A 57,671-nucleotide genomic window follows, 5' to 3' on the forward strand; every position below is an offset into this window, starting at 1 on the left:
AACAAACCCATCCATATTATTTATAAACGAATCTCCATGATTATCTGTTCTAATATGAAGTCCAGTAGGTAAATCTCTATAAGAAAGTATCATATCACTACCCGAAACTTCGAAATCTACTCTAGGAGATGAAGTTCCTACTCCAACGTTATTATTTTCTGTGATAGTCGACTGTATACCTTCTGCTCCATTAGGCAGGTAAATATTTTGCGCATTACAAAGTATTGGTAAAGCAAGAATGAAAAAACTTAAAATTGATTTCATTATTTTTTCTCTAGTTTATTTAATAATTCGTTATACTTTTGATTTAACAAAACTACCTCTTCAGTTAGTTTTTTATTTTCTTTATTCTGTTCAATTACATATAATGTCAACTCTTCAATCTTCTGTAATAATTTAACATTCAACTCACCCACTGACATACCTGCTGTTTGCATATCACTTGCAGAAGGAATTTCGGAAAGGTGACGATTAGCTAAAATAAACTGCTCAACCTCCTCTAGACTCATCAATTTATAGCTTTCATTAAAGACAAAATCTGCTCCATTAGTGTTCACAACTATTTCATTGGCTCTTATTTTACCATTAACATCCAATTTATAAGAGTGATTTTCTTGTTCACTGTAAGTTTTGCCTACCAAAATATTTCCTTTGAAATAAGCGCTACCATCGGAAGGCGCAAAGTAAAAACTATTGTCTCCATTATAATCATTTATCATAAACTTTTTACCTCCTGCCAAATCCTGTAAAGCCAAATTGGCAGTAGTGCTTGATCCCGATTGCTTAAATGCCCATGCACGCTCGGACGATAATCTCAAAATTTCAGCCCCGTCCCCTACGGCTTTGATTTCTAACTTGGCTCGAGCATCAGAAACACCTATACCTACATTACCTCCAAGTAAATACGAATTTCCCTGAGAACTAATCTTAAATTTAACTTCGTTCAATTGATCTCTTCCTACTATATATCCAGAATTCTCAGCATTTAAAGCCACTCTATATGCGCCATCCTTCTCAGCAACTATACGTTCATTAGCACGAATCTCACCTCCAACATGTAGTCGATATAACGGATTTGCCACACCAATACCAACATTTCCACTACCATTAGTAACTTCTCCAACACCAGAATTAATACCACCAGGCACATATAAATACTGCGCATTGACAGAAATAGAAAAAAGTAATAAAAGAAAAATTAAACTCTTTTTATGAATCATTTTTTTATAAATTTAGTAGATCTAGTAATATTATTATTTACAAGTCTTATTATGTATAAACCAGAGTCTAAAAACCTTAAATCTATACACCCTTTATTTTTAAAGTCTGACTTATGATAAATTTTTTCACCTCTCATCGTCCATATAGTAACATCATATACTCCTTCTCCATTGATATTGACTATATCTAGCACAGGATTTGGAAACATTGAAACTTGATGGTCAACCGACTCTTTAATTAGCCCATCATCAACTAACTTAATGACAGAAATATTGTCCGACAATTTCACATCATCAATATGTGTCAGTTTTTCCATTTTATTAAATGCTACTCTAGAGTTAACTGAACAAAATACTTTTGCTTCAAAACTATAATTACTAGACAGAGCCCTAAAACGAAAACCAGGTTTAAAAACAATAGAATTTGTGTGTTCTACTGTATAAGTCACCTGGCCTGTCAAATCTTGACTAAGTATTAAAGGAGCATCTGCACAAGGAATATAATCTTCTTCTAGCCATTGAGAAAAATATTCTCTAATACTCTCCTTTTTCAAAGGATAGTACCTTATTAGATTATCCCTCCATGCCTCTAAAGAGTTATGTATAAGCGGATTCTCTAATGAAAGGAACATGTTTTCAAGAGTTACTCCTGATACATTATCAATTATACTATCATCATTAGTATCATCCTTTAAATCTCTAACAATTACCTGGGGGTATTTTAATTCAATCCTTTGCTCTAAATCAATCTGTGGTTGAAAATATGATGAATGAGAAAACTTATATAAAGCCGCAGCCTCCTCTACACCATCCGCCCATGCCTCTGTGACCATTCGATTAGACTTATTAATTACAACTGAAGACCAATTCCGACATTTCTCCCAATGAGCGGCATGACTTAATTCATGTATTGCAGTTAAATATAAATCTTTATATCCTAATTTCTTGATATATATATCTGATAAACCTATGCGTATATCCACATCTATTCCTAATAATTGCTGCTGATAGGCCATTAGAGCAAATGCTCTGTCATTATCAAAAATTCCGAATGTTAAATCTTGAGGTAAATGTGCCGCTATTTTGAGATTAGTTGAAGGCGCTCCAATTTTATACATTGGAGCATATGTATGGTGATAATCATAAACTGCTTGCATCAATGTCCCCCAAAGATGACTTTCATTCCCTTCACTAGAATAATGAGTCCAAGATTTTCCTTTAGGACCATTCATAAATGCTCCTCCATACATAAGGTAAGTACCAGAAATGGGGCTTGGATTTATTGAAGCAAAACCATTTCTATAAATTATTCCAAAATTAACATCTCTTCTAAATCGATGATTAACCTCAAACTCACCATTAGCATTAGTAAAAGCTGTTTTAACAGTAAACCACCTTCTAACACGAGCTTTTACTCTTGGCACTCCTTCATAAGATTTACCTGATAAATTGATGGTTCCGACAGTTGACTCAATATAAATCTTACCTGATGGCCTATATTTATTTCTTCTTGCATTTGGCGAATCAATAATTTCATTACCATTTCCGGAAATCAAGAGGGCCTCATCCTCAAGATTCATATTAAATTGTTCTAAATCATTATCTGTAGCTGCAGTCCGCCCGCTTTGATCCAAACCATCATCGCTATCAGTAAGATATAATTCCGCAAGAGCTTCATGAGGAATTGCATCAATTTCCTCTGAAAAATGATACCCCTCAGGAATAACAGTATATTGAAAAGTCACCTGACCAGGTTCCAAGCTGGGGTCAATATAATAGTCTCCAAATGAGACAATTTCATAATCAAGAGGGTGATCGAAAATTTCCAAGGATTCATCTTCCCATAAATGAATATAATCAGACGAATCCCTAGGATAAAACTTTATATACTTATGTGTCACTTCAATTTGAATTTCAGGAACATCATCTCCCCGTGCAACTAAATGCTCATAAGCTAAACTCATATTTTCTACAGAGTAAGGGTTTTCTAACCTATTACCCAATACCATAGGGGACAACTCTACGCCATTAATCTGACCATTACAATGTAAATTAACAGCCCAACAAATTACTATCATCAGCAATTTGATGATAGTTTCAATTGTAAAAACTTTATTCATCTTAATCTTTTAAAACACTTCCAGAGTATATCTTATCCTTACTAATGACTTTATAATAATAAACTCCTGATTTTAATTCAGGCAACTTTATATCTAATTCAATTCTACCATGACTTCCTTTAAATGTTTTTCCCATCATTATTTGCCCTAAACTATTATAAATCATCAATCTTATTATTTCATCGCTAGAAGAACTTAACTTGAATTTCAATTCAGATTCGAAAGGGTTAGGGTAAATTTCTAATTCTTTAGGTTCCATTTTTATTATAGAATGTATAGCAGGGTCTGCCAGAACAAGGATTTCTTCATCTTTTGTATTAAAACCACTTATCCTATTAACACTGGAACTTTCGGCACAATTTAAAATCTTCACCTTAACCTCACTCCCATTTCTATAATGAGTATCAGGTTTTAATGTAATTTGTTCTTGAGCTTGCAACAATAAGCGGCTAAAAGGATATGATATTGAAGTATTTGAAATGATTTCATTGCGAGCAAAGAGTTGAACTCTTCTATCAGCTGATACAGTATAATTATTTAGTGCAATTATTTTAGTATCTGCATGAGTAATTACATTACTAATATGACCATTAATAAAATCCCTTGCTTTTGCATAATTATCTCCAGCACTTTCTCCATCAGGAAATGTGAAATTGGGGTCTGAGTAAATACGAATTCTTGTTTGGTTACCATACGACATAATTGACTTATTATTGGTACCTCGATAGCCATATGCTTTTTTTTCATCCAAAGCCCATTCTAAACCGTTTACTTTCTTTTTCCACCAGCCAAACTCCTCCCTGTTGTGCTCAAGATCAAACATATGCCCTATTTCATGTGCAGCAATATTACCTCCATAGCCAGGAGAACTAGTACCCGCACCTACTACTGCCAGCTTCCTATTCCTATGAGCCCTTCCACCGTAGTTATCTTCGGCAAATAAAAGTCCAACATCAGAATTATGATCAAACACCATCTCAAATATTTCATCAAATCTATCATTAAATCCAGCAGTATTGTCTTTAACAAAATGATTATAATCTTCATCCTTATCGCCCGTGCCATTATCCGAGGTTTTATAAGTAAGCACTAACCTCGCTCTTACTTGAAGATTACTCTGTATATACGTGTCATTAATAGCATCAACAACTTGTTCAAAATAATCATGAACTTTTTCATCTGAATTGAAATGAGATCGAAAACCAGGTGTATATGCTATTACGAGCCGATAAAAACTTAATCCGTTACATGTACTGCCTATTCTACCATCTAAATCGCCCGTATTAGTCAGTTTTTCCTGAGGTAGATCATATGAATCACAGTCATTAACCATTGAGTGATTAGATTTATAAATTACACTATAACCATCTCCAAGCGGCATAATTCTGTAAAACAAATAATTATTTAGATTTACTAAACCTGAAATCCCATCATTAGTGTTAATAAAAGAGACTTTTCCTCCAGCATAATTAGCCGATGCTATTACTCCCTCCCATTCGAATTCATTGTCCCCTGAAAGATAATAAGCATTTCTTTCAACAAAAATTACTACATCATTTGGCATTTCGATTGAGATAGAACTTGTAGCATGAGACAAATTGGTATTAGTTCTCACAATGACATACTCCCCCATTTGATTAAAGTCTAAATCAACATCATCAAACATTGGGTTCTGACTAAAACTATAGTTTAATTCCCTTTCTAAGACTACATTTTGGGAATATGATTCTATTCCATTACAGTATAATAATAAAAGTAGAAAACCTGTTAATTAAGTTTTTTAATCATCGCTTCTTTCTAATTCCTTAATTCGTTTTTCTAATTCAATAATATGTAATGTAAGCTCTTCTACCTTTTTAAGGAGTATCATATTCATTTCACCTACTTCCACCCCTTCTTCTTCCATTTCTATAGCAGAGGGTACTTCAGGAAGATGCTGGTTTTCTTTAATGTATTGCTCTATAAATGATAATGAAGGAAGTTCATATTCTGGCGCAAACACATAATCAGGAGCAGGTATATTAAGATCCACTTTAACCTCTTTAGAGTGAATTTTACCGTTTACGGTTAGTGCTGCATCTGGCTGATACGTGCCAATACCTACCTGCCCATTTTTATCTATCATTAAATTATTATTAGAATTGTGCGCAGTATAAAGCACCAAATGATCATTGACATGATCATACCTTACTCTACCAGATGCTTGATTATCTTCATCAGCAAACCAAAGTTCAGACTGCCCATTTGACTTACCCAAAATAGTAAGAAATGCTCTACTTGCATCATTACTTTCAAATATGCCTACCGTCCCTAATATTGGAGACCAACTATGACCTGTACTCCCCTTCCTAACATGTAATAAAGCATCTGGGGAATCAGTCCCTACACCTAAAAAGCCGTCCTCTGGAGTCATAACCAATCTCAATTGGCTTTGTGTAAAAAACTTCACCCCACCAAAGCCGGATAAATAAGCTGTAGAACCAGTTGAATTCCATGAATCATCATACCAGCCTATTGAGTAATTCCCAACATTTTCACCATCATAATTGAATTTATCAGCTGAAACATTGTATCCAAATCCCTCATTAATGGATATGGAATTTTGAGCATGAGAAATAAATGGTAATATGATGATTAACAGTATAGAAGGCAACTTAAATTTCATTATTTAATGTTTATTATGTGAATATTTATATTTATTATAATCCATAAAAAAAATGTTTTCCCATAAAAGCATCCCCCATTACAAATAAATTTTTAATTAAAAATTTATTTATTTATATTTCAGCCGCAAAAGTATGTAAAATAAATAAAGAAAGAAATTATTCAGAAAAAACCCTATTAATAAACAACACCAAACGCCTATCATCAGGGGATTTGAAGTCATCATTTTTAACACGGTGATACCCCCAGAAAAGATATTTATTATCAAACCAGTAGCTACTTCTACCCACATCATCATAGCCATGGACAATTTCATCACTCGCATTGGGCAAGCGAACAGCTACAGTATCTGACACTACGGTATCTTGTTTATAAAGCTTATATGTAAGCTCGGTCTCTTTGTAATAAAAAACGCCCATGTCATCACCCACTTCTCCAAAGGCGCCTACATCATCTAATTCAAATAGTTGGATATCGTCATCACTTCTATAAGGCAATGCATAATCAGACAAATGTTCACCTTCTTTCGAAAGCTTCAAAACCAACAATTCTAAATATTTATAGTGATCAATATCAGCAAGATTGCGATAAGTATAAGGCGTACGCGAATACCGCTGATAAAGCGGACTATTCATTACTGCCGGGTCATGGGTATAGAGGTAATTATTATAAAAGCCATTTCTTCTAGGTTCATAGTCAGGATCTACCACCTCCAGACCTATAATTAAATCACCTTTACTATTGTATTTTATGTTCTTAAAATAAGCCGGAATATCAAAGGCATACTTTTTTCCTTTTGCCTTTTTATGCTCTGCCTTTTCTATCAGTTTATTAGCTCGCTTTTCTCCCATGTAATTAAAATAGTTCTCCATATCAGCGTACTTATGAAATTTAACTACATTCTCCTCCCCTGGCGGCATTAGTTTAACATAAAAAACACCTTCTGATTCTAAAGAGGCGCTGTTACTATAGGTACCAACCAACATCATATAGCCCGAAATAAAATCTGTACATCTGGCATCAGTAGCTTTTATTTTGTTACCAAGCGTGGCTGTACGCTCAAATAAAACCTTCCCATATTCTGAAAAAGTAGCAAACTTCAACAGGTATTCACCAAACTGGCGCTCTTGCACAAGCACATTAAAAGTACCGTTAGAATTAACACTAATATCGAGCAAATCGCTACGACCATCAAAATACCCTGGCAATACCGAGGCCTTCTCTTCTCCAAACTGATAAATAACCATGGAAGGACTATTGCGCACATAACCTCCTAAAATAAGACCTGTCCCTATCACATGCATCTGGGTCAGATCTAACTCCAACTCATTATGAATATCAAAAGCACGTATATCAGATGTTATGAGGTTTGCTTCTATAAGCTTATAGTCTTCCCTTAGGCCCTCTCCTTCTCTATAGAGCACATAAAGCTTATCGTTATTAAGGGCATATCCTTTAAAAGTAAGCTTACTATCTATAAAAATCTCCTTCTCCCAGCATACCGATAGCACAGTATCTAACACGCTCAGTGTCCACACTTCACCTTCCTTTCTTCTGTACTCATTGGTATCGTGAATAATAACTGCTCCAAGCTCACCGGCAGGTATTACTGTAAAATAACCTTCGCTGTATTTCACCTCCTTTTCAAATACAAAATCTTGCTCTAACTGTGCCTGAGACAAATATGAAACGAAAAAAAATGACATGAAAAATACAGCAGATCGTAGATAAGGAAACATAGACTAGGTTAAGTTTAATTCATGAGTTAATGAAAGTAACTATTTCTTTATTCAATATCCTATCTCATTAGGGGTTACATTTCCTAAATTTACAAATCGGAGATCAACTGCCATGTTTTTTACGTAATATTCTAATGACTAGACCGTAAAAAATAGTTTTAAAAGGATAAAATTTAAATACATCAATTTTGGATAACGAATCTATAATTAAGGTTTTAAAAAGTACGATGCAAATGATGGAGTTGCATAGTGAAAACCCATTTAAAATAAAGAGCTATAACAATGCAATCTTTAACCTGGAAAGAAGCACTGATCAGCTGGATGGCATGTCTACTGATGAGATATCCAAAATTCAGGGGGTGGGCAAAAGTATCGCTACATCCATAGAAGAAATAAAAAATACGGGCAGCCTTACCATTTTAAATGAGCTTATTAGTCAAACTCCTGAAGGACTTTTAGACTTACTTACTTTAAAAGGAATAGGCGCAAAAAAAATAAGGCAGATATGGCAAGAGCTAGATATCACAAACAGTGAGCAATTGTTAGCTGCCATAGACAATGGTCAATTGGCTAAACTTAAAGGTTTCGGAGAAAAAACTCAGGACAACATCAAAGAAGCTTTAGCCTTCCGTTCGCAACATGAGGGAAAACTTTTATACGCAATCGCTGAAGAGCTTTGCAATCAGCTAATAACATCTATAAAAGAAAACTTTAAGGATATCCAAATATCAGAAAGTGGTCAGCTTAGAAGAAAGTTAGAAACCATTGATGAAATCCTCATCATAATAGCTAGCACTGCAGAAACTGATATAAAAGCGTTTTTAAAAAACCTCCCCAACATCAACTACGAGCCTTTAAAAAGTAGCCCTTTTAATTGGAGAGGAACTTTTGAGGAAAGCAAAATAGCACTTAGAGTGAAATTTGTTCCTGCAGCAGAATTTAACCATCAGCTGTTTATCACCACAGGCACAGCCAGTCATTTGCATTATAACTACAAAGAAAATGAGAGCCTTTTCGAAGTTGCAAAAAGCAAAAAAACCGCTAATGAGGAGGAAATATACACTGCTGCCGGCTTACAATATATAGCACCAGAGTTAAGAGAAGGGGCTTTTGAGTTTGACTTAGCTAAGGATAACAAATTGCCTAAGCTTGTTGAAATGGAAGATTTGAAAGGAATACTTCACAACCACTCTACCTATAGTGATGGAAAGCATTCATTAGAAGAAATGGCTAATCACTGTAAAGAATTAGGTTATGAATATTTAGGCATCACTGACCACAGCAAGTCTTCATTTTACTACGCCAATGGACTTTACGAAAACCGTGTAAAAGAACAACAAGAAGAAATTGATCATCTCAATGCCTCTTTTAAAGATTTTAAAATATTCAAAGGCATAGAGTGCGATATCTTACCTGATGGCACGCTGGATTACGACAATAAAACGTTAGCTAGTTTTGATTTCATTGTGGCATCGGTACACTCCGTACTCAATATGGATGCAGCAAAAGCTACTGAAAGACTTTTAAAAGCCATTGAGCATCCTTTCACCACCATCTTAGGGCACATGACAGGAAGACTTTTACTTCAAAGAAAAGGATACCCGGTAGACCATAAAGCAATAATAGATGCTTGTGCTAAGCACAATGTGGTGATAGAAATAAATGCCAACCCTCGCAGGTTAGACATCGATTGGCGTTGGGTACATTACGCTATAGAAAATAATGTAATGCTCAGCATTAACCCAGATGCACACGCCAAAGAAGGGTATGCTGACATGTACTATGGGCTATGCGTAGGAAGAAAAGGCGGTTTAACAAAAGAGATGAACCTCAATAGCTTAACACTAGCTGAAATAGACAAATACTTTACTGACAGAAAGAATAAAGCACTTGCTACTTTAAAATAAAGACTGAAGGCTTTCATGAAAAAGAAGATATTAATTATCCGGTTTAGCTCCATTGGAGACATTGTACTCACCACACCAGTGATGCGAACAGTAAAAACACAACTGGATGCTGAGGTACACTTTTGTACCAAAACACAATTTAAATCAATAGTGGAGAACAATCCTTATATTGATAAAGTACATTATTTAGAAGGCAGCTTTCAAAATTTAATAAAAGAACTTAAAAGTGAAGGGTTCGATTATGTCATCGACTTACATAAAAATTTAAGAACCAGACGCATTAAAAGCAGTCTAAAAGCCAAAAGCTACTCATTCAATAAACTGAATAGAGAAAAATGGCTAATGGTCAATTTTAAAATAAATAAACTCCCCAACACGCACATAGTAGACAGGTACATGGATACTGTAGCTCCACTGGGGGTCAAAATGGATAATTTGGGCTTGGATTACTTCATACCAGAAAAAGATGAAGTACCTATGGACTGGCTGCCAGCAAGTCACCAAAAAGGGTACGTAGCTTATGCTATTGGAGCACAGCATAACACTAAAAAACTACCTCTAAAAAGAATGATTGAGCTTTGCGATAAAATCAACAAGCCCATTGTACTACTAGGAGGGCCTGGAGACAAAGAGGAAGCAGAATTTATTGTAAGATTCTTCACCAAGTCAGATGATGAAATTAAAGAAGAAGGCCTAACCCGTATGAATAAAAAAGCAGATATATTCAATGCATGCGGAAAGTTCAATCTCAACCAATCAGCATCATTAGTTAAACAGGCAGATTACGTATTTACTCATGACACCGGGCTTATGCATATAGCAGCGGCTTTTAAGAAACAAATATTCAGCATTTGGGGTAACACCATCCCCATGTTTGGCATGTATCCTTATCGCACAAAGTTCACAGTTTTTGAAAACAATAACCTAGGCTGTAGACCATGCTCCAAAATAGGTTACTCAAAATGTCCCAAAGGGCATTTTAAATGCATGAATAATAATAACTTCGATTTTTATTTACCATAAAAAAAGAGGACTAAAATTTAGTCCTCTTTTTTTATAACAATTCATTTACGTTTTCAGGCGGCCTTCCTATTACTGCCTTCTCTCCCTTTACCACTATTGGCCTTTCTATCAGCTTTGGATTTTCCTCCATGGCCTCTATCCACTCCTCCTCCGTCAACGTTTTACCTTTATATTGCTCCTTATAAACTGCTTCACCTTTTCTCACTAACTGCTCTGCAGATATATTCAGCTTTGCTATTAGCTTTTTGAGTTCATCTTTGCTCGGTGTAGTTTTTAAGTATTCCACTATTTCCACCATTTCGCCACTATCTTCAATAATCTTTAGTGTTTCCCTACTCTTGGTGCATCTTGGATTATGATAAATAGTTAGCATGGTATTAAGCGTCTATAGTTTCAATAATAAAATTATGATTAGTATAAATACAAGTATCAGCAGCAATGGTTAAACCTTCTCTTACCATTTCTTCTGCACTCAGGTGCTGAGCATGTTTCTTCAATGCCAAGGCTGCACTCTGAGCATACATAGAACCACTTCCTATAGCCGCTACCGAATTATCTGGCTCCAATACATCTCCAGTACCAGATATCACCAAAACCTCATCCTTATCTGCTGCTATCAACATTGCTTCAAGTTTTCTCAAATACCTGTCAGTACGCCAATCTTTAGCAAGCTCTATAGCAGCACGTTTCATATTTCCTCCGTAGCTATTTAGCTTTTCATCAAATCTTTCTAATAACGTGAAAGCATCAGCCGTAGACCCTGCAAAACCGGTTACAATCTTACCTCCTTGCAGCTTTCTTATCTTCTTCACATTGCTTTTAGCCACATAGTTACCCATAGTAGCCTGTCCATCAGCACCAACAGCCACTTGTCCATTATGCACTACTGCTAATACTGTGGTTGATCTTACTTTTATCTTTCCCATTTTTCTATTTAAATAAAAACCCTGACAATTAAATCAACTGTCAGGGTATAATGTTTATTTCTCTATAATATTCTTATATCAAAATTCTCACAGGATCTTCTAACAACCCTTTAAGTGTTTTAAGGAATGCAGCTCCCATAGCTCCATCTACCACTCTGTGATCACATGATAAAGTTACTTTCATTACATTACCAGGCACTAACTGACCGTTTTTAACTACAGCCGTTTCTTTAATACCTCCCACTGCCAAGATACACGCATCTGGCGGGTTAACGATAGCAGTAAATTCCTCAACGCCAAACATACCCAAATTAGAGATAGTAAACGTGTTACCCTCCCAGTCACTAGGTTGTAATTTTTTGCTGTTAGCTTTACCTACTAAATCTTTAACCTCAGCTGAAATGTGAGATAATGACTTATTATCAGCAAAACGCACCACAGGTACTAATAGACCTTCGTCTACAGCTACTGCTACACCAATGTGAATGTGCTTATTATATCTGATAGTATCACCTCTCCAAGAAGAATTCACTTTAGGATGCTGTCTTAATGAAGCCGCTACCGCCTTCACCACTAAGTCATTAAAGCTAATTTTCACAGGTGAATATTCGTTCATTGCTTTTCTAGCTTCAATAGCCTTATCCATGTTAATTTCCATGGTAACGTAGAAGTGGGGAGCAGTGAATTTACTTTCAGCAAGACGCTTACCGATAGTTTTTCTCATTTGAGAAACCTTCACTTCTTCATAGCTTTCTTCACCTACTACTTGAGGCAAGCTAATAGTTTCTGTTTTAGCTGATCCTTGAGCTGCTGGTGCAGTTGCGGCAGGAGCTGCAGAAGGCGTAAATGCCTCAACATCTCTTTTCACAATTCTACCATTATCTCCAGAACCTTGAATTTGAGAAAGGTCATACCCTTTATCTTCAGCCATTTTCTTAGCCAAAGGAGATGCCTTCACTCTGCTAGAATCATTAGAAGCAGTAGCGCTAGGTGCAGCTGCAGCAGCACTTGTAGAAGCTTCTTCCTTCTTAGCAGGAGCTTCTTTTTTGGCTTCCTTCTTAGCTTCTGAAGATGAACCTTTTTTACCTTTAGACTCTTGAGCCTTTAAAAGCTTTTGGAAGTCGGCACCTTCTTCTCCAATAACAGCTATTACACCATCTACTGGTACAGAATCACCTTCTTTAACACCTATATAAAGTAAAGTACCATCTTCATACGCTTCTAGCTCCATAGTAGCCTTATCGGTTTCTACTTCTGCCAGAATATCTCCTGATTCTACTTTATCACCTTCTTTCTTAAGCCATGATGCTATGGTACCATCAGTCATGGTATCACTCATTTTAGGCATTGTGATTACTGAAGCATTAACATCTGACACATCTATATCTTCTGCTTCTTCTCCATCATCACCTGAATCTTCTGCTTCTGTGCTTTCTTCACTTTTAGCCTCTCCAGTTCCGCCATTTTTGATTTCATCTAACAACCCACTAATATCCTCTCCTTCTTCACCAATTATAGCTATTACACCATCTACAGGTACAGCATCTTTTTCCTTTACACCAATGTGAAGCAAAGTCCCATCTTCATAGGATTCTAACTCCATGGTTGCTTTATCTGTTTCTACTTCTGCTAGTATATCGCCCGAGCTTACTTTGTCTCCTTCCTTCACTAACCAAGACGCGATTACCCCTTCTTCCATGGTATCGCTCATTTTGGGCATACGTATTACTTCTGCCATAGGTCTGTCTTAAAAATTTTTGTGTCAAAAATAGGTGTTAAAATTCCTTTATTCAAATAACTATGTTTTTAAATCTGAATTTCTTCTAAAAACTGATATTTGATATCAGAAGCTCAAACTTACTACCTCCTGAGTTATAATCATTAGGTTTTGCATACGAAATTCGCGCACCTAACGAAACTTCTGTAGGAAAACGCAAAATATTTATATCAAATAAAAAATCTGCACCAAAAGAATTAAAGTCTGAGCTTCGAAAAACAGGGTTTCCATCACTGGTCACATAGTCTAACTGCGCATAACCATAATCATAAAATAAATTTGTTCTAATTCTTTTTATGTTTACCAAAGGCCCGATAGAAAAATCAGGATAACATAGAGGCAAGGCATAATTTGCCGAAAGCGTAGTGAAATCTTGCCATGTATTATGTGAATACCCTCTAGGCAAGAAAACCTGATTTCTTAATATATATAAAGCCTGACTTTGCGATAAGTAGTCCCATTTTCGGTGCTGAAAAGAGCCTCTAAGATAAAGTGAATGATGTTTAAACAATCCAGGGAAATATGAAGTAGCATAAGCCGATAGCTGCCCAGCTACATAATCACCTCCAAAAGGCGTACTGGTATAGTTTAACCATATTGACTGCCCCCACTTACTGTAAATATCTCTTGTACTTTGTTTAAGCAGCCTATAATAGCTTAAGCCTGTATTTAAAGTATATAAATCACCATTGGCTTGTTGATCTATAAACCTTACACTTTGATTAAAGTCTTCCACTTTTACTAAGCCCACCTTTGAAGATAATGATAGCTCTGATAAATAGGCAGACTTGGTCAGAAGTAAGGGTAAACGTACTCCCAGATCTGCAGTGGTTTCTGTCCAGTTAAACCTAGTATCTTCACCATCGAGTAGCTCCTTAGTAGACCTATCACCTTTCGTAACTTCAAGGTCTACAACAGGGTACCACCCCTGATAGCTCAAATTAAAAGCTCCGTACCCCACCTCTTCTTCTACATCATAAGTATACCCTAATGATGCATTAGTAGTACTGAGCACGTCTCTTGAAAACACTCCTACCTGAGCTTTAGTTAAATCTGTAGTCGCGTAAGGCCCCCAACTATGTACATTAAACATATGCCCCGCTTTACTATATTTCTTCGATATGTACGCCACTTCAGGTGTATGCAATAGTAAATCTTCTTTCTGCTCTTGATCTATCAACGGTTGATAATATTTTACGTCATATTTCAACACTTCATCAAAAGGCTTCCACTGCTCAGGAGAAAACCTGACCTTCACCACATCCATTCCATTAACCGTATACTCATTATAATACAACCATTTACCATCAACAGATAATGATGGATTATATGCTCCGTATTTGCTGGAGACCACTTGATATACCTGGCCAGTACTTATTTTTCTTGCATAGATATTATCCACCCCACTAATAGGACTATTATAAAGCAAATAATCGTTCATAACCACCTGATGCCCTACATTTTGACTACTATGGGGCATTAAAACAACCTCTTGCTCTGTTTCCACATCCACTCGCACAATTTCCTTACCTTCATTATAAATTTTTCCTACTACCACTTGACCATTATTCACCCACCTCGGCATAGAATAAATCACATTACTTTTACCTCCTATCCTCTTCACCTCTTCTCCTGTGTTAATATCTATTATAGCAATGTAATTTAAGCCTTCTTCTGAAGTGGTAGCCGCTACTATTTTCTTTTCATCAGGTGAAATGGCTGCACTTACGTATCTACTTTTATGAGTAAGTGTAGTGGCTCTTTGTGTGTCAAAATCATAAATTTTCACAACTGAATAGTTCTTCGCCCTCCACCTAGGATCAAACCGATATTCGACCCACACCAGCTTATTGCCACGCACAGATAGCATTCCCGAATCATTAAATGGTCCTGTTATAAAAGCCGTTTCTTCCGTTCCGTCATTATTAATAACCACCACCTGCCCTACATCGCCAATACCAGTTTTATATGCCACTATCTTTCCATTGGCCAGTTGTTGCGGGTAATAATACTCTGTAAAAACATCTGATTTTCTATTGTTAACGCCTACAAATTGAGTGGGCTTAATATTTTTTAACTGATTACTCCAAACACTATCCAAGTCATCCATCATTTCTTCATAAGTAGGCACCAGATATTTGCCTCTATTTTTCTTCAATGCATTACTAAAGGTAAATGGAATAAACGGCCAGCTAAACGCATCATGACTTACCTCACCCCATATATTTGCACGCTCATTTCTTCGCAAATGCGTAACCATATGATAGCCTAGCACATAGTGATTGGGCACAAAATCTTTGTAAGATCTCAAATGCTGTTTGTTGTAACTATACCTTTTCCCTTCCAATAAATTAGTCCTGAAAGTCCTATTAAAAGAAGGCATTCTTCCCCTTCCACTATGAGTCAAAGCTGTTTCAGTAGCCACAGCATCTCCTTCCCAAAACCAATCTGGAGCAGCCACTGCAGCCATTCCTGCTTGCGTATTTTGCCCAAACAGATAGTAAAAAAGCTTATTCCAACCTGTTTTACTATGCTGAAACTGAACAATGTGACGATATTCATGAACAGCCAGCATATCCAGCCATTGGTTAATGCCTATAAAATTATAATCCTGCGGTGGCATAGTTTGAAACTCAGACCGTCTTGGCCCCAACGTAACAAACCCATTAGAAATACTTGACTTATTCTGAAGAATGATAGAAATTTTCTTTGGTGGAGCTTCGCTCATAGTTTCACCTTCCACCGCTCTAATTTGCTCCAACTTATTAGCTAAAGTATTAGCTTGCCCCTCGAAAGAGGCCGGAAATATCAATTGAATACCGGGAGTATTGATTTGTTTCCATTTAACATGAGGTGGGTTATTTTCTAAAATCAAATCTTGGGCAAAACCAAAAAAAGGTATTAGAACCAGCAAGCAAACCAGTCGAAGCATAAGCTAATATTATTTCATAATCAGATCAAATAGCGCAATAATAAGTGCCGCTATCTATTAAACTATAAACCCCTTCAAATATTTTTAAATCTATAAATATTCGAAAATGAGGTTATTAAATCACACAGCATAAAACTGCCGAAAATAATTATTAAAAAGACCTTTTTAAGTTTCTTTTTAAGCTTATTCAATATCATTCTAGCTTATGCAGCATACCTAACCGGTTATTCGCATTATAACTAGTATCATTATCCGTGATTATCAAAATAATTTTTCAGCCTTAATTAAATTACTTGGCAGGAGGTATTGCGCACGTGCGCCTCATTACTAAGAGAGGTTACTAATATTTGTGTAGATTACTCAATGACATTTTAGACATAATCACCATTGCTATAAAGTGTAAAAGCCACTCTCTCTCGAAAGCGGCTTTTACTATTACCGAACTCACACATTTATCTTATTGAAAAGGAAAGTAAAAAGAGGCAGTGCCGTCTGCATTCCACCCCTTTTAAGTAACCTAATCAACCTAAACCTTTATTAATACTTCACTCTTCTTCACCGGAACATCTTTTTTACTATAAGTAGGACAAGTATAAGCACTGCACGATGCTAAAAAACTTACGGTGATGATTACGAGCATCCAGAAGAGTAAAGATTTTTTCATTGCTTTTTTAATAATTTATATAACAAAGGTATCTAATTAAGCAATGCCAGAAATCGGGAAGAATATGTAAATTGAAATTCAGAGAAAACCCCTAATATCTTTAAGAAAAACACACATGGTTTGACTAAGCCATGTGCAGAACAGCCGAAAGGTGAAATGAAAGATATTGTTACCGAAACAGAAAAGGGCAAAAAAAAGCAGCCGGGACCTCTCCCGGCTGCAAACCATGATTAATCATAAACCATTAATCAACCTAAACCTACTCTTTAAAAAATCTTTATTATATCAGTTAAAAAAATCAATATAGGTTTTATTTCTCTCTCTTGGTACAAATGTACAATTTCTTACATAGTAATCTATAAGGAATTTCACTTATTTTTAGAAATACGTGTTTCCCTTATAAATAGCCAATTCTCTTGATACATAGGTGTTTCCACTTACCAACTCATGAATAGCGTTAGCTAATTCATCGCCAAAAGAATGTACCAATAAATAACCTTTGATACCTTTTTCTAAAATATTAAGTATAAAAGGTACTTCGCAATAATCATCTAGTACCAAAATAGGCTTTTGCGATAAACCCGAATCACCCAACAACTTATTAAGAAATCCCATCCCTAAAGAATATGTATCAACTATCACTACATCAGAAACATTCGCCACGGTAAAATCAGGAGACTCAATATCAGGAGAGGCCAAGCAAAAATGCCACTGCTCAAATAAGTGGAATTGAATACTTTCAAAAACAGGGTTTGACCTGCTAAAAAAAACTATATGTGCATTAGCATTTTCCATAACTCCTTATTAATCACAAATATATCATCTTAAGTTTTTGAAAAAATAAGGATAATTGCGTATTTAAAGACTACGGGTATTGCGTATTTTCAATTAGGAAAGGCCTTCAAACAGATGGTTTTTAATTGCATAAAGTACTAGGCCAGTAGAATTTTTAGCCCCCGTTTTTTCAATAAGATTTCTTTTATGCACCTCCACCGTTCTTACACTGATAAATAATTTGTCGGCAATCTCTTGGTTACTAAACTCCTCCAAAATCAATCGGTATATTTCCTTTTCTCTTTTAGTGAAATGAACATCCGATTTCTGGCCAGGCTGCCCCATTTCGGTCTTCTTGACCATATTGTTCATTACAGTCTGAGCTACCTCATCACTATAAAATATACCTCCACTCGTCACCTTTTGTATAGCAGATTTTAACTCAATCTCATCACAGCTTTTCAACACATAAGCCTTAGCACCGGCCTCCATCATTGCTTTTATGTGCTGATAATCATTATGCATTGTCAAGGCCATAATTTTTATTTCTGAACTTATGGCTGAAATCTGTTTGGCTGTTTTTATCCCATCAATGCCTCCATCCATGTTGATATCCAATATTACAAGATCCACAGCTTTGTGCTCAACAACCTTCACCCCCTCCTCTCCACTACCGGCAAGTGCCACTATCTCAAATTCCGGATCGTTTTCTAGGTACATGGCTACACCATCTCTCACTACTTTATGATCATCTATAATTAAAATCTTAACAGCCATACTATTTCTATTCTAAGGGTATCTCTACAATTATACAAGTTCCATTACCAATACTGGTATCAATCTCCAAAGTTCCTGACAAAGATTCAGCTCTATTTTTCATGCTCCTTAACCCAAAACTATCGCTAGTTTTGATTTTTTGCTTAAAATCAAAGCCTTTACCATCATCTTCAATGGTCAATACTAATGTATCGTCATATTTCATTAACTGTATATCTACACTCGTAGCTTCAGCATACTTCAATACATTATTAACAGCCTCTTGTGTAATCCGGTATAAATGCAATTCGATATTTACAGATGGCCTTTGACCATTTAAATTATTAAAAAACTTAAAAGAGATAGAAGAAAACACACTAAGATCAGCGATTAAACTCTCCACTGACAATACATAACCAAAGTCTTCAATACTCTGAGGCATTAAGTTATGGGCAATAGTTCTACTGTCTGAAATAGCCTCTTTTAAAAATCTCAAACCAGTTTCAAGCTTATCACTTTTGTCTTCACCTAAGTTGAGTTCTTTCTTTAATGCATTGAAATTTAAAGACACAGTAGTGAGCTTTTGCCCCAAGCTATCGTGCAATTCCTTTGCTATCCTTTTTCTTTCTTTATCCTCCGTTTCAATTACGGTACTTATAATCTTATTCTGTATTTGCATTCGTTCAGTAATATCACTTATAAAACCTTCTAACCGTCCACTTTCTACCTCTCTCCCTTGCTCCCAAACCCATTTCTTCTCCCCAGATTTCATTTTAATCTCATATACCAAAGTAAAATGCTCATTTTTATCAATAGCCCTTTGCACCTTTTTCCAAATAGAAGCTTTATACTTATCAAGTATCAGGCTATCGAAATTAACCCCTCCTTCTATAAGCTCTGCTGCAGTATAACCGGTTAAAGCGTAAATCCCTTCACTTAAAAAAGTCATGGACCATGTAGTGTCGTTATTACAACGATATACCACGCCTGGCAAATTAGAAATGAGCGTAGACAAACGTTTTTGATTAGAAACCAAGGCCAGCTCGGCATTTTTTCTATCATCAATATCTACGTGAGTACCTACAATTCTTAACGGATTACCGTTATCATCTCGCTTCACCACTTGCCCCCGGGCTTGCATCCATCTGTAACCACGCTTCTCGGTTTTTACACGATACTCTATTTCATAAAAAGTAGTGTTAGTATTTAAATGGTGGGCAAGCCTGCTCATTGCCATCTCTTTATCATCAGGATGTAAACGATCGTAAAATTGTGAATAAGTAGAGCTAAGAAATTCATCATTAAGATCGAGCAATTTAGCCTGTTGACTATTATATATTACTTCTCCGGAAGAAACATCCCAATCCCACATGCCTTCTCTTGCCGCCTCTATCGCCAGCTGAAGCCTGTTTTTAGTCTCAGTAAGATCCTCAATCATCCGCATCTGCTCAGTAATGTCACGAGAAACGAACAAAATATAATTACACGTGCGCTTTCCTTTATCCAAAATAGGGATTAGAGTCACCTCTCCTATTCTTTTCCCTCTTTCATCTTCATTAAATTCATTGTACGAAAGCTTCGTTTTCTTATGACGCACCATCTCCAGCTTTTGCATCCTGTTCAAAGTCTCCTCTTTCCCCAACTTCAATATTTCGGAGTAAAAATCAAATAAGCGCACTCCTAAAATGGATTTTCCTCCAGACCTAATGGCCAATTTTTTCAAAAACCAATCTGGTAAAGTCTCAATATGAAAATCCTCATCTACCACTTTTATAAGGACAATTAAATCAGATGAATTATTATAAACCAAAGACAGCGCCTGATCGTGAGCTTGCAGATCACGGTAGGCCACATGCAACTGACTCGTTTTACTATTTACCACCCGCCTTAAAATAAACACATATAACACCAGTTGAATGAGCCCAAACACCAGTGTAGACATTACTACATAAACCCAAGTAGGAATGCGATCTCGCTTTACTGGGCTAAAATATCGATGCAGGGCTTTGTAATAGACAGAAGAAGGGTCTTCTTTTAAAAGCTTTATATAATGATCAATAATGCCTGCATGTGGAAAACCAGAAATGTAGAAGTAATTTATTTTTACGGGAGAGAATATTATTCTTGTTTTTTGCAGCTTATAGTTTCCTGAGTTGATTTCGCCATACACCCTACTCACCAGCCCCAAGTCAGCATAGCCAAGCTGCACATGCTCCATCACCTTATCATAGCTATCCAACTCTACAATATCAATATTGAGATCAAGCTCTTCGGCTAGGTGCTCCAAGCCAAAATATGGGTTAGTATAAAAATAACTATCCTTCCAAACGGCTACTTTTTTGCCCGACATGGATAGCACTGAGCCATAATCCAATTCTTCATTGCTGTAAACGGCCGCCCAGTTAGACAGTAAAGCCTCTCCTGACTTAGCATAAGTTGACTCTTGCGGCAATGCATCGTTAGTGTACTCAGGCATTATATCAATTTCTCCTGCCTTCAACCATTCCAAGCACTGTTCATAAGACCCCTCTTTATACTCTACTTGCCATTTTTCCTGCTCCGCTACATAATCTAATACGCTGATGAAAATACCCCTTACCTGATGCGCCCCATCACTAAACTCTAAAGGATAGTCATGATATACCCCAACCCTCAGTTTTTGGGCACTAGCTTGCAATACCACCAAACATACCAGAATTGATAATCCTATTTTCAACCGCATCAAATAAATATAAGTAAGTTAAAATCGTATAAATTACGCATTTATACTACAATTATAAACTGCCCTTAAATTATATTAATATTCTTATTGGATAAAAAGTCAAAATATATATATTTGCATCAGGGATTGAAGTTGTGAAGTTGTAAGATGACAAGGATAAGGGTAATTATTGGGAAAGCTGCCATATTTTGGCAGCTTTTTCTTTTTATAAGAATTTGAACGCTACAAGAGCCTTCATTCTAGGCTAATTACCTTTTCGCAATCGATTGCTATTTTAGAATATAATTTGTACATTCTATATAAGTCTCACCTCAAACGCAGTCGATATGAAAAAGCTACTTATAATTTTTATATGGTTAATATCCCAGTATAGTTTTGCTCAAACCACTTGGGTTTTAGACCCCGACCACTCTTCAATTCAATTTGAAGTTTCGCACATGTCACTATCTACTGTTACAGGCAGTTTCACCTCCTATTCGGGAGTTCTCACCTCTAAGAAAAATGAATTTGAAAATGCCACTATCAATGTAACTATTCAAGCAGGTAGCATCACCACCAATAACTTACAAAGAGATAAACACTTAAAGGCTGATGACTTTTTTGCTGTAGATAAATATCCAGAAATTAAATTTTCGAGCACCAGCTTTACAGAAAAGTCTAACAACAATTACATCATTAAAGGCGACCTTACCATAAGAGGCGTCACCAAATCTGTAACCCTGATGGCTGAATACAAAGGCATTGTGTCCTTAGATAATCAGAAGAAAGCAGGATTTACCGCCACCACAACCATAAACAGATTCGATTATGGATTAAAATGGGACGATGTACTCGATAATGGAGGTCTAATTGTAGGCGAGAAAGTAAAGATTAATCTCAATATAGAATTAATAAAACAATAAAGCCCAAGGGCTTTATTGTTTATAAAATATCTATCGGAGCGGGGCTAAACGAAATAATAAATATAATTAACGAAATCCACCCCAACACTTTTCTTTTCATATCTAAAGGCTCTTCTATTAAAGTCTTAGGGTGCCTCACTCCTAACACTCGCCCTATAATAAAGGCAAAAAGCAACCAGCCACTATACCCTTCAACTTCAGGGTTTATAAAGGTGATTATAAACTGAGCGGCAAATATGATCATGGCATACATGAGAGTATCTTTAGATGACCTTCCCAAGCCTTTTAAAACCAGAAAAAGGAAAAATACATAAAAAGGTATATTTACCATAAAGGCCGGAAGCCCAAACATACCCGCACCATACATATCGTCATACGGTGTTACATATCCTAACCCTGCATAAAAAACAAATACGCAAAATACTACTGACGCTATTCTAGTATGCCACTTATGCCCTACTAAACCATAAAGTATATGCCCACCATCAAGCTGGCCTATTGGCATTAAATTTAATGCTGTGAAAAATAAAGCAAAAAAGCCCGCTAGTAGTATAGGATAATGCATTAGCTCTCTGCTGTTAGGAATCTTTTCAGGATCACTAACCAGCAATTTCTCCATAGCTATAAATAACAAGGGTTTGCGCATCATTACATTAGGGTATTCGGACTGGGCCTTAAAGGCAGGATAATCTCCCCAAGCCTTCGCACCTCCTCCATCGGAAAAGACCTGCAAAGAGTCCGCCCTTCGCACCTCTACATAGTTTAAAGAGTCTTGGGTACGTTGAAAGTCATAAGTGTATACATGCTCTGCATAGTCTGCCCCAAATTGCTCATATTCTGGATGAATCTCATATAAATACTCTACATCGGGCAAAGTAAGAAAACCATAAGTCAATACGCCCAATGCCACCAAAAAACCTGCCAATGGCCCGGCTAAACCTATGTCAAAATGGATTTTTTTCGACAAAATCACTTGCTTAATCCTTATTAAAGCGCCCATAGTACCTATCAAAAAAGGTATAGGAGGCAAAGGAATATAATAAGGCAAGGTAGTTTTAACTTTATGGTATTTGGCCACAAAATAATGACCAAATTCATGAACTGTAAGGATAAGTAAAAACGGAACTGAATAATAAAGACCATTGATTAAATCTTGCCACTCAAAGGCTGTCCAAGGCCACATTTTACCATGCACCCACCAATCACCCGCCAGTGTAGTAGAAAAAAAGGTTAATACAAAAAGTAAAAAATGAATTAAGTAGGTCTTTAAACGATTATTCATTAAAAAAATCTGTTAACGTTTCCGCAGAAGTTATATGTAATGTTTGAATGCCTAAGTTAGCCGCTCCAGTTATATTATCTGCATTATCATCAATAAATAATGTTTCTGAGGCATTTAATCCTTGCTCAACCAATACTTGCTCAAAAATATCAGCATTGGGCTTTCGTTTATTCATATAATGCGAATAATAGACCGTATCAAAGAATTCATCCAAATCGCAGCTGTGTTCATCTTGAATTATTTGAGAAAAACACCTCAAATGAATTTCATTAGTATTGCTCAGCAAAAATAACTTATGATTTTCTCTTAACCTTACCAATAATTCTAACCTTTCCCTTGGGATATCTAGCAACATGGCATTCCATGCTTTATCCAACAAGGCGTCTTCAGCGTTACACGAAAGGTCATTTTTTAAAAATTCTCGAAAACTTTCATCAGAAATTAATCCCATTTCATACTGCTTAAATGGCTCCGCATTTAAATAGAAATTAAGCATTTCTTCTTCAGAAAACGTTGAAATCTTAGCCAATTCAACGATTGTGCGCTGAGGTTCCAAATTGATAATTACCCCTCCTAAATCAAAGATTATATTTTCAGGAAAATCTTTTTTCATTTTTTTTCGAAATTGTTTGTGCATGTTTCAACAAATATCTAATATTGCACTCCCAAATCAAACAAAAGAAGGTAACACTTCTAAAAAAAATAATGTTTGAAGGGCCTATAGCTCAGCTGGTTAGAGCACTTGACTCATAATCAAGGGGTCCCTGGTTCGAGCCCAGGTGGGCCCACAAAAAGGACAAACTTAGGTTTGTCCTTTTTTATTTTATATACATAGCTAATAGCAACCCCTCAAGGTCAGCCATATTAGCTAAAAGCAGAAAAGCAACTCCTCATACTTTTCCTATAAAGACCATCTTCTAATACTTATCGCACGTTAAGGCTATATTTAAGCATATGATGGCATACGCAGGAGAAAGCATAATTTCAAACCTAGCTAAACAGGGAATAAAGATATTGCCTCTATAGCCTTTGCTAAGCCCGAGATTCAATGAACCGCGTAGTACGAGACCCGTACGCTACGAGGTGTGTGAGGCGCACCGTGGGCTTAAAGCTCACGGCCGTCTTTCATAATTCAGCATTAATATTGATATTCTTCAAAAAGAATTTTCCCAAAGTCTTTTTGAGTACGCATATCTTCAACTGGTTCACCTTCCGAATATCTATGTATTAACCTTGACCCCTGCCGATGCAATAACCAATTCTTGTCAACATCTGAGTATTTAAAGGTTATTATTTCATAGCTACCAGAAGTATTACCATAACCTCTGTATTCGAGTGAAAAATATCCGTTTTTAATAATTATATCATCAAAGGCAGTTCCATCAACATCATCTAATTCTAAAGAAGTATTTTTTGCAGCTATCTGATATTCCCCGTTCTCTTGTCCAATTAACAAATAAATATGTTCACGGTATTCAGGGTCACCTTGTATCTTAATTCTCAAGATAGCATCATTAAAGTCGTCACGGTTTAAGTTTCCTTCAAATATCCGAATAGCAGACTGTACGGCAGAATCAGGAATAAAGGACTTGAATTTATCAATTCCCACTTCTTGTCCTTGACAGGGAATATTGTTGTATACAAATAGAATTGCTATGAAGAATATCGTAATATTTAACTTTCTCATTTATGATATTTACACACTGAGTTAATCTTTATTGGCAGGTAGCCATGCCCCCTAACGGTCTCGGCTACGATTTCGTTGTGGAATTTCACGCAGTGAACATTCCGCCCGAAATCAAACCTTGGCTTGAAGTTAAGGATTTCCGTTCAAGGAAATCCACCCACAATGAATTATAGCCCGTGTGTGTGCCTTGAATGGTGAATATAGGTCAAGAAATTGAGTGTTCCAAGGGGTGAAAGTCCCGTAAGCACCGGGGTGGTGCCTGGAAGCGAAGCAAGTGGCAAGGTTGTCATCGGTGACGATGGAACTGAAGTAAGCCAGACTGCGGTGTCTGTACTGAAGAACATGAACCTCGTTTTTCCAATGATGTATATAAATCTCCACAGAGCAACACACTTTTTTTTTTGCATTCAGGATATTCGAGTTCAATAAGTGTTTTAAGAATGAAGGAATCTGTTCACCTAGAAGAGATTGTTTTCCTTCGTGTTCTGCGATTCCTTGTAAATCAGAAACAATGATAAGCATGTCTATTTCTGAGTTTTCTTTTTCGTATTCCCCAGTAAATATTGGGAGTGTTTTGTGAAATATTTCTGGAGTGTTTTTTTGACCATTTATTTTAGAACCTACTTCCAAGTAAGGGTATGGTTCAAGTGTATTAGTTTGGTCAATTGATATCTTCATTAATAGTTGTAGCTAACGGGCGCGTGTAAAAACCGTGCGCCACTATTTAATAAGTTGATGAAGATAGCAATTTTTATTTTGCTACTCATGACTTGCTTACCTCACCTACTGCTATTTGAATATAAACAACTATGATGACTGCCAAAATTGCGAGATGTCAATTTCTATGCTTGCAGGAAACTACTGAAGCGCATGGTTCTCACATTGTGTTAGGTACTTTATTCTCTGTATTTAAAAGGTAACTCTGTATTTGGAATTTCATTAAACTCAACTTCCTCATTCAAAGTGCTTAAAAAAGAAATCAGTTCCCCAAATAGTGCATTCATATAAGTTGGTATAAAACTTCGCAAGTCAATTAATTTACCATTGTATGCGATTTTTATAAAAAATCTGTCTGAATCGATGTTAGGGTGTTTGTCAACTTTCACCCAATCTAAGCAACTATATTCAAGCAGATTTATTAAACTGTCGATTTGATTTTTAGTTAAATTTCCTTTGAATCTTTCATTCGAGTAGATTGTTCCATCGTTCTCTATTTGTAATTTGATCCTGTTTGCTCCTGGCCTGTATCCAGGGACTAGCTCAAATATAATATAGTCAAACCTGATTCTGTCATTGAAGATTGAATTTGGATTAATTAGAACGACTTTCTCGTTTTGATGTCTATTCTGAAGTAGATATTTACATGCTTTTGATTTTGGTATTAGGGAAATCGAATCATTCGACATGTGTTCAACTTTATATGTAAAAACATGATCTTTCTTCGATGTAATAAGGAATGTTGAATCTTTAAAAGAATAGTTGTATTCAGTCCTGTTTATTAATAATGTTGTGTCAGATTGAAAGCTTATAATATCATAATCTTTAGTTATAAGTACAGAATTTTGCAGGACTTGAGCTTGAAGTCTATTTGTAGTAATTCCGATAACTATAAGTAAAAGAAATTTACGCATATTGGAATTGGTAAACTATTGTACCTAATGGTCTCGTGTACGAATAGTAGCGGATTTCTACACACAAACCTTTCGATTTTGCACTGACCAATGTTTTATGTCTATACTTTTCTTTAACCACTTAAACAGCTATTACTTATACACCATGTGTGTGCCCTGCATGGGCATATGGTATCTAAGATACCAAATTATTCCAGAGGGTGAAAGTCTCTTATGCGCGGGAGTCGTGTCCTGAAGCATTAGCAAGTTGCCAGGTGGTTTGTCGTGAGGCATGCTCTGAAGGAAGCGAGACTGCAAAGTCCTATTCTCAGAACTACCATTACCGTATCACGACTAAGAAAGAAAGATTATGAAAGCATACTGAATTATTACCTTAAGCTCCACCCCGAGATTCAATGAACCGCGTAGTACGAGACCCGTACGCTACGTGGTGTGGCGCACCGTGGGCTTACAGCTCACGGCCGTCTGCACGATTGTGCTTGCGTGCTTTTTAAATAAATATCCTTATAGTTAACCCCAAAACATATACTTTCCACTCTTCTTTTCCGCTAGTAATTTTTCATCTTCAAACCCCATTCCCTTATAATACTGTTTATCAAAAATGCTCGGTAAATCAGGTGTTGTTACAAGTTTGTCAATGTTTTCTATTTTCTTTTCTGTAATTACATCGGTTAAATAACCACCGCAAACTTCAAGTTCATCTGAACAGATTAATTTGCCATGTAACTCTTCCCTTAAAATGAGGTAATCAATAAAATTATTTGGTGTTTTTTTAGTGGCAATCATAGTAAGTAAGAAAGTTTCCAAATCATCAAGTTTTATAACCCAAGGAAAAACATCATCTTCTCCTATTTCAAGCAAAGTTGACAAGTCATTCTGAATTTGACCGAATGAATTAATATTTACAATAATTGAAAAATCATTGTCTGCATATTTAGTTGTGTCAATTTCTTCAATTAAATTTCCATGTTTACCTTCAATTCTAAGTGGTATTTGGTCAATAAATTTTTGTTCCACCCTTTTTGTTTGAATATAACCATAGCCAATACATGACTTAAAATCGTCTTTGATTTTAACAAAGGCTTTGTTTGGGTCTCTCATTGGCTCACGAAGATTATAACCTTTAGCTTCTATTATGAACGCGTAATTTTTCCATAAAAACAAAATGTCCTGTTCACAGCCGTCAACATAATAACTTTCAAAACATTGATAATCTTTTTTGAAAAATTTTTTAAATATGTCTACTATTTTCCTTTCAAGTAGTTTTCCTTTTTGGTCAACAAGTTTGTCCTTTGCTTTAGCTTCTTCAGAACAAACTCGTTCAAGTAAATCATCAATTGCATGAATTACTTGCTTTACTTCAAATACTTGATATAAACCATCTCCAATGTCTATAATTGGAAATTCATATAATGGATTGCTAGGTCTTGTTGAAGTGTAATAGAGAAAATCTTTAGGTTCCCTTATGCATGAAAGAAGCTGTAAAATGGTATTTACTTTTTCAAGTGGAAGTTCATCAGAAACTAAATCTTCTGGTTTGAATCGGTTAATAATTCCATGGTCAGCCATAAATGTCATTAGAGGCTTTCTTTCTTCAAACATGTCCATCATAATTGCGGGCATATTGTCTGCAGGCACAACTGGCATTTTTGTGTAGTTTTCCCAATCAGGACGAATAACACCATTAGGCGAAGAAAAACCTTGGAAATTTGATTGAACTAGAGAATCTAGTTTGTTGTAAAAATTTATAAAATCAACAGTAACAACTCCTGTTTCACGTTCTATTGTTTCATCAATTTCTGAATATAAATTTTTAACCCAACTAATAGTTTGTTCCTCATAGTTAAGAGGTCCTTGATTAAAATATGATAAGAATGAAGGCATTGCTACTTTTCTAATTTTTTTCCATTCTTCGTCAATTTCTTCATCTGGTTTTGAGAAGAATAGTTTGTCATATTCAAGTTCAATTTCGTTTAAGAGTGTAACAATCTGTCCCCATTTTTCAGGTGTATATTGTATATCATTTCCATTGTTACTATCGGTTGAAACAAGTAAACCACCTAAAAAATATAGTTGTCTTAAAGGTGAGGAAAGTTGACCTAGTTGGTCTTGAGCAGCACCATTAGCTATTGCTTTCATTAATCCTGAAAGGTCTCCTAAAAACCATTGCGTATCATATGTTGAAACAAGGTCTTTAAGTTCTTGTGATTTGGTCTCTAGGCTCATTTTATCGGTTTCTTTTGCATGAAGCACAACATCCGTATAACCGAACATTTATGTCCCTTATACATCTATAATAAGATTAAGTTAAGTAAAAATGTTAATTTATATCTTGTAAAGGTCAACTTTAAATTATTTAAACCATATTTTACTGCAAGTGAGTGATTTAATTTAGCGGTATATTATCCGGATATTATTCGTATAATATTCACTTCTTTGTGGTGTTACATAAGCCTGTAATTATTCAAAATTAAGTGAAGCAAGCCATTCATTGAAATCCATATTTTCGAGCTCTCTAATTTCAACTCCTTCAGCTTCGCTATGTTTACTGTATCCAGCTATTCCCGTTTGTGTACCTTTTGGTGAACCAACCCAATTGGTTTGTAAATAAGGTACACCACTACCTGGAGTAAATTTTAAAGATGGGACAGGCATTTTTGCGAAACCTTTTACAGTTAAAAATCCTTTGATGTGCTGTATGAAACCTTGATTGAAATTTTGGAAACCAGCACCTTCAGTTTGAACAAATGTTTCGTTGTTAGGAGTAAGACCAAATAGAAGGTGTCCGCCTAGAGCCTCTGGTAAATCAATTCCATATTGAGGTTTGCCTCCTTCTGTATTCGGATAGTGACTTGTTTCTTGGAAAGGGCCAGGTCTACGTTCCATCATGCTTCCTCTCCTTTGTTCCATCGGGTCCGATCCAATTATTGGTATTCCTCCAAAATTGGCAGATGTTTTTCCCACAAACTCTGTTTTTGTTTTCATCACACCATCTGCTTTTTTAGCTGCAATTGGCGCTCCATCTTCTTTTAATAGATCATATACCTCGCCTTGGTCATTGAAAACAATATGAGCTCCCTTCCAAAATTGAACTAATGTGTTAGCTCCAAGATTGTTTTCAATTCTCTCCGTTAGTAAGTCAAAAATTTTAAAATGTGGATCAGAAGCATGAGCTCCTCCCACATTTAAGGCATTCATTATTTGTTTTGGGCGTTGTGTTGCGTCATTTACGTCAAGATTTGTAGGGTCTGTGTCATCAGACGCTTTAACCTCATTTCCAGATCGATCTCTAAAAAAAGTTCTCTTACCTGTCTCATCAAAATCATTGTTAGCAATTTCAATTTTTTCCTTCAGATCAGGAGGAAGATGCTTTATTGCTTCATTTAAGTCATCTATTGAATTAATGAGACCTAAAATTGAATTGTTGCCTTCTCGTTTATTATATTTATCAATGATCTTATTTACTTGCTCAATGTCAATTTTCCGTTGTACGGTTTTAGATTTGTTCTGAAAAGAGGTATTAGCTACTGTTCTGTTTTTATTTACGTTGTCATTCAGCTGAATAGCCTTACTCCCCATCACATCCGCTTCTTTCTCTAACCCGGCATCATCATTAATATTTACTTTGCCTTTCATTTGCATAGTAGGTTTTACCCTTCCTTGCTTTTGTTGTACCACATGCCAGGCCTCATGGGGTAAGTGCTTTTCTTGTCCAGGAGCTAAATGAATGTCTGTGCCCTGAGCGTAAGCATGAGCCTGCATTTGTGCTGGTTTATCGGAATTGCGGTGCACTTTAACATCATCCATAGCATAGCCAGATAGGTTTTCTATGCCAGATTTCAGGTTGTCGGGCAAGCCAGTATTATTCTCTTTTTTCTGTATTGGATGCTGGCTGCTAGTGTGCTTGTCAGCCATAGCTTGCTGCTGAGCTCCTTGCTGAACAGCGGGGCTGTTATTAGCTTTTTGCTGCATAGCATGCAGCTGAGTTACGTATGGGCTACTATTGGCCATTTGCTGCATGGCTTGCAATTGAGTAACGTAGCTACTACTGTTGGCCGCTTGTTGCGCTACCGATGCTGAACTAAATCCTTGGCTAGAGGATTGCCGTTCATTTTTAGTAATATTAGTATTTAACCGAACATTACTGTCTTGTTCTTTTTCTATATGACTAGACATATCTAATAAAATTAGCGTCTTAGCCTTCGGGTATCATGAGCGGAGTAATTAGTTTGGGGAAAACTCTACCGTGCTTTGACTGTGTGAATAATTTAGGTTCTTAAATTTATTAATAATGGTTAGCTACTAGCATCGTAATAATTTTGAAATCTATCTTTTAAAATAGTGCTAGGGCACCAGTTTTAAAATACAATTTGACATTAAGAATATTGCGACAAAAGTATCTATTTGTAAACTAGCCTTACTTAAAAAACTTTTCCTGTAAAACTGTCTTTAACTTCTTTATCTTTCACTTCTCCTTCATCTACTTGCTGAAGAACTACCTTATAGTCTGCATATTTTTTTCCCTTATCACCTTCCTGGATTTGTAATACTTTAAAGTAACTATGGGTGTCTAATAGGATTTCTGCCTGTCCTGGGGCGTTTAGAGTTCCATTTACTTTTCTCTCACAAATTTCTTTAGTTTTTTCCTCCTTTTTTAATTTGTCAGATAATTTTTCTAATTGAAAATTCAACTTCTTTATTCTACCTTGTCTTCCAAAGCCAAATAGATTCTTAGGCTTATCTGTTTGCATTTGTATAGCATTTTTAATATTTTCTAATTGAAGCTTTATTTTCTCCACCCTTTCTGAGCTGCCTTCATATTGAGAAAATGTCTCTTTAGGCCTTTGATCGATGTAATGATTTGAATGTTTATATGCTTCTTCTTTATAAACTCCACCTATAGGCATACCTTTTTTGGTGTGAATTACCATTTTTACAACGGACATTGGTTTATCCTCATAATCTGTTCGATCTTTGTCAAATGCGACAACGTCATCATCCACTTCGCCTAGCACAAATCTGCGGTGTTGGCTTGTAGACCAGAAACCCCGGTTAGTTATGTAGTCTCCTGTTTTTATTGAATTTTCTTCTTTTTGGACGTTAAGGTTTGTGTAGGGTACATGCTCATTAATTTTATATTTTTGAATTCTATACACGATCTTATCGTTCTTCGCTGTTTGTTGATTATGCAAGTCGATCATATACTTAACTTCATCCAATAGCTTAATATAGTAGGGTGGAATATTTTCACGTTTTTTTGCTTCTCTAACTTTATTGGAGTTAAAAGTGCCAGGGTCTCCTATCCACTTAACTATTGCTCGGTTACTAGTTTGCACTTGGTTCTCATCACCTGTTGATTGTGCATTTTTTCTGCTCATAGCAGCCTCTTTTTCAACTCTCGCAGCTATGTTTCTGGCATCATCCTTCGATTGTGGTTTGTCAATTAATGCTAACATCTTATTGATGGATGATTGATTTATTTCACCATTTCCCTCTATTTCTTCTAAAACTTCTTTTTCATCATTTTGCTCATTAGAATAGACTTTATGATAGTGTTTTTCAATTCCTTCTAAAACATGTTCATAATGATGTTTTTTAAGTTTATTGTTGTTTTGTTCTTCATAAACTTGTTTGACTATTGCTTCTATATCCCTTAAATTTATAGACTCTTCATCTCCACTATAATCATATGCTTGATCTTTAGTCTTTCCCTTATCTAATAAGTGAATAGATAATTTTTCTGCTATCACAGGCAGACTAGTTTTTTCTATGTATTCTTCTAAATCCTTACAAAGAGCATTTTTCAAATTACCTTGATCCCTGTATATTTTAGAATTTCCAAATACATGTCCTTGTAGAACTGAGGATTGATTTGTAATATCGATCTTATTAAGTTGATCAGGATTAACTTTTATTCCCGGTTGAATTGCCCGCGCGCCCATCACATCCGCTTCTTTCTCTAACCCGGCATCATCATTAATATTTACTTTGTCTTTCATTTGCATAGTAGGTTTTACCCTTCCTTGCTTTTGTTGTACCACATGCCATGCCTCATGGGGTAAGTGCTTTTCTTGTCCAGGAGCTAAATGAATGTCTGTGCCCTGAGCGTAAGCATGAGCTTGCATTTGTGCTGGTTTATCGGAATTGCGGTGCACTTTAACATCATCCATAGCATAGCCAGATAGGTTTTCTATGCCAGATTTCAGATTGTCGGGCAAGCCAGTATTATTCTCTTTTTTCTGTATTGGATGCTGGCTGCTAGTGTACTTGTCAGCCATAGCTTGCTGCTGAGCTCCTTGCTGAACAGCGGGGCTGTTATTAGCTTTTTGCTGCATAGCATTCAGCTGAGTTACGTATGGGCTACTATTGGCCATTTGCTGCATGGCTTGCAACTGAGTAACGTAGCTACTACTGTTGGCCGCTTGTTGCGCTACCGATGCTGAACTAGATCTTTGACTAGAGGATTGCTGTTCACTTTTAGTAATATTCGTATTTAACCGAACATTACTGTTTTGTTCTTTTTCTATATGACTAGACATATCTAATAAAATTAGCGTCTTAGCCTTCGGGTATCATGAGCGGAGTAATAAGTTTGGGGAAAACTCTACCGTGCTTTGACTGGGTGAATAATTTAGGTTCTTAAATTTATCAACAAATATTTTAATTATATCTAGTTGTATGCAATTTTAAGAATGGAGCATGAAAAGCATTATATATAGAGCACTCCGCATATTAATTCAACCAACTCATAATCAATGACTTAAATACACATAGAACTACAGGTTATTTAGCAGATACATGCGCAGGCAGTTACAACTCTGTTAAACCTGCTTTAATAGGTTTTTCCAGAAGCTTTGGCACTGGAAGTGGCTCTTTTTAATATAAAAGTAACAATAGTTTCTCCGGGGCAATTTAGAACAAATTTCTTAGGCGAATTTCCCTTTGCTCAAAATAAAATAGAAGCGTATCCCACTCAATCATTAATAGATGCACAGTCATTTTGCAGGATTATTTTCATTATTAGTATAGGTAAATGAGAAGCTGGGTGAATAAGAATATTCCTATGTTTGTAGTCACGTTAAGTATCATTTACACTATATCATCAGGCATGTTCATCAAAGGTGTCACTTTTTCTTCGGTACATATAATTGCTATGCTTATTATTATACTGGCAGGTTGCTCTGCGCAAGATCAGGTATCTGAAGCCGATGTAGCACTGGTGAAATCCCTTTTGGCAGATACTCCACAGCAATCGATCATAGCTCTTGATAGCGTTATAAAAAAGCAAAAGTATGATGGTATCCAAAAAGGCCTTATGTATTTTGAGCAAGGTAAATTGTGGTCCAAAATGCATAATTCTACCAAGTCTATTCAAAGTTTAGAGTCGGCATTAGAAATTTTTGAAAGTCATAAAGACAAGGTTTACATCACTAAAACACACTGGCTGCTAGGCTCAGAAAATGCCTATATTTCTAACAAAGAGGATGCTGTAGATCACTTGCTTAAAGCACTAAGTTATTCGCAAGAGTTGCACAACCAAACAGATGAAGCCAATACTTACTCGGCACTGGCGCATACTTATTTTCAATACCAGGATTTTAATAGATCTATTGAGTATACTGAAAAGGCCATTGCCATTCAAAAAGAGCTGCAAGACTCTGTAGGCCTTTCTGCTACTTATAATAATCTGGCCGTGATTTACAGAAATATCGGTAATTTCCCTGCGGCCGTTGAGTATAATCTGAAGTCTTTAGATCTCAACCTACTGCTAAACGATAAAAATGCCATAGCCAAATCGTACAATAACCTGGGGTTGCTTTCTGAACAGTTGAGTGATTTGGATGTAGCCATTGATTATTTTTTGAAGGCGATAAAAATCAATAATGATTTGGGTACGCTTAATCCGAATCCGCTTAAAAATCTGGGTGAATTATACCTGCATAATAATGACCTAGAAAATGCACAGAGATATTATGAACAGGCACTGGCCATTTCAGCGCAAAATGAAGACTTGGCTAACCAACGAGATATCTATAATATTTTGCTCAATATAGCACTCAGGCAGAAGGATTTTGAACAGTCTATAGAGTATGCGGACTTGAGAGATCACTACATGCAGCTGCAAAACAAACGTGATTTGCAGGAGAAGCTAGAGTTAGCCGAAAATCAGTACAAATTGGCCGCTAAGGAGAAAGAACTAAGTCTGGCACTAGAAGTGAACCACAGAGAAAAGATTATTTTTATAGTGGCCATTGGCCTTATATTGCTTTTAGTTCTATTCTGGATACAGTCAGTCAAGAACAAAAAGCTACAGGTAGAAAAAGAGAAAATGGTGCTGGAGCAAAGTGTTTTGCGCTCGCAAATGAATCCTCACTTTATTTTTAATGCGCTTTCAGCTATTCAAAACTCCTTGCTAGATAATAAACCCATCGAATCAGCTACTTATTTATCACGCTTCGCTAAGCTAATCCGCCAAAATTTCGAATTTATAAATAAGAAATATATTACCCTTGCTGATGAGATAGAGCTACTGAAAAACTATTTCAGCACCCAGATGATCCGTTTTAAAGATCGGTTTGATTATGAAATTAATGTAGAGGATTTGGATGTGGAGGATACTGAAATACCACCTATGTTATTGCAGCCATTCGCTGAAAATGCCATAGAGCATGGTTTTAAAAGTAAGAAAGAAAAAGGCCATATAATCATTAATATTAAGGGAGAAGAAGAGCGGATTTGTTTTGAGATTATTGATAACGGCATAGGCTTCACTCCCAAAGAAAATGACGGGAAAACGCATTCTATAGATGTGTTTTTGAAAAGGCTTCAGCTAATCGGGAAAGGAGATGAACGATCAGTAAGTATAAATAGTTCGGAAGCAGGTACCACCGTAAAATTTCACCTCAGAAGATGATAAAAGTAGTAATAGTAGAAGATGAAATTAATGCCAGAAACAGCCTTAAGAAGTTGCTTTCTTTGCTTAATAGCGATGTTGAGATAGTAGGAGAAACGGGTTATGTCTCTGAGGCATTGCAGCTTTTAAGTACGCAGGAAGTAGATTTAGTTTTTTTAGATGTAAGGTTAGAAGATGGTTCCGGATTGGATATTTTGGAGCAGATGAAAGATATTTCTTTTAAAATTATTTTCACTACGGCTTATGATCAGTACGCTATTAATGCTTTTAAATATAGCGCCACTGATTATTTACTTAAGCCGCTAGATCCACTAGAGCTAGATGAGGCCATAAAAAAGGCTCAATCATCAATAGAAAATGAAAAACAGCGACAGGAATTATTAGAAGTGCTAAAAGATAATTTGGCCAAAAAGGAAGCTCAAATAGTAGTAAAAACTACTGAGCAGCAGTATATTCTTAAACTGCAAGACATAATTCGGCTCGAAGCAGATGCTGCTTATACTGTTTTTATTACTGCAGAGTCACGAATTATCGCATCTAAAAACCTGAGGCACTATCAGGAAATGCTCAGTGAAGATTTTGTGAGGTGCCACCAATCGCACCTGGTAAATTTAAAGCACGTTAAAAGCTTGTACAAAGGCAAATTTTTAAAAATGACTAATGATGATTTAGTAGCCATTTCTACTCGTAAACGGGCCGATATCATTAGTTTATTAGATCGAAATTAACCTTCTCTATCGTCTTCTTCCAGAATCAGATCAGGCGCTTTTTATTCGAATATCAACTGATCATTGACACTTATCAATTGATTTTCGCAGTTATCAAGCGGCATCATAGTTTTGAATTGTTAACGCCAGAAAAAAATATTTTCAAAGGCATTTTTAAAACAAATTCAAAACATGAAAAGAATAGGTTCTTCATTTCTAATATTCGGCTTAGCAGCCATAGTACTCAACTTCCTTGATCTTGTGCCTCGCAGAGTCCGCTGGATCTACGCCTGGGGAGAAACCACAGCCTGGATCATCATGATCTCGCTAGTAGTGGTGGGCGCATTGATCACTCTTGCCTCCAAAAAACAAAACCAAAGCGACTTAAATGTACAGCCTCAGGGAAAAGAAACCAAGGCTTAAGAAAAATTCGCTCATCAATAAATACAGACTTTAATAACAGAAAATACCATGTCATTTTTTAATTCATTTTTAAACAAAAGCAAACCTTTAGAGGAAGCTTTACTAGAGGCCATAAAGAAGGATAATCATAAAAAGGTAGAGGAGCTGATGGCCATAGAAGACATCAATAAGGAAGATGATGAATTTATGACTCCGATTATGCATGCTTTGAAGTATGATAGCTTCAACGTATGTCAATTTTTAATGGATAATGGTGCTACATTAGAAGAGTCCATCGATTCCGACTCCATTATTTCTTACCTAGTGAAATGTAATGCTTCTACCGAGTTAATCAACTATATGCATAATCGCGGTGCTTCTACTGAAACACAATATGGTGTGCCTCCTTTTGAAATGGCAGTGCAAGTGGGGAGTGATTTTGATACTTTCCAAAACGTAGCTCGCATAGCAGGTACTAAAGAACGTGAAGGCGGTAAGCCGATGATCCATCAGGTAATTGAATCAGAGGAGATGGATCTGAAAACAAAGGTGCAGGTCTTAAAAATGCTTATAGAGGAGTATGACTGTAATCTTAATGAAGAAAGTAAAGAACTGCCTGTAAGTACTAAGTTATTCAATAAAAGAGATTTCGACCTACTGGCTGAAGTGATAAAATTAGGTGCTTCTGTAAATGGCATAGCAGGGAATCTGCAGCAATTTTTAGGAGCTAAAAAAGTGAAGGAGCTGGCACCGTATATCATGCAATACCCAGAGGTAAACAAGCCAGAGTATTTCCTTCAGATTTTAGATAAAAATACGTTTAAAGATTATATCCAAAGCCAGGGTAGTATGGCTGGTCAAGGGGTTATTCCGGCTATTGTGCTAAACTCTGTAATTAATGATAAAGAAAAAGCTGAAGTAACGGAACTGGCTCTGCAAAAAGGAGCTGACATTAATGAGCTCAGCAGTGAGAATAACCCTACCAATGCGCTTTGTCTGTTTATAAGAAGCTATAACATTGGCAAAAATGATCATTATGTAAAGTTTCTGTTAAAACATGGTGCCAAAATAGAAGATGCAGGGTTTAGTGCACTGATGTTTGCTGCAATGAATAATGATGCTCATTTAGTAGAGCTTTTACTGTCTCACGGAGCTGATATTAACTATGTAAACTACTATGATAATACGGTGCTAAATGCGGTAATTATATCAGGAGATGAAGAATATTCTAATGAGCAAGAAAGGTTGGATATGCTTAAGCTACTGGTAAAACACAATGTAGATATTCATCAGCCTATTTCTCATTATAAAGATGCTACAACTAATGACACCTCATTTTTTGAGGCGGTTGTTGATCTGGAATATTCAGCAATGGGCCACTATCTGATTGATAATTTCGATGTAGAAATCAATGATGTTATTATGAGGATGAGCGTTAAGAAAGACCTGGATATCGATTTGGCCAAAAAGATAATTGATAAAAATCCGCAGGTAGTATTTACCAATTATCTCTATTGCAAGGTTAGAGATGCCTATTTTGATACCGGCCTATTGCCACTGGCTATCAACCATGATAAAAATCAACTCGCTGAATATATTTTAGATAACTATGAGGGTATCATAGCCCACCAAGAAACCAATGCTTTACCTATGATTGCCCTGCGCAGTGGCTATAGCCTTGATTTTGTGAAGAAGCTGATCTCTTTAGATCCTGATATTAACAGGTTATACTACAGTATTTATGATGATGATGTTGATGGAGCTCATTCTAAAAACATCATAGATATACTGCTCAGAGGTAATCAGGATTATGATGAAGATATAAGAGTAGAGTTAGGTGAGCTCATGATAGAGAAAGGAATAGACCTGAGCGAGCCCAACAAACGTCTGGTAGTAAGGCCTACTCACCTGGATGAAGAAGGAATAATCATTGGAGCTATTAACTCTAAAAAATATGAAACTAAGGTGCTGAGCATGCTTATTAAGCATGGAGAAGACCCTAATAAGCCAGTAAACAATCAAAATGAATCACAAATTCAAAGTATTGTTAACCGCTACACAGGCATGCCTGATGACTTAATGGTACAGTACCTGGATTTCTTTTGGGAGGCCAGTGGAGTAGATCTCGCCTATAGAAATAATTATGGCACCACCATACTACTAGGTGCAGCCATGCAGTGTAGACCTAAAACTATCAAATGGTTGGCAGAAAAAGGAGCTGATGTACATGCTATTGGTGGTTTTGATAACTCACCTGCTTTGCATAAGGCTATTTCCAATTATAGTTCTAATAGCAAAACAGATCGTGCTAACACCGTTCAGGCATTAATAGACTGTGGAGCAGACATAGAGCAGTTTGACTCTGAGCAGTTCACTCCACTTATGAGTGCGGCTAACTACGGCTGTTTTGAATCAGTAATTTGCTTGCTGAAAAATGGAGCTAACCCTAATGTTATGAACGAAGCCGGAGAAACAGCAGTACACAGAGCCATATTAGGAACAGAAACTTATGAAGATTCTGAAAACCCGGAGCTTACCAGGTCTAAAATATTGGCTGTTCTGAAAGACGGAGGTGCTGACCTGAATCTGGGCTCAGAGCAACAGTTACCACCATTATCATTAACTATTGTAAACCAGCAAAAGGAATTCTTTAATACCCTTATGCAGCTGGAAATTGATATTAACCAACCAGATATGGCCGGGCGTACCCCTATCATGCTGGCAGTGGCTTATGGTGATAGTTTCTTCATAAACACACTTCTGAGTCAGAAGCAAATACAACTGGATGTGATAGATGCTAATAATGAATCTATCCACTTCTCAGCGGTGATGCGCATGAATGAAGAGGAAGGTGTGAATATGCTTAAGTATTTTCTGGAGCAGGGTATTCCGCTAAGTGAAGGGCGAGATGGACTGAACTTACTGAACGTAGCTGCTTATTACGTTAATCCATCAGCATTTGAAGTGATCAAACCTTTATTTGGTGATATCAATCAGCCAGATATTAAAGGGTTTACACCACTCTTCTGGACTGCTTACTCTAACGTGGATGTAGATCCTCAGAAAAGGGTTTATATGTTAAAACTCCTTATTGAAAATGGAGCAGACCTGGAGCATCAGTTAGAAGATGGAGCCAATGCCTTAGCTCTGGCAGTGCTGGCTGGCTACAAAGAGGTGGCGGATGCGCTGATCGAAGCCGGAATAAACACAAAGGCCGCTTTATATTATGTGGAAAAAATTGAGGGAATAGCTCCTGAAGCAATAGAATATCTAAAATCAAATATCTGATAACATGTCATTTTTAGATAAACTTTTTGGAGGAGAGAAGAAAGAAGAGCCTGTTTTTCAGGCTACCCAAAAGTTTTTTGAAGACCACCCAGAAAGCCTGGAACAAGTGATAAAGGGTGGCACCCTGGAGCGCATCAAGTCTTTGCTTGATGCCTCCAACTTTCAAAAGGCTGATGAGAATAATCACAAGCCCTTTTTCTATGCTACCTTATATGCCAAAACTGATGTGTTAGAATATCTTTTCTCTTTAGGCAGCGATTTTGAAGAGGCTCGTAAAACACCTATGAGCTCTGCTTTTAATACCCTGATCGAAAGTGGAAATGCGGAGGTGTTGCAGACTTTTATTAACCACGGCTACATAGTGCCCTTGGGAGATAAAGGTGCTCCTGTAATTCAGAAGGCCATTCAGGCCCGAGCTTCTAAAGAATTGGTGGAGATCCTTCTGGATAAAGGCGCAGAGCTCAGTATTTATGAGGGCATGTCTCCTTTAGAAACGGCCATAGTAGAAAATAGTGATGAAGAGGTCATTCTTTTGCTCATGGATGTGAATTGCCCGCTTAGTGAGGGGAGTAATATCAAGTTTGTGGAGCGACTGCTTTTGGCTCCATTGGGTCCGAATAAAAAAGGAAGAGTATTGAAAAAGGCCGTGGAGCTTTACAACATTGACCTCAACCAGCCCATTGAAGATAAAACCATTTTGGAGTTAGCTATAGAATACAAGCTCAGCTCTTTTGTGTTGAATTTGATAAGCTGCGGTGTTAAGTTTCAATCACATTTACATGAAGTAACTTCACTTTTATCTCATAAGCAGATGGAGAAGTTGGCTGAGTTTTTATCGAGTGAGAAAAGTGATATTTCTGAATACCTGTCACTACTTTCATATACGTATTTGAAGGCTTATATAGATGATAATAATGACCTCTCTGATAAGTATGCGGTAGAAGGCATTACGCTAAACAGAAGAATAAAGTCCGATGAAAGGTTAGCGTTATTGCAAGCCTGCATAGAAAAGAAGGCAGATATTAACCTTTGTTCTGATGAAAGGCATAATCCCCTTTATGCCATGACTAAAAACATTCATCCTGAAGAGCCACTTGATGTTATTTCTTTTCTTCTGGAAAATGGAGCGCTGATAGAATATAACGGCTATAGTGCACTTTTTTATGCGCTCAGTAATTACCATTTGGGTTTAATAGAGCTGTTTTTGAAAAATGGTGCTGATGTTAACTTCATAGATGCTAATGATGAAGGCGTGGCTAACTACTTCTTCAAAGAACATGCTAACCTTAATTCTGCTTTAAAAAGACGGGAAGTACTTAAGCTTTTGCTAAAACATGGTTTGGATGTAAACAACAAAACTGTTTATATCTCAAATACAGGGAAAGAAAATAAATCAGAGAAAGATCATAAACCAGAAAGGCAGGAAGTGAGCGCTGTCGGGCGTTTTATGATAGAGAAGGAGTTACGATTGTTAGATGTGATTTTGGAAGATCCTGCCATAAAAATCACTGATGAAGACATTATTTTCTATGCAATTGAAAATGTTTCCAGAGACCATTTCATTAAAGAGCTTATAGCACTGAACCCTGCTTATGTTAAAAAGGATTATTACAAAAAAGGTGCGCAAAGTGCAGATGCTAACATCCTCAACCTGGGATTAAAGAAATTTACACCTCAGCTGCTGGATTATATTCTGGATAACTACCCTGAAATATCAGTAGATAATGAGGTGGAGCCTGCTATACTTGATATTCTTGATAATAATTATTACCCCATAGAATTGATCAAAAAGCTAATCAGAAAGCTTAGTGATATCAATCGAGCTTATTTGTTTACTGAAGATAAAGCTCAGTATTCCAGTACTTTGCTTTTAGAATATGTAAAAAAGAATAGAAAGGTAAGGAACAATGAGAGGTATCATACCATTTTAAGTTATTTATTAGAACAGGGTGCTGATCCGCAGGCTACGGCTAAATCAAAAGAAGTTACTGAAGGTCAGCTCAAAGAGAGAAGCATTTTTATAGAAGCAAGACCTATAGATGTTTTGCCACTAGAGGTATATGATCTGTTATATGAATATGGTGCTTCATGGAGTGTGCCAATAGGAGAATTACAGGAAAGCCCATTGATGTCGCTAATCACTCGTTATGATGTGAGAGATGAAACCCTGGGGGAATTGATGGGCTATGCCTTCTCAAAAGAGGCCTTTGATCTTGAGCAAAAAGATAAGTCAGAATATACGCTTTTGTTGGCTGCAGCCGCCTATGGCTTGCCACATACCACGCAAAGCCTGATTACGCTGGGGGCCGACATAGAAGCCAAAGGAGGAGCAAATCAGTCACAGGCGTTGCATCATGCTATTACCAGTGTGCCTAATGTATTCGCTACATTGCGCTTGCAGGTAGCTCAGAAATTGCTGGATGCAGGTATTAATTTCGAAGTCAAAGATAAATTTCAGATGACACCACTTATGGCAGCTGCTGAAGTGGGGGCGGGCAGCGTGGCGCATGAGTTGATCACTCGCGGAGCTGATGTAAACGCTACTGATGCTAATGGCAGTTCTGTTTTGCATAGAACTATTTTAGGTAGAAATAGTTATGATATGCCACACCGCCATGGTAGTGTTAAAAGCAAGATCATACTGGAGCTTGTAGAGGCAGGTGCCAATATTAATCATGTGGCAGATTACGGTGGTTCAGCCCTGGTATATGCTATTGATTATGGTGATAGAGAGATTTTTGATACGCTACTGAGGTTAAATGCTGATATCAACACTACCTGTAGCGAGGGCTTTTTACCGCTCTATTATGCTCAGCTTATTAGGGATCAGTATTTCGCTAATACACTCTTCAGCAATCCAGATCTCCAAATCAATAAGACCGATGGTCAGCATCGTACTATTTTGCATCAGTTGCTGGAAGTGGATTTTCCATTAGTTGTTTTTGAGAAAGCAGTGAAGAGCATGACAGATCATGGAGCTGATATTAACCATCATAATGAAATAGATCCGTTGCTACTTTACTATGTGAAGATGATGAGTTTTGTAAGCCGTAGAGAAGTAGGTTTTACCAGAAAGGAGAAAACTATAGATCCTGTAGAAGATAAAAAAGCCAGGTCTATTATAAAGGCTGGAGCAGATGTGAAACTGGCTATAGAAATAGCTGAAGCGAATAAAGAAAGTGATGAAATTGTTGAATATTTAAAAACTTTACTTGCTGATAGTTAAACGAGTACAATATTTCTTCGTTATAGAATCTTCAAGTCAAAATTATAAAACGATAATTACTGCCAGCATGTGGCAGACCTAAAAGAATAAAGAATGTCAAAATCATTTATAGAAGCCTGTGCTAATGGTAATCGCAGGATAGCAGAGATGCTGCTGGAGAAGGATGAAGAGATAGAGGTAAATTATACTGATGAGCAAGGCAGAACGGCTATGCACTTTGCTGCTGGCAACGGATACCTTGATATCATCAAAAATCTCATTAATCAGGGGGCGGATAAAGATTATGAAGATCATAAAGGAATAACACCGCTTTATTATGCTATTGAAGGCAGGCAGAAGCACGTGGCTCAGTTTCTTTTGGAAGAAGGTGCCCGTCCTGATATTAAGGATAAGGAAGAAAACACACTTTATCATTTGGTGGCTACATCCGGTCAAAAGGAACTGCTTCAGTTATTGCTAGATGCGGGAGTAGATGTAAATGTGGCCAATAGTCATTCTGAAACCCCTTTATTATTGGCTATAGCCAAAAGGAAAAGAGACATAGTACAATCATTATTAGAAAATGGTGCTGACCTTTCTCTTACTGATGAAGATGGCAATAGCCCGCTGTTAGTGGCTACCAGCACGCTGAACAAGCCTATTATTACCCTGCTGTTAGACAATGGAGCTGACTTAAATGAGACAAATGACTCTGGTTATACACCGCTTTTCTGGGCTTGCCTCAAGCGAAATAACATGCTGGTAAAATACTACCTGGAACAAGGAGCAGATCCTTTTATAGAATCTAATGAGGGACTTTCTCCTGTCTGGCTGGCTTGCTCAAACAATCAAAAAGATTTGGTTAAGGCCTTTTTAGATTTTGGGGTTGATGTAAATACTACTAAAAATCATCATGGGAACTTCGTGCTGGAAAATTACCTCAAATGGATCACCAATAGTTTTGACAGTGCCATAGAAGATTATAGTCAGATGGCCTGTGATGGTGAGAGTCTGTTACACGTGGCTGCCAAGAAAGGACACCTGAGCATGGTTAAGCTCCTGTCTGATGCAGGTGCTGATATTGATTTGGTAGACCAGGCAGGAAATTCAGCATTACATTATGCTGCCGCTGCGGGTAAAAAGGATGTGGTAAAACATCTGTTGTCATTAGACGCTGATTATACTTTGGTGAATAAAGCAGAGCAAACCGCCATGGATTATAGCAACATCAAAGGTTATAACGAGATTACAGAAATGCTTCTTGCTAAAAAAATGGAGGGGTAAGATGGATAGAAAGAAGGCTTCTCTTACGGAAGTAATAGCGAATGACCTGAAGAAAGGATATTGGAAAGCATCAGATGCTGCCCGGTATGCGCCTATGCTTTTTGCTATGGTGCCACCAGAAGAAATAGAGCGGCAGGCAGTAGCTGCCATACAATGCAGCCAGGAGAAGGAGGCGAACCTGAAGCAGCTACGACTTTTTTTACAGAAGGAGCAAGATGGGCAAAGTATGATGAAAGACTTTGAGCAAATAATGCATGGCGGCAAAGATAAACTGCTAGGAGGTAAAGATGATAATAACCGTGATTATAAGGAAATTATCATGATGCTTTTAGCTACTAATTTTGCCTCTCATAAAAGCTCCGTGACACTATCTGCTAATGTGAATGACCTCTATAAGCAAGTCTATGAACAGTGTAGTGGCTGCGAGCTGCTAAAAAATTGTAAAAGTGCCTCGGCTATACTGACAGAATACATAGTGAAGGCACTGAAAGAATTAGATACAGATATTATAAATAACCCCTCATAAAACGATTTTAATATGACGCTAGTAGAAGCTATTAACAATAAAGATTATGCTCTTGCTGCTGAGTTGGTAGAGGGAAGTGTAAAAAAGGACATAAAAGCAGCGCTGGAACAAACATATTTTTTCCAGAATATGCACCAGCATGCTGCTGGTCTTGCTTTGCTCAATGCTTTGGCAGATAAAGGGCTTATTGAGCTGGATGTATACGAATATAATAATCTGGATACTTCAATACTGGGTCAGGTTATATCCTATTTCAAATGGAATGACCCCACTGATTCATTACAGGAGCTAAAAGCACTGTTTCAAAAAGTTGAAAATATAGATGAGCCTATCCGGGGAACGAATTTATTTAGTTTTGCTATCAGTCAAAACGTTCCGGTAGAAGTACTCAAGTGTATGAGTGAGGCGGGGTGCGATATCCAGTTCATTGATGATAAGGGCGAGAATTACTTGCATAAGATTGCTTTAAAAGATGCGCAGCTTGCAGCGGATTACATCGAATATTTAGTGAGTGAAGGCGTAGATATTGATGCAGCAAATAATTGGGAGCAGACACCCCTTCTGCGTCAGCTAGCTAATAATAATAGTTATTCTAAAGCAACCTTTATCGCACTGTTAGAGAATGGAGCGGACCCTTTTGCAGAAGTGAAAGGTAAGAATGCGTTGGAGTTGACTTTAGAACATTTCCATGAAGAGCAATTTGAAATACTGGAAAATCACGGAGTAACTCTGGACTTAGAAAAGCAGGATAATGAGCAGCAAAGCGTTGTTTTTCGCTTTTTGAATAGCACTTCTGACATGCTTAGCAGTACAGACGAGACTTTTTTCACTAAGTTTCTGGAAATAGGTTTTGAGCCTTACCAAATTAATAAAGGCAATTATCAGAAGGAGCAGACGCCATTAGACTTAATACTGAATAAAAAGGCAGAGTACTTAGAGCTGTTTTTGGAATACGTAGATTTTGATCCAAATGTGGTTGATCATGAAGGGAATAGCAGCTTGCATAAGGTTTGTAGCTATAATGTAAACTTTGATGATAATAAGGCCAAAGAGGTATATCGGAAGGTAAAGCTTTTGGTGAAGGCCGGAGCAGATCCTATGCTGCAAAATAACAATGGGAAAACCCCGCAAGACTTAGCAGCTCAGGACAGCAAAAAGTATATGACGGTAGAATATTTAATGAAGAAAAAGTAGTTAGTTTAAACGAGTTCAGCTTCTTGCTCAAGCATGAGGCTGACCTTTTTATAAAACTCATCAACCCGTTGCCAGTTTGTAAATTCCATAGGTCCATCAGTATGGGTGGGGCCATCAGTCATTTTCATAATTAGCCTGATCATAAAGCGATCTAGTGGAGAATAGGAGTCGTAGTCAAGTAGTCCGGCAAAAACATCACAAATATCAGGATGCCAATTGATTTGCTTGAAGAATTTCACCACATAGGGGTTGGTGCAGCAGGTGTTTTTATCTTCTTTGCGTGCTACTAAATTGACAGAAAAGAAGGCCGTTTTAATATTAGAAAGAGGCTCCTGGTGTTTTTTAATGAAGTTTAACACCTTTTTATTATGTTTTCCATATCTGATGCTGGCTCCAATAATGAGGAAGTCATAATCAGTAACTTGCTGGTCAAAGGAGCCTAACTCCTCCAGTTCACACGTATAACCGTAGGCCTGCAAATGCCCGCTAATCCGCTGGCAAATTTTTAACGTTTGGCCATCCACCGTAGAGTACAAAATGCCTATTTTTTGACTCATTTTTCTTCTTTATCCTGACTAACGTTTACACACCACATTGATTTTTAGACATTTACCACCCCAACTCCTCATTAGTCAACTGAATTTATCAATTTGTTTTCTAATCCGCTTTACTAAACCCAATTTTCTTTTCTGAGACAGGTACAAATAACCTTCTAGGTCTTCATAAGATGGCTCTTTTACAGCCATATTCCAAGTGATCACAGCCAGCTTTCTTGCCGTGGCACTCACTGCTGAGCCTCTGCCTTTTCTGAAATTGATCCTGTGGAAAAAGTCCTTGAGGGGTGTTGAGTCTTTTTGATTGCCGATGGTATTGGCGGCATTGCATAAAACTATTTTTAGATGGTGGCTACCTTTAGGGACTTTACTAGACAATAACTTCCCTCCGCTGATTTTATTATTGAGAGCCAATCTCAAATTCAGCAATCGTAAATACTTCTGCATTTTTTTGGATGTGGAAGCGGCCATGTGAAGAAGGTTGGACCGATGCCTACAGTAAGCACCTGTACTCTCCATAGCTATACTTGTGATTTGATTTCCTTGAAGCCACGCTGAAATAACATAGAGATTTCATTAAAAACATCAAATTCGCGAATATCATTTGCGCTTATTGCCCTACTGCCACCCAGTGGTGGCTGCGACTTCCTACGTCAATACCCGCTGCATGAGGATTGACGACTCTTCCATTTATTTAATAATATAAGAACCTAAGGAGATGTGCTTTTGGCTTATAAATATTCTGAACGGGGTATTTGAAATCTTAAAATCCACCACTGAAATCAATTTAAGTAAATTATCAATACATTCAATCTGGTTAGCTTAAGAAATCAATGGTTTTGGTATAGGGGGAATTACACATAACGCCCATGTATGATGCGTGTGCTTGACATGAGCTCTTGAGAGGTAAAGTAGTGAAATCTGCTGAAGCTCACAACGGTTCTAATGGAATGCTGCGTTGAGAAAGATGAAAACTCCCGCGAACAGAACTGACCAAAACCTTAAAAAGTATCACGGCAGCAGATGAGCGGAGAAGGCAAGGAGAGAAGCTTGCTAGCAGCACGTTGCACATGCATTTCATACACATTGTTATGTGGATTTATTTCATTCGATTCCTCAAATCCATTCGTTCATGTAGAATTCTAGTTATCTCAACAAGTTCATTCAAAATTATGCGATAAAATACAATATGTAGATTCACCTTAATGCCAAATAAATCACTCCTTATTCCCTCGTAATTTCGTCCTTGTTGTTGGTTGGTTGCAATGGATTCAAATGTACTCGTGAGTTGTTCATAGTAGTAATCGGCTTGCCGTTCAGACCATCGATCATATGTGTAGTTCCAAATGTCTGATAGATCCTGAACTGCAAGGTTAGTTAACCGATATTTACTCATTAGTTCTTGATGCCTTCAGTTGTTGCAAATGTGTTGAAGGGTCAAAATCTTCTGCAATTCCACTATTGATTCCGTCTTGAATGGCCTTTTTTAGTGAAAGAACCTTGTTCTCTTCTTCTTCTAAGAGTCTTAATCCAGCTCGAACAACTTCGCTAGCATTCTTGAATCGACCTTCTGAAATGCTATGTTTTACAAAGTTGTCGAAGTAGTTCCCGAGTGAAATAGATGTGTTCTTGCTCATTCATCAAAAGTACCAAATTTTGGTATAAATGGCAAGTGTAAAAATTCCACATAACGGTCTCGTATAACCGTCAGTTACGGATTTAAAGTTAATAATTTTCGGTTAAGCACTGACGTTAGCAATTCTGAGTAGATTCGGACGTAGTCGAATCTGCCGTAATTGCGGTTATACATTGTTGGCAATTGGCTTTTTATTCCCACCATTCTTTTTGATTTTCAGCTTTTTCGCTCTGTTTAATCGCAAGGTTTGGTGATTTGTTTTTTAATGCAATTTCTAACCAACCTTTAATCCAATATTTTTCAGATACGCTAAATTCTCCAGCTCCAATATCAAAGTCTCTGTTAGCAATTGGAACTCTGTAATCAGCCCAATTACAATCTTTTTCTTTTTCAGTTGAATAGCTTTTCCAAACTCCTACGAAAGCATTATTCATATACCCATCTGAAATGAATTCGATGTCATCATATACCATTTGGTTTTTGGAATTCAAATACCATTTCGAATAGAGTGTACCTTTAAAAATTCCGCTGTGGTTTTGCCCTTTACTTTCGTAGAATTCGTAATCCGCGACTAAAATTCCCTGATTTTTGATTCCTTTGTCGGCATATTCGTCATCCACTCCGAAATGTAATTCCTTTACTTCTCTAATTTCTTTAATAACAATATTTCCATAAAATTCGCAAATATTGTCTTTGACTTTGGATTTGCCATAAACATTATATAGAAATGGTCCGTTTGAAATTCTAAAGATTGAAATTAATTTGATTGAAATTCTTTGATGTTCCGTACCAATTATTCCGTAAATATTTTGGTTTTCTGTAACTGACCAAATATTAGAAAAGTCATAATCAAATGACTCGTACTTTTTCAAGACATTTTCAGATTGGTAATCAACTTCTAAATCGAAATTCTCATTTATTCTATCAAGGGTTTGTCCGATTGAAATATTCGAAATGAAAAGTAGTATGATTATTATTCGGTTCATTTTTCAGCTTGTTGCCAACGGTTTGCATATGGCAATTAGGGCAATAGAAAGCCATGAACTTTCAAACTAGCACAGAGCCAAATCGTTTATTTTGTTTTTAATTTATTCATTCTTAAAAGCCAAATCAACGATTTGGCGGTATGGGTAAATTGCACTGAACTTTCGTAAATCACGGAAAGCCCTATTTGCTATATACCGTGTTGTGTACAGTTTTATATTAAGTCCTCATTATATGAAACCTCACATTCTTTTTCAGAAAAGGTAATGTTGTAAATGATACCATCAACTGTTTTGTAAAAAGTCCATACACCATCTTTATTTATCCATCCTTCAGATTCTTCCATCTTTGATTTAAAGCCTAGACAGTCATTTTCGTATAAATCGAATTTATAAAACAATCCATAATCAGGACCAGCACTTTCAAACCTATCTTCAGTTACATTTATAGAGTCTGACAATTCGATTTTGGTAATCTTTTCAAATCTGTTCTTACTTGGTGTTCGATAATCACAAGAGTTTAGTATGACTAAAGTCAATATCAATACACATAAACTTTTTAATTTCATTTCTCTTTAATTATTCATCATTCAACACTCCAATTGTGTCAGCTTTATAAACGTCAAAGTCTACTTCAGTCTCAGTTTTACTCAAGAAGTTAATTGTCCTCTTATTCAGTCCGAAATATGGGGTAGAAGCTTCTGGATTAATATCTATGTCTATTACAAATTGTAGTCTAGTTGTCAATCCAAGTTCTTTTTTTAATCTGTTGATTTCTTCAATTTTAGACTCAAAAAGAGTTACGAGTTTGTCAAGTGGAGTTTCCAAATCAATCTCTTGTCCAGCATCAATTATATAACTCCAAGAAGTTGATTTTGGAACTGTATCCTTTTTTATCTTAATTGAAGTCGGTTCAATTTCCAATTCGGCTGTAATCACATCTGTGTCGAAATAATCCGAATCAAATGAAAAATACAGGTAGTTATTACATTCTGTTCCGCTATATGTTAATTTCTCAAATGTCATTTTCTAATTGTACACAACATCCGTATAAGGGAATATTTATGGCCCTTATACACCTAAAATAAGATTAAGTTAAGTAAAAACATTAATTTATATCGCAGCATTATACATTTTAAATTAATTAAACCATATTTTACTGTAAGTGAATGATTTAATTAGCGGTATATTATCCGGATATTATACGTATAATGTCCACTTCTTCGTGGTGCTGCTTAAGCTTGTAGTAATTATTTAATATTATTCAACTTCATTATACACCTCTTTTACATTGGGGTTTTATGTGATATATCGTTGTATTTAGCCTTCATTCTAATTGCTTTGCTATTACTATTAAATACTTAAGGTGTAGGAAAATATTCAGGTTTTGAATGTACGTTAGTGATATCTAGCCTGCTAAAGCTTAAATCAAGAAATTCGAGCTTACGAAGTTTGGTTATGGTCATTGATAATATCAAGATCAGAAAGTTGAGGAGGTTGTAGTGAGTTAATACTGTAAATCTTTGTAGGTATGACGAGAAATGGTTCGGTCAGATTTCATGTTTCGTAACATGAAACTGGAGGATGAACATTCCAATTTCCTCCTCCAGTTTCATGAGTAAAGTAAATGGTTCGGAGAAACTTTACTGCGTTTGCTTCTATTAATTACAACCACTTAGTCTACTAATGGGTGCTTGGATTCCCAAAATAACCAATAGCTGTACCACTGCCTTTACCTCGACCTTTATTAAACAATGTTCCTTTTTGTTTAGATTTTTTCTCTAATTCAATATATAAATCAGCGGTTCTATTAGATATATATTCAGCACGTTGTTCCAATGTCATTTTTTTTGGATCTAAACCTTCTTCACTAATTATTTCTGTAGCCAACTTTAATGCATTCTTCTTTACAAGAAGCCTGCATAAAATTTCTTCATTTTTATTAATATTTTCACTAGTTATATTTTCAAAATTTTTAATAAACCACAACTTCCGTTCATCATTTAATCTACTGGGTTTTTTCGTAATACAGAGTTTATGTTTTTTAATAAGTGGTTTTTCAATGGCCATATGGTTAGCTTCTTGCGAAGGCTTAGTTGAGTTCATTCCAGTGGATATATGATTTTGTGCAAAGCTGGGCTTGCCTTCGACTTTTATTTTATATCCGTATTCACGGTTTAACTTATTCGATAATGTTCCAACTAATGAGGACTTAATATTTGTAGGTTCGGTTGGTTTTGCTGCAGAACAAGATAATAGAATAATTCTGTTCGTGCTTTTGGGCAGTGCCTTTCCTGGAGCAACAAGAGCCCTAATAATGGCGAAGGCATCAAACCCTTCAATATTACCAGCAGAGCCATGTCCAACAATGGCAAGATTTTCATCAGTCTTCATATCACTAAAATCAGCATTTGGACCTAAATCTGTAATGCCACCACCAACTAGCTTATTTTTCGCATAATGTAGATTTGATAGAATAACCCAATCTTTGTCTTCATTTACATCCTGTGTTGCAATGGCAACTTTCCGTTGCATGGTTTTAGTTTCATTCTGAAAAGACGTATTAGCTACTGTTCTGTTTTTATTTACGTTGCCATTCACCTGAATAGCCTTACTCCCCATCACATCCGCTTCTTTCTCTAACCCGGCATCATCATTAATATTTACTTTGCCTTTCATTTGCATGGTGGGCTTTACTCGTCCCTGCTTTTGCTGTACCACATGCCATGCCTCATGGGGTAAGTGTTTTTCTTGTCCAGGAGCTAAATGAATGTCTGTGCCCTGAGCGTAAGCATGAGCCTGCATTTGTGCTGGTTTATCGGAATTGCGGTGCACTTTAACATCATCCATAGCATAGCCAGATAGGTTTTCTATGCCTGATTTCAGGTTATCGGGCAGGCCAGTTTTATTCTCTTTTTTCTGTATTGGATGCTGGCTGCTAGTGTGCTGGTCAGCCATAGCTTGCTGCTGAGCTCCTTGCTGAACAGCAGGGCTGTTATTAGCTTTTTGCTGCATAGCATGCAGCTGAGTTACGTATGGGCTACTATTGGCCATTTGCTGCATGGCTTGCAATTGAGTAACGTAGCTACTACTGTTGGCCGCTTGTTGCGCTACCGATGCTGAACTAAATCCTTGGCTAGAGGATTGCCGTTCACTTTTAGTAATATTCGTATTTAACCGAACATTACTGTCTTGTTCTTTTTCTATATGACTAGACATATCTAATAAAATTAGCGTCTTAGCCTTCGGATATCATGAGCGGAGTAATAAGTTTGGGGAAAACTCTACCGTGCTTTGACTGGGTGAATAATTTAGGTTCTTAAATTTATCAATAAATAGTTTAATGATATCTGGTTGTAAACAATTTTAATAATGGGGCATCAACAGCATTATATATAGAGCACCCTGCACACAAATTCAACCAACTCATAACCAACAATTTAAACACACATAGAACTATAAATATTTATTTACAACATTAGTGTGCAATCATGTGTACTACACCTGACTTCAATATCAATTAATTTCGGATACGGTCTCAATCTCAGGTTGCAATAAAGTTTAAAACTCTGTTGGCTTATTCCAAAAGAAAAACAACTGAGGTGTAACCGTTTTTACTTCTCTCCTTTTCATTTAACCCCAATAACATTGGTAAAATCGGAATAGGTAATGAGCATTCTATAAAATGAACTATTCTCTATCTAATCTTTTAAAACCAAAATAAATCAACCCACAACAGATTATTAGGCCAACTGCAGCAGGAATCAAAATAGACTTACCGGACTCACCTGCATTTTGAATACTCCACACCACTTTTCCCGTTGCCATAAGCACCACTACCCCAACTCCCATTATTAAACTGCGCTTCCAACAAGCTAGTCCTAAGGCAATAAATGAAATAGGAATTGTTAGGGTGATCAGCTGTTTCCTCAAACCCCATTCACCATGTAAATACGCTTTTTCAAATTCTAAAAAGCTAATAACCTCCTCACTCACCACATCTGGCTTAGGAAACCAAAACATACTTGTAAATAAGGCGAACAAGGACAACATCATGCCGGAAAAGCTTTTTTTATAAGCGAAATAACAAAAGGGTAGCAAAAATAAAGGCCGCAGGTACCAACTCCATTGGTTGTGGTGCCGCTCAAACACCCAATTAAAGAAAGAGTTATCTATCATGCATATCAGAATAAAGGCAACTGTGAGAGCGAAAAAAACTGCCCCAATCATTAAATCTTTACTTCTACTGTTCATTAGTTTTAGTTAATGCAATACTACCTTTTACACATATACCTAATTACAGGCATCATCATGTAAAGGCTCCAACATTAAAGTCAAGCAATACACGGCAGAAAATAGTCTTTTGAGCCATTAGCAATGGCATACTATAAAAGCTACAGGATACACGTAAGCTAAACCTTGGCTACCCAAATGATATTGAAGCACGATAAAGGTTATTACTAATGTGCAGGACTGCTATTTTCTTTCTCTTATTTCAGATGGTTTATATAAAAAACAAAATCCACTTCAACTGGGGAGACATTAATTCATTAACAATTTATATTAAACCCTCCTTCTCCCATTTTCAAAATGGCCATGATCACAACTTTCTACTTTTTTAATACCACCTCAGCCTTATGAACTTTTAAGGTTGAATTTTCTGATGCCACCAATATTCCTTTAAAAGTATATTGACCATCTTCGTCTATCTTCACCTCTGTATTTTTTCCTGAGAAACTCCAATCAGTCTTTCCCATCAAAGAGGTCTTTACCTCCCCTATTGTAATGTTTTTTTCTGTTGGGTCAATTTCTAAGTTTCCAAAATTTTCTCCATCTTTTAAAATTTCAAGCCTAAACCTCAAGGCAACATCACCTTCGTACTCTATATCCATATCAGACCAAATAGCTATTTCGTCATCTTTCTTTAAGTCTAATGACACTTGTTTAATAATCAGGTTGTCGTTATCCGTACTAACCTCATTAATTGGAAGCCTACCTACTTCCTCTCCTGTTAATGCACTGCAACCTGCCAAAAGAAGAATTGAAAAAGCTGCGATTTGTAACGATAGTATTCTTTTCATTTTTTTATTATTTTCTTTACACCATAAAATATAGCACAGAAAATGTGTGCCATAAAAGCAACAAAGCCTAGGGTTTCCCTCCGAGCCAAACCTTATATTTTAGCTCGATGTAAGGATAAATACAAGCCAAAAGTAAGTTGACTACCCCCTTTTGTAAATATAAATATTTTGCAAATAAATTATTTTTTAATAACAAATTATAATATCTACATTTCAAAAAGGTTACAATCTTTGTTAGATTATACCTCGCCACTTGAGCTTTATTTGTTGGAGCATTTATACTAAGCCGCTTAATTATAAAGAAACTAACCATACCACCTTAGCAATTGCAGCTGTAACAACTAAGTCAAAATGTTTTATTAATACATTTTAAGTAAAGTTTTATTTACTAAATGTAAAGTTTACTTGACTTATAGATGAGTTTGCTTTACATTTACTCAAAACATCCATTTATTATGAAAGCAAATTTTTTATTCCCTAATAAGTTCAAAAAAATCGGTTGGACGATACTTATCCCCTCCGCCATCATGGGTTTGATAACACTTGTTTACGAATATGAACCAAGCTTTTTAGATTTTAACATGCCAGCTATCTTTGTCGATAGAATTACATTAACTGATAGCACGCGAATTTTTAGAATGGTCAACAATAATATTCTCAATGAGCTTCTAGGAACGTTAATAATCATCAGCTCTCTATTTGTCGCGTTCTCCAAAGAGAAACTAGAAGATGAATACATCTCCAAAATCAGATTAGAATCTTTAGTTTGGGCGGTTTATGTAAACTATGGAATCTTGTTATTTTCATTTTTGTTTATTTTCGACCTTTCTTTTTTGTGGGTAATGATATTCAACATGTTTACAGTTTTACTATTCTTCATAATTAGATTCAACTGGCAAATTTCCAAATTAAAATAATCAGCTTATTATGAAGAATAACCTAAAGGTAGAAAGGGCTAAAAAGAATATAACGCAAGCTGAATTAGCCAAATTGGCAAAAGTTAGTAGACAAACTATTAATGCAATGGAAACAGGAAAATATGTTCCATCAACAGTTTTAGCGCTCAGATTAGCTCAAATTTTTGAAGTTGAAGTAAGTGAAATTTTTACTTTGGAAGATTCTGATTGGACTTAGCCCATATTAAGACCTTCAAGGCACGATTTAATTGTCAACGTTCCTAAATCACTATTATCATATTGGCGATATACCGTGTTCGCCATTTTTTTCTTTTAACTCTTCTTCTAGGCCAAAACAATCTTACTCTACCCAGTTTAGTCTACTGAATCAAGAAGTACTCCCTGACTATCATAAAACTTCCAAACCCCTATTTTTCACCATTCTTAAAGTCCTCAATCACTTCAAAAGAACAATCAGAATGGTGTTGTTTTACGGTGTAATTCAGTAAGTTTTTTTTACCATTTCGAAAGATTTTCTCTTGTTTTCCATGGCCATTATCACAGGTTGCTTGAACTATACCTTCCTCTTTAGATGAACAATAGAAAAGGTAAATCCTACATCAAAACGTTACTTATACAAATTTCAATTCCTTCTTCATAATTGCCCCTATCGGTTTGTGCATGTGTAGTAAGACAATTTAATTAAATGAAAGAGCACCAAACTGCCATAGCTTATACTCGTAATAATAAGGCTTTTGAAAATTGTCCATGCCTAAGTAAAAAACATCCATTCCATAGTCCTTCGATTCATCTCAAATTTGCATTGTATCAAAAAAAACAATGAAAATGACAGCTAAAGTTTCATTCATATTAACAGCTATTTTTTTACTGGGATCTACAATTCAAACATTTTCAAAATCTAAAAACACAAAAACTATGAACAGCACAAAAACTGAAACTATCGGATTATTAGTAATTATAAAGGCAAAGCCAGGCAAAGAACAAGACGTCAAAAACTTCTTGCTCGGAGGACTAGATTTAGTAAATCAAGAACCTCAAACCGTATCTTGGTTTGCTTTTCAAATAGACAATAATACCTTTGGCATCTACGATACTTTTGAAGCTGAAGAAGGAAGAAAAGCACATTTAAAAGGTGAAGTTGCCAAGGCATTATTAGCAAATGCAGGCGATATACTAGAGAGCTTTAACCCAAGCACAGACATCCAGGCAATAGATGTAGTGGCATCTAACCATAAAACTGGATTACAAAACAAAGGTTTGCTTGTTATCATGAAATCTAAAGAAGCTAAGACTACGGATGTCGAAAGTTTCCTTAATGTTGGTAAGCAATTAGTGGGTAATGAAACAAAGACTTTATCTTGGTATGCTATAAAAATTGACGCTACCACGTATGCCATCTTCGATACTTTTGTTGATGATTCTGGCAGAGATGCACATTTAACAGGGAAAGTTGCAGCAGCACTTATGGAAAATGCTCCAGTCCTATTAGATAGCTTTGAGGCATCGGCAATTCAGAAAATAGACATTATAGCTTCGAAATAATTTTTATCTTTAAAAAGGAGTGTTCTCCGCACTCCTTTCTTTTTAATAAGTAATACTCTAAAAAGTTTCTTATGGCTCAAACTATTATAGATAAGCAAAATGGCGAACTAGCCTTTAGACTAGAAAGGTTTGAAAATCTTAATCAATTTGACCATTTGCAGAGAAAAAATTACTACTCTATTATTTTACTAAAAGGCAATAATTTTAAGTTAACCGCAGATATTTCTACTTATGAACTGCAAGGCTATCAAATGATTTGCTTGTCGCCTTATCAGCCTTTTATGCTCACTTCTGAAGAATTTTGCTCAGGATGGTTGTTAAACTTTCACCCAGATTTTTTCTGTACATATAGGCATCAAAATGAAATTGAAACAGAGGGCATTCTTTTTAACAATTTTCATGGTTTGCCGCATTTTAAAATTTCAGAAGAGGCTTTGTTTTTTAACCTCATAGATCAAATTTCAAAAGAGATGAATAGAGACTCTATTGCTCAACATGAAGTTCTTGTGGCTTTTTTAAAGGTATTTTTAATAGAAGCAGTGAGACAAAAAAAACAATTCGATAAAGATATAGTACCTAAGCTCTCTGATAGTCAATCTGAAATATTACAAAATTTGGTAGATTCTATTGAGAATAATTACTGTAAGCTACATTCCCCTAAAGATTATGCAGATGTGCTGTGTGTTAGCACAAAAACATTGGCAGAAATTGT

46 protein-coding genes and 1 tRNA gene (2 of these 47 only partly in view) are annotated in these 57,671 nt (G+C 36.4%); 16 read left to right on the forward strand and 31 right to left on the reverse strand.

Annotated elements, in window-relative coordinates:
- From ACXACQ_RS20620 to ACXACQ_RS20645, 6 genes are all read right to left on the reverse strand, one after another.
- Nucleotides 1-264, reverse strand: the 5' portion of a protein-coding gene (locus tag ACXACQ_RS20620) for a hypothetical protein (RefSeq protein ID WP_474977887.1). 693 nt of this gene lie to the left of the window's left edge; only the first 264 of its 957 coding nucleotides appear in the window; the start codon lies at nucleotides 262-264; its stop codon lies beyond the left edge, outside the window.
- Complete coding sequence (locus tag ACXACQ_RS20625) at nucleotides 264-1,220, reverse strand: hypothetical protein (protein WP_474977888.1); 957 nt, start codon at nucleotides 1,218-1,220, stop codon at nucleotides 264-266. Before ACXACQ_RS20625 ends, ACXACQ_RS20620 begins: the two co-directional genes overlap by 1 nt.
- Nucleotides 1,217-3,340, reverse strand: coding sequence for a T9SS type A sorting domain-containing protein (locus ACXACQ_RS20630; protein ID WP_474977889.1), 2,124 nt, complete (start codon nucleotides 3,338-3,340; stop codon nucleotides 1,217-1,219). Before ACXACQ_RS20630 ends, ACXACQ_RS20625 begins: the two co-directional genes overlap by 4 nt.
- A 1-nt stretch (nucleotide 3,341) precedes the next feature.
- On the reverse strand, nucleotides 3,342-5,006 hold the full coding sequence (locus ACXACQ_RS20635) for a M12 family metallo-peptidase (protein WP_474977890.1): 1,665 nt from the start codon (nucleotides 5,004-5,006) through the stop codon (nucleotides 3,342-3,344).
- Between the two features lie 114 nt (nucleotides 5,007-5,120).
- Nucleotides 5,121-6,005, reverse strand: a complete 885-nt coding sequence (locus ACXACQ_RS20640) for a hypothetical protein (protein ID WP_474977891.1) — start codon at nucleotides 6,003-6,005, stop codon at nucleotides 5,121-5,123.
- 157 nt (nucleotides 6,006-6,162) lie between these two features.
- Nucleotides 6,163-7,743 carry a hypothetical protein gene (locus ACXACQ_RS20645; protein ID WP_474977892.1) on the reverse strand — a complete coding sequence of 527 codons (1,581 nt, stop codon included), beginning with the start codon at nucleotides 7,741-7,743 and terminating at the stop codon, nucleotides 6,163-6,165.
- A gap of 188 nt (nucleotides 7,744-7,931) precedes the next feature.
- On the opposite strand from ACXACQ_RS20645, the gene polX reads away from it, so the two are divergent.
- A complete protein-coding gene (gene polX / locus ACXACQ_RS20650; protein WP_474977893.1) occupies nucleotides 7,932-9,650 on the forward strand; it encodes a DNA polymerase/3'-5' exonuclease PolX in 1,719 nt (572 codons plus the stop codon).
- A gap of 15 nt (nucleotides 9,651-9,665) precedes the next feature.
- Entirely contained in the window at nucleotides 9,666-10,673 is a 1,008-nt protein-coding gene (locus ACXACQ_RS20655) for a glycosyltransferase family 9 protein (RefSeq protein ID WP_474977894.1), read from the forward strand.
- 31 nt (nucleotides 10,674-10,704) lie between these two features.
- Here ACXACQ_RS20655 and arsC read toward each other — a convergent pair whose 3' ends face one another.
- From arsC to ACXACQ_RS20690, 7 genes are all read right to left on the reverse strand, one after another.
- Complete coding sequence (arsC, locus tag ACXACQ_RS20660) at nucleotides 10,705-11,046, reverse strand: arsenate reductase (glutaredoxin) (protein ID WP_474977895.1); 342 nt, start codon at nucleotides 11,044-11,046, stop codon at nucleotides 10,705-10,707.
- 4 nt (nucleotides 11,047-11,050) lie between these two features.
- Nucleotides 11,051-11,599, reverse strand: a complete 549-nt coding sequence (gene hslV / locus ACXACQ_RS20665) for an ATP-dependent protease subunit HslV (RefSeq protein ID WP_474977896.1) — start codon at nucleotides 11,597-11,599, stop codon at nucleotides 11,051-11,053.
- A 73-nt stretch (nucleotides 11,600-11,672) separates the two neighbouring features.
- Nucleotides 11,673-13,337 carry a pyruvate dehydrogenase complex dihydrolipoamide acetyltransferase gene (locus ACXACQ_RS20670; protein ID WP_474977897.1) on the reverse strand — a complete coding sequence of 555 codons (1,665 nt, stop codon included), beginning with the start codon at nucleotides 13,335-13,337 and terminating at the stop codon, nucleotides 11,673-11,675.
- Between the two features lie 85 nt (nucleotides 13,338-13,422).
- Nucleotides 13,423-16,308, reverse strand: a complete 2,886-nt coding sequence (locus tag ACXACQ_RS20675) for a TolB-like translocation protein (RefSeq protein ID WP_474977898.1) — start codon at nucleotides 16,306-16,308, stop codon at nucleotides 13,423-13,425.
- Nucleotides 16,309-17,350: 1,042 nt separating this feature from the next.
- Nucleotides 17,351-17,767, reverse strand: coding sequence for a response regulator transcription factor (locus tag ACXACQ_RS20680; protein WP_474977899.1), 417 nt, complete (start codon nucleotides 17,765-17,767; stop codon nucleotides 17,351-17,353).
- A gap of 93 nt (nucleotides 17,768-17,860) precedes the next feature.
- Nucleotides 17,861-18,523 carry a response regulator gene (locus tag ACXACQ_RS20685; RefSeq protein ID WP_474977900.1) on the reverse strand — a complete coding sequence of 221 codons (663 nt, stop codon included), beginning with the start codon at nucleotides 18,521-18,523 and terminating at the stop codon, nucleotides 17,861-17,863.
- 7 nt (nucleotides 18,524-18,530) lie between these two features.
- Nucleotides 18,531-21,218 carry a PAS domain-containing protein gene (locus ACXACQ_RS20690; RefSeq protein ID WP_474977901.1) on the reverse strand — a complete coding sequence of 896 codons (2,688 nt, stop codon included), beginning with the start codon at nucleotides 21,216-21,218 and terminating at the stop codon, nucleotides 18,531-18,533.
- A 332-nt stretch (nucleotides 21,219-21,550) separates the two neighbouring features.
- On the opposite strand from ACXACQ_RS20690, the gene ACXACQ_RS20695 reads away from it, so the two are divergent.
- Nucleotides 21,551-22,126 (forward strand): YceI family protein, encoded by a 576-nt coding sequence (locus tag ACXACQ_RS20695; protein ID WP_474977902.1) that lies wholly within the window; start codon nucleotides 21,551-21,553, stop codon nucleotides 22,124-22,126.
- 19 nt (nucleotides 22,127-22,145) lie between these two features.
- On the opposite strand, the gene ACXACQ_RS20700 is transcribed toward ACXACQ_RS20695, so the two are convergent.
- Together ACXACQ_RS20700 and ACXACQ_RS20705 are read right to left on the reverse strand one after the other, a co-directional pair.
- Nucleotides 22,146-23,408, reverse strand: coding sequence for a site-2 protease family protein (locus ACXACQ_RS20700; RefSeq protein ID WP_474977903.1), 1,263 nt, complete (start codon nucleotides 23,406-23,408; stop codon nucleotides 22,146-22,148).
- A complete protein-coding gene (locus ACXACQ_RS20705) occupies nucleotides 23,401-24,021 on the reverse strand; it encodes an HAD family hydrolase (RefSeq protein WP_474977904.1) in 621 nt (206 codons plus the stop codon). Before ACXACQ_RS20705 ends, ACXACQ_RS20700 begins: the two co-directional genes overlap by 8 nt.
- Nucleotides 24,022-24,122: 101 nt before the next feature.
- Between ACXACQ_RS20705 and ACXACQ_RS20710 the strand changes: the two genes are divergently transcribed.
- A tRNA-Ile gene (locus ACXACQ_RS20710) sits at nucleotides 24,123-24,196 on the forward strand.
- A gap of 350 nt (nucleotides 24,197-24,546) precedes the next feature.
- Here ACXACQ_RS20710 and ACXACQ_RS20715 read toward each other — a convergent pair.
- From ACXACQ_RS20715 to ACXACQ_RS20740, 6 genes are all read right to left on the reverse strand, one after another.
- Nucleotides 24,547-25,095: a hypothetical protein gene (locus ACXACQ_RS20715; protein WP_474977905.1), complete on the reverse strand. Its 549-nt coding sequence runs from the start codon at nucleotides 25,093-25,095 to the stop codon at nucleotides 24,547-24,549.
- A 129-nt stretch (nucleotides 25,096-25,224) separates the two neighbouring features.
- Nucleotides 25,225-25,773 carry a hypothetical protein gene (locus tag ACXACQ_RS20720; protein ID WP_474977906.1) on the reverse strand — a complete coding sequence of 183 codons (549 nt, stop codon included), beginning with the start codon at nucleotides 25,771-25,773 and terminating at the stop codon, nucleotides 25,225-25,227.
- Between the two features lie 218 nt (nucleotides 25,774-25,991).
- The gene (locus ACXACQ_RS20725; protein ID WP_474977908.1) at nucleotides 25,992-26,726 is read right to left on the reverse strand and encodes a hypothetical protein; all 735 of its coding nucleotides are present in this window, start codon (nucleotides 26,724-26,726) and stop codon (nucleotides 25,992-25,994) included.
- 510 nt (nucleotides 26,727-27,236) lie between these two features.
- Nucleotides 27,237-29,000, reverse strand: coding sequence for a hypothetical protein (locus tag ACXACQ_RS20730; RefSeq protein ID WP_474977909.1), 1,764 nt, complete (start codon nucleotides 28,998-29,000; stop codon nucleotides 27,237-27,239).
- Between the two features lie 186 nt (nucleotides 29,001-29,186).
- Nucleotides 29,187-30,902, reverse strand: coding sequence for an eCIS core domain-containing protein (locus tag ACXACQ_RS20735; RefSeq protein WP_474977910.1), 1,716 nt, complete (start codon nucleotides 30,900-30,902; stop codon nucleotides 29,187-29,189).
- A gap of 245 nt (nucleotides 30,903-31,147) precedes the next feature.
- A complete protein-coding gene (locus ACXACQ_RS20740) occupies nucleotides 31,148-33,265 on the reverse strand; it encodes an eCIS core domain-containing protein (RefSeq protein ID WP_474977911.1) in 2,118 nt (705 codons plus the stop codon).
- Between the two features lie 506 nt (nucleotides 33,266-33,771).
- Here ACXACQ_RS20740 and ACXACQ_RS20745 point away from each other — a divergent pair.
- The 8 genes from ACXACQ_RS20745 to ACXACQ_RS20780 all read left to right on the forward strand — a co-directional run bounded on the left by ACXACQ_RS20745 (nucleotide 33,772) and on the right by ACXACQ_RS20780 (nucleotide 46,246).
- Entirely contained in the window at nucleotides 33,772-35,640 is a 1,869-nt protein-coding gene (locus ACXACQ_RS20745; protein ID WP_474977912.1) for a tetratricopeptide repeat-containing sensor histidine kinase, read from the forward strand.
- On the forward strand, nucleotides 35,637-36,368 hold the full coding sequence (locus ACXACQ_RS20750) for a LytR/AlgR family response regulator transcription factor (protein WP_474977913.1): 732 nt from the start codon (nucleotides 35,637-35,639) through the stop codon (nucleotides 36,366-36,368). Before ACXACQ_RS20745 ends, ACXACQ_RS20750 begins: the two co-directional genes overlap by 4 nt.
- Nucleotides 36,369-36,539: 171 nt before the next feature.
- Nucleotides 36,540-36,770 carry a hypothetical protein gene (locus ACXACQ_RS20755; RefSeq protein ID WP_474977914.1) on the forward strand — a complete coding sequence of 77 codons (231 nt, stop codon included), beginning with the start codon at nucleotides 36,540-36,542 and terminating at the stop codon, nucleotides 36,768-36,770.
- 48 nt (nucleotides 36,771-36,818) lie between these two features.
- On the forward strand, nucleotides 36,819-40,037 hold the full coding sequence (locus ACXACQ_RS20760) for an ankyrin repeat domain-containing protein (RefSeq protein ID WP_474977915.1): 3,219 nt from the start codon (nucleotides 36,819-36,821) through the stop codon (nucleotides 40,035-40,037).
- A 4-nt stretch (nucleotides 40,038-40,041) separates the two neighbouring features.
- Nucleotides 40,042-43,263, forward strand: coding sequence for an ankyrin repeat domain-containing protein (locus tag ACXACQ_RS20765; protein ID WP_474977916.1), 3,222 nt, complete (start codon nucleotides 40,042-40,044; stop codon nucleotides 43,261-43,263).
- Between the two features lie 93 nt (nucleotides 43,264-43,356).
- A complete protein-coding gene (locus tag ACXACQ_RS20770; protein WP_474977917.1) occupies nucleotides 43,357-44,526 on the forward strand; it encodes an ankyrin repeat domain-containing protein in 1,170 nt (389 codons plus the stop codon).
- A 1-nt stretch (nucleotide 44,527) separates the two neighbouring features.
- Nucleotides 44,528-45,052 carry a hypothetical protein gene (locus tag ACXACQ_RS20775; RefSeq protein ID WP_474977918.1) on the forward strand — a complete coding sequence of 175 codons (525 nt, stop codon included), beginning with the start codon at nucleotides 44,528-44,530 and terminating at the stop codon, nucleotides 45,050-45,052.
- Nucleotides 45,053-45,064: 12 nt separating this feature from the next.
- Entirely contained in the window at nucleotides 45,065-46,246 is a 1,182-nt protein-coding gene (locus ACXACQ_RS20780) for a hypothetical protein (protein WP_474977919.1), read from the forward strand.
- 5 nt (nucleotides 46,247-46,251) lie between these two features.
- Here the strand turns inward: ACXACQ_RS20780 and hemG are convergent, their stop codons facing one another.
- The 10 genes from hemG to ACXACQ_RS20830 all read right to left on the reverse strand — a co-directional run bounded on the left by hemG (nucleotide 46,252) and on the right by ACXACQ_RS20830 (nucleotide 54,500).
- Entirely contained in the window at nucleotides 46,252-46,803 is a 552-nt protein-coding gene (gene hemG, locus ACXACQ_RS20785) for a menaquinone-dependent protoporphyrinogen IX dehydrogenase (RefSeq protein WP_474977920.1), read from the reverse strand.
- Nucleotides 46,804-46,878: 75 nt separating this feature from the next.
- A complete protein-coding gene (locus ACXACQ_RS20790) occupies nucleotides 46,879-47,247 on the reverse strand; it encodes a hypothetical protein (protein ID WP_474977921.1) in 369 nt (122 codons plus the stop codon).
- Between the two features lie 652 nt (nucleotides 47,248-47,899).
- The gene (locus tag ACXACQ_RS20795) at nucleotides 47,900-48,196 is read right to left on the reverse strand and encodes a type II toxin-antitoxin system RelE/ParE family toxin (RefSeq protein WP_474977922.1); all 297 of its coding nucleotides are present in this window, start codon (nucleotides 48,194-48,196) and stop codon (nucleotides 47,900-47,902) included.
- Complete coding sequence (locus ACXACQ_RS20800; RefSeq protein WP_474977923.1) at nucleotides 48,189-48,437, reverse strand: type II toxin-antitoxin system ParD family antitoxin; 249 nt, start codon at nucleotides 48,435-48,437, stop codon at nucleotides 48,189-48,191. Before ACXACQ_RS20800 ends, ACXACQ_RS20795 begins: the two co-directional genes overlap by 8 nt.
- A gap of 190 nt (nucleotides 48,438-48,627) precedes the next feature.
- On the reverse strand, nucleotides 48,628-49,422 hold the full coding sequence (locus tag ACXACQ_RS20805) for a hypothetical protein (RefSeq protein ID WP_474977924.1): 795 nt from the start codon (nucleotides 49,420-49,422) through the stop codon (nucleotides 48,628-48,630).
- Between the two features lie 212 nt (nucleotides 49,423-49,634).
- Nucleotides 49,635-49,880 carry a hypothetical protein gene (locus tag ACXACQ_RS20810; RefSeq protein ID WP_474977925.1) on the reverse strand — a complete coding sequence of 82 codons (246 nt, stop codon included), beginning with the start codon at nucleotides 49,878-49,880 and terminating at the stop codon, nucleotides 49,635-49,637.
- A 118-nt stretch (nucleotides 49,881-49,998) separates the two neighbouring features.
- On the reverse strand, nucleotides 49,999-50,445 hold the full coding sequence (locus ACXACQ_RS20815; protein WP_474977926.1) for a DUF4279 domain-containing protein: 447 nt from the start codon (nucleotides 50,443-50,445) through the stop codon (nucleotides 49,999-50,001).
- A 657-nt stretch (nucleotides 50,446-51,102) separates the two neighbouring features.
- Entirely contained in the window at nucleotides 51,103-52,638 is a 1,536-nt protein-coding gene (locus ACXACQ_RS20820) for an eCIS core domain-containing protein (RefSeq protein WP_474977927.1), read from the reverse strand.
- A gap of 471 nt (nucleotides 52,639-53,109) precedes the next feature.
- Nucleotides 53,110-53,475: a hypothetical protein gene (locus ACXACQ_RS20825; protein WP_474977928.1), complete on the reverse strand. Its 366-nt coding sequence runs from the start codon at nucleotides 53,473-53,475 to the stop codon at nucleotides 53,110-53,112.
- Between the two features lie 554 nt (nucleotides 53,476-54,029).
- A complete protein-coding gene (locus tag ACXACQ_RS20830) occupies nucleotides 54,030-54,500 on the reverse strand; it encodes a hypothetical protein (protein ID WP_474977929.1) in 471 nt (156 codons plus the stop codon).
- Nucleotides 54,501-54,955: 455 nt separating this feature from the next.
- Between ACXACQ_RS20830 and ACXACQ_RS20835 the strand changes: the two genes are divergently transcribed.
- The 4 genes from ACXACQ_RS20835 to ACXACQ_RS20850 form a co-directional block, all read left to right on the forward strand.
- Nucleotides 54,956-55,417 (forward strand): hypothetical protein, encoded by a 462-nt coding sequence (locus ACXACQ_RS20835; RefSeq protein WP_474977930.1) that lies wholly within the window; start codon nucleotides 54,956-54,958, stop codon nucleotides 55,415-55,417.
- Between the two features lie 10 nt (nucleotides 55,418-55,427).
- Nucleotides 55,428-55,634, forward strand: a complete 207-nt coding sequence (locus ACXACQ_RS20840) for a helix-turn-helix transcriptional regulator (protein WP_474977931.1) — start codon at nucleotides 55,428-55,430, stop codon at nucleotides 55,632-55,634.
- Nucleotides 55,635-56,332: 698 nt separating this feature from the next.
- Nucleotides 56,333-56,959 carry a putative quinol monooxygenase gene (locus tag ACXACQ_RS20845; RefSeq protein ID WP_474977932.1) on the forward strand — a complete coding sequence of 209 codons (627 nt, stop codon included), beginning with the start codon at nucleotides 56,333-56,335 and terminating at the stop codon, nucleotides 56,957-56,959.
- Nucleotides 56,960-57,030: 71 nt separating this feature from the next.
- A protein-coding gene (locus ACXACQ_RS20850; protein ID WP_474977933.1) for a helix-turn-helix domain-containing protein crosses the window boundary here: on the forward strand, nucleotides 57,031-57,671 show its 5' portion. It continues 223 nt past the right edge of the window; the window shows 641 of its 864 coding nt (coding positions 1-641); its start codon is at nucleotides 57,031-57,033; its stop codon lies beyond the right edge, outside the window.

It is taken from the genome of Fulvivirga sp. AWR4_260 (assembly GCF_056158185.1).

Excerpts from the sequence above, each read along its gene's own strand:
- ACXACQ_RS20645 (WP_474977892.1), bottom strand. The coding sequence starts at position 7,743 with ATGTTTCCTTATCTACGATCTGCTGTATTTTTCATGTCATTTTTTTTC.
- ACXACQ_RS20705 (WP_474977904.1), bottom strand. The coding sequence starts at position 24,021 with ATGAAAAAAGATTTTCCTGAAAATATAATCTTTGATTTAGGAGGGGTA.
- ACXACQ_RS20775 (WP_474977918.1), top strand. The coding sequence starts at position 44,528 with ATGGATAGAAAGAAGGCTTCTCTTACGGAAGTAATAGCGAATGACCTG.
- hslV (WP_474977896.1), bottom strand. The coding sequence starts at position 11,599 with ATGGGAAAGATAAAAGTAAGATCAACCACAGTATTAGCAGTAGTGCAT.
- ACXACQ_RS20725 (WP_474977908.1), bottom strand. The coding sequence starts at position 26,726 with ATGCGTAAATTTCTTTTACTTATAGTTATCGGAATTACTACAAATAGA.
- ACXACQ_RS20845 (WP_474977932.1), top strand. The coding sequence starts at position 56,333 with ATGAACAGCACAAAAACTGAAACTATCGGATTATTAGTAATTATAAAG.
- ACXACQ_RS20795 (WP_474977922.1), bottom strand. The coding sequence starts at position 48,196 with ATGAGTAAATATCGGTTAACTAACCTTGCAGTTCAGGATCTATCAGAC.
- ACXACQ_RS20825 (WP_474977928.1), bottom strand. The coding sequence starts at position 53,475 with ATGATGTTGTCCTTGTTCGCCTTATTTACAAGTATGTTTTGGTTTCCT.
- ACXACQ_RS20820 (WP_474977927.1), bottom strand. The coding sequence starts at position 52,638 with ATGTCTAGTCATATAGAAAAAGAACAAGACAGTAATGTTCGGTTAAAT.
- ACXACQ_RS20635 (WP_474977890.1), bottom strand. The coding sequence starts at position 5,006 with ATGTTTGATGATGTTGATTTAGACTTTAATCAAATGGGGGAGTATGTC.
- ACXACQ_RS20675 (WP_474977898.1), bottom strand. The coding sequence starts at position 16,308 with ATGCTTCGACTGGTTTGCTTGCTGGTTCTAATACCTTTTTTTGGTTTT.
- ACXACQ_RS20805 (WP_474977924.1), bottom strand. The coding sequence starts at position 49,422 with ATGAACCGAATAATAATCATACTACTTTTCATTTCGAATATTTCAATC.
- ACXACQ_RS20800 (WP_474977923.1), bottom strand. The coding sequence starts at position 48,437 with ATGAGCAAGAACACATCTATTTCACTCGGGAACTACTTCGACAACTTT.
- ACXACQ_RS20760 (WP_474977915.1), top strand. The coding sequence starts at position 36,819 with ATGTCATTTTTTAATTCATTTTTAAACAAAAGCAAACCTTTAGAGGAA.
- ACXACQ_RS20655 (WP_474977894.1), top strand. The coding sequence starts at position 9,666 with ATGAAAAAGAAGATATTAATTATCCGGTTTAGCTCCATTGGAGACATT.
- ACXACQ_RS20735 (WP_474977910.1), bottom strand. The coding sequence starts at position 30,902 with ATGTCTAGTCATATAGAAAAAGAACAAGACAGTAATGTTCGGTTAAAT.
- ACXACQ_RS20700 (WP_474977903.1), bottom strand. The coding sequence starts at position 23,408 with ATGAATAATCGTTTAAAGACCTACTTAATTCATTTTTTACTTTTTGTA.
- ACXACQ_RS20840 (WP_474977931.1), top strand. The coding sequence starts at position 55,428 with ATGAAGAATAACCTAAAGGTAGAAAGGGCTAAAAAGAATATAACGCAA.
- ACXACQ_RS20750 (WP_474977913.1), top strand. The coding sequence starts at position 35,637 with ATGATAAAAGTAGTAATAGTAGAAGATGAAATTAATGCCAGAAACAGC.
- ACXACQ_RS20770 (WP_474977917.1), top strand. The coding sequence starts at position 43,357 with ATGTCAAAATCATTTATAGAAGCCTGTGCTAATGGTAATCGCAGGATA.
- ACXACQ_RS20815 (WP_474977926.1), bottom strand. The coding sequence starts at position 50,445 with ATGACATTTGAGAAATTAACATATAGCGGAACAGAATGTAATAACTAC.
- ACXACQ_RS20835 (WP_474977930.1), top strand. The coding sequence starts at position 54,956 with ATGAAAGCAAATTTTTTATTCCCTAATAAGTTCAAAAAAATCGGTTGG.
- arsC (WP_474977895.1), bottom strand. The coding sequence starts at position 11,046 with ATGCTAACTATTTATCATAATCCAAGATGCACCAAGAGTAGGGAAACA.
- ACXACQ_RS20640 (WP_474977891.1), bottom strand. The coding sequence starts at position 6,005 with ATGAAATTTAAGTTGCCTTCTATACTGTTAATCATCATATTACCATTT.
- ACXACQ_RS20730 (WP_474977909.1), bottom strand. The coding sequence starts at position 29,000 with ATGTTCGGTTATACGGATGTTGTGCTTCATGCAAAAGAAACCGATAAA.
- ACXACQ_RS20685 (WP_474977900.1), bottom strand. The coding sequence starts at position 18,523 with ATGGCTGTTAAGATTTTAATTATAGATGATCATAAAGTAGTGAGAGAT.
- ACXACQ_RS20630 (WP_474977889.1), bottom strand. The coding sequence starts at position 3,340 with ATGAATAAAGTTTTTACAATTGAAACTATCATCAAATTGCTGATGATA.
- ACXACQ_RS20720 (WP_474977906.1), bottom strand. The coding sequence starts at position 25,773 with ATGAAGATATCAATTGACCAAACTAATACACTTGAACCATACCCTTAC.
- ACXACQ_RS20790 (WP_474977921.1), bottom strand. The coding sequence starts at position 47,247 with ATGCAGAAGTATTTACGATTGCTGAATTTGAGATTGGCTCTCAATAAT.
- hemG (WP_474977920.1), bottom strand. The coding sequence starts at position 46,803 with ATGAGTCAAAAAATAGGCATTTTGTACTCTACGGTGGATGGCCAAACG.
- ACXACQ_RS20625 (WP_474977888.1), bottom strand. The coding sequence starts at position 1,220 with ATGATTCATAAAAAGAGTTTAATTTTTCTTTTATTACTTTTTTCTATT.
- ACXACQ_RS20740 (WP_474977911.1), bottom strand. The coding sequence starts at position 33,265 with ATGTCTAGTCATATAGAAAAAGAACAAAACAGTAATGTTCGGTTAAAT.
- ACXACQ_RS20765 (WP_474977916.1), top strand. The coding sequence starts at position 40,042 with ATGTCATTTTTAGATAAACTTTTTGGAGGAGAGAAGAAAGAAGAGCCT.
- ACXACQ_RS20780 (WP_474977919.1), top strand. The coding sequence starts at position 45,065 with ATGACGCTAGTAGAAGCTATTAACAATAAAGATTATGCTCTTGCTGCT.
- ACXACQ_RS20755 (WP_474977914.1), top strand. The coding sequence starts at position 36,540 with ATGAAAAGAATAGGTTCTTCATTTCTAATATTCGGCTTAGCAGCCATA.
- ACXACQ_RS20830 (WP_474977929.1), bottom strand. The coding sequence starts at position 54,500 with ATGAAAAGAATACTATCGTTACAAATCGCAGCTTTTTCAATTCTTCTT.
- ACXACQ_RS20715 (WP_474977905.1), bottom strand. The coding sequence starts at position 25,095 with ATGAGAAAGTTAAATATTACGATATTCTTCATAGCAATTCTATTTGTA.
- ACXACQ_RS20670 (WP_474977897.1), bottom strand. The coding sequence starts at position 13,337 with ATGGCAGAAGTAATACGTATGCCCAAAATGAGCGATACCATGGAAGAA.
- ACXACQ_RS20695 (WP_474977902.1), top strand. The coding sequence starts at position 21,551 with ATGAAAAAGCTACTTATAATTTTTATATGGTTAATATCCCAGTATAGT.
- ACXACQ_RS20680 (WP_474977899.1), bottom strand. The coding sequence starts at position 17,767 with ATGGAAAATGCTAATGCACATATAGTTTTTTTTAGCAGGTCAAACCCT.